53 protein-coding genes and 5 pseudogenes (2 of these 58 cut by a window edge) are annotated in these 57671 nt (G+C 56.7%); 29 read left to right on the top strand and 29 right to left on the bottom strand.

What is annotated here, in order from left to right:
• From H9L05_RS14745 to H9L05_RS14755, 3 genes are all read right to left on the bottom strand, one after another.
• On the bottom strand, positions 1 to 375 hold the 5' end (the start) of the coding sequence (locus H9L05_RS14745; RefSeq protein WP_187731601.1) for a DUF4856 domain-containing protein. Its footprint begins 774 nt before the window's first position; only the first 375 of its 1149 coding nucleotides appear in the window; it begins with the start codon at positions 373 to 375; its stop codon lies beyond the left edge, outside the window.
• Positions 376 to 665: 290 nt separating this feature from the next.
• Positions 666 to 1697 (bottom strand): LLM class flavin-dependent oxidoreductase, encoded by a 1032-nt coding sequence (locus tag H9L05_RS14750; protein ID WP_187731602.1) that lies wholly within the window; start codon positions 1695 to 1697, stop codon positions 666 to 668.
• A gap of 92 nt (positions 1698 to 1789) precedes the next feature.
• Positions 1790 to 3379 carry an MDR family MFS transporter gene (locus tag H9L05_RS14755; RefSeq protein WP_223284465.1) on the bottom strand — a complete coding sequence of 530 codons (1590 nt, stop codon included), beginning with the start codon at positions 3377 to 3379 and terminating at the stop codon, positions 1790 to 1792.
• A gap of 108 nt (positions 3380 to 3487) precedes the next feature.
• Here H9L05_RS14755 and H9L05_RS14760 point away from each other — a divergent pair, with 108 nt between their 5' ends.
• Together H9L05_RS14760 and H9L05_RS14765 are read left to right on the top strand one after the other, a co-directional pair.
• Positions 3488 to 4357, top strand: coding sequence for a sulfite exporter TauE/SafE family protein (locus tag H9L05_RS14760; protein WP_223284466.1), 870 nt, complete (start codon positions 3488 to 3490; stop codon positions 4355 to 4357).
• 77 nt (positions 4358 to 4434) lie between these two features.
• Positions 4435 to 5109, top strand: coding sequence for a DUF6624 domain-containing protein (locus H9L05_RS14765; protein WP_187731603.1), 675 nt, complete (start codon positions 4435 to 4437; stop codon positions 5107 to 5109).
• Positions 5110 to 5198: 89 nt separating this feature from the next.
• Here the strand turns inward: H9L05_RS14765 and H9L05_RS14770 are convergent, their stop codons facing one another.
• Positions 5199 to 5690, bottom strand: coding sequence for a hypothetical protein (locus tag H9L05_RS14770; RefSeq protein WP_187731604.1), 492 nt, complete (start codon positions 5688 to 5690; stop codon positions 5199 to 5201).
• Positions 5691 to 5946: 256 nt separating this feature from the next.
• Between H9L05_RS14770 and H9L05_RS23855 the strand changes: the two are divergent.
• Positions 5947 to 6512 (top strand): annotated as a pseudogene (locus H9L05_RS23855) (SDR family NAD(P)-dependent oxidoreductase); the annotation flags it as partial.
• Here H9L05_RS23855 and H9L05_RS26960 read toward each other — a convergent pair.
• Positions 6447 to 6578: a hypothetical protein gene (locus H9L05_RS26960; RefSeq protein WP_394368506.1), complete on the bottom strand. Its 132-nt coding sequence runs from the start codon at positions 6576 to 6578 to the stop codon at positions 6447 to 6449. The pseudogene H9L05_RS23855 and the gene H9L05_RS26960 overlap by 66 nt on opposite strands.
• Positions 6579 to 6584: 6 nt before the next feature.
• Here H9L05_RS26960 and H9L05_RS23860 point away from each other — a divergent pair, with 6 nt between their 5' ends.
• Positions 6585 to 6941, top strand: a complete 357-nt coding sequence (locus tag H9L05_RS23860) for a hypothetical protein (protein WP_223285004.1) — start codon at positions 6585 to 6587, stop codon at positions 6939 to 6941.
• Between the two features lie 82 nt (positions 6942 to 7023).
• Here the strand turns inward: H9L05_RS23860 and H9L05_RS14780 are convergent, their stop codons facing one another.
• The 14 genes and pseudogenes from H9L05_RS14780 to H9L05_RS25130 all read right to left on the bottom strand — a co-directional run bounded on the left by H9L05_RS14780 (position 7024) and on the right by H9L05_RS25130 (position 20609).
• Positions 7024 to 8613, bottom strand: coding sequence for a carboxylesterase/lipase family protein (locus H9L05_RS14780; protein ID WP_187731605.1), 1590 nt, complete (start codon positions 8611 to 8613; stop codon positions 7024 to 7026).
• A gap of 379 nt (positions 8614 to 8992) precedes the next feature.
• Positions 8993 to 9808, bottom strand: coding sequence for a DNA-formamidopyrimidine glycosylase (gene mutM, locus H9L05_RS14785; protein ID WP_187731606.1), 816 nt, complete (start codon positions 9806 to 9808; stop codon positions 8993 to 8995).
• A 247-nt stretch (positions 9809 to 10055) separates the two neighbouring features.
• Positions 10056 to 10955 (bottom strand): PhzF family phenazine biosynthesis protein, encoded by a 900-nt coding sequence (locus H9L05_RS14790; RefSeq protein WP_187731607.1) that lies wholly within the window; start codon positions 10953 to 10955, stop codon positions 10056 to 10058.
• Between the two features lie 112 nt (positions 10956 to 11067).
• Complete coding sequence (locus tag H9L05_RS14795) at positions 11068 to 11844, bottom strand: M48 family metalloprotease (RefSeq protein ID WP_187731608.1); 777 nt, start codon at positions 11842 to 11844, stop codon at positions 11068 to 11070.
• A gap of 471 nt (positions 11845 to 12315) precedes the next feature.
• Positions 12316 to 13302, bottom strand: a complete 987-nt coding sequence (locus H9L05_RS26965) for an ABC transporter ATP-binding protein (RefSeq protein ID WP_394368495.1) — start codon at positions 13300 to 13302, stop codon at positions 12316 to 12318.
• Positions 13276 to 14105 (bottom strand): annotated as a pseudogene (locus H9L05_RS26970) (ABC transporter transmembrane domain-containing protein); the annotation flags it as partial. The gene H9L05_RS26965 and the pseudogene H9L05_RS26970, both read right to left, overlap by 27 nt.
• 75 nt (positions 14106 to 14180) lie before the next feature.
• Complete coding sequence (locus H9L05_RS14805) at positions 14181 to 15185, bottom strand: efflux transporter outer membrane subunit (protein ID WP_262892539.1); 1005 nt, start codon at positions 15183 to 15185, stop codon at positions 14181 to 14183.
• Complete coding sequence (locus tag H9L05_RS14810) at positions 15170 to 15478, bottom strand: hypothetical protein (protein WP_187731609.1); 309 nt, start codon at positions 15476 to 15478, stop codon at positions 15170 to 15172. The genes H9L05_RS14805 and H9L05_RS14810 overlap by 16 nt, the downstream gene beginning before the upstream one ends.
• A gap of 216 nt (positions 15479 to 15694) precedes the next feature.
• Positions 15695 to 16960 carry an efflux RND transporter periplasmic adaptor subunit gene (locus H9L05_RS14815; RefSeq protein ID WP_187731610.1) on the bottom strand — a complete coding sequence of 422 codons (1266 nt, stop codon included), beginning with the start codon at positions 16958 to 16960 and terminating at the stop codon, positions 15695 to 15697.
• Positions 16957 to 17190: a hypothetical protein gene (locus tag H9L05_RS14820; RefSeq protein WP_187731611.1), complete on the bottom strand. Its 234-nt coding sequence runs from the start codon at positions 17188 to 17190 to the stop codon at positions 16957 to 16959. Before H9L05_RS14820 ends, H9L05_RS14815 begins: the two co-directional genes overlap by 4 nt.
• 68 nt (positions 17191 to 17258) lie before the next feature.
• The gene (locus H9L05_RS23865) at positions 17259 to 18065 is read right to left on the bottom strand and encodes an efflux RND transporter permease subunit (protein WP_262892540.1); all 807 of its coding nucleotides are present in this window, start codon (positions 18063 to 18065) and stop codon (positions 17259 to 17261) included.
• The gene (locus H9L05_RS23870; protein WP_223284467.1) at positions 18014 to 18376 is read right to left on the bottom strand and encodes a hypothetical protein; all 363 of its coding nucleotides are present in this window, start codon (positions 18374 to 18376) and stop codon (positions 18014 to 18016) included. Before H9L05_RS23870 ends, H9L05_RS23865 begins: the two co-directional genes overlap by 52 nt.
• Positions 18367 to 20202 (bottom strand): efflux RND transporter permease subunit, encoded by a 1836-nt coding sequence (locus tag H9L05_RS25125; protein ID WP_394368439.1) that lies wholly within the window; start codon positions 20200 to 20202, stop codon positions 18367 to 18369. The genes H9L05_RS23870 and H9L05_RS25125 overlap by 10 nt, the downstream gene beginning before the upstream one ends.
• A 23-nt stretch (positions 20203 to 20225) precedes the next feature.
• Entirely contained in the window at positions 20226 to 20609 is a 384-nt protein-coding gene (locus H9L05_RS25130; protein ID WP_317174977.1) for an efflux RND transporter permease subunit, read from the bottom strand.
• Positions 20610 to 21059: 450 nt separating this feature from the next.
• On the opposite strand from H9L05_RS25130, the gene H9L05_RS14830 reads away from it, so the two are divergent.
• Complete coding sequence (locus H9L05_RS14830) at positions 21060 to 22241, top strand: OpgC family protein (protein WP_187731612.1); 1182 nt, start codon at positions 21060 to 21062, stop codon at positions 22239 to 22241.
• Positions 22242 to 22314: 73 nt separating this feature from the next.
• On the opposite strand, the gene H9L05_RS14835 is transcribed toward H9L05_RS14830, so the two are convergent.
• Positions 22315 to 24009 (bottom strand): MFS transporter, encoded by a 1695-nt coding sequence (locus tag H9L05_RS14835; protein ID WP_187731613.1) that lies wholly within the window; start codon positions 24007 to 24009, stop codon positions 22315 to 22317.
• 296 nt (positions 24010 to 24305) lie between these two features.
• Here H9L05_RS14835 and H9L05_RS23885 point away from each other — a divergent pair, with 296 nt between their 5' ends.
• The 8 genes from H9L05_RS23885 to H9L05_RS14855 all read left to right on the top strand — a co-directional run bounded on the left by H9L05_RS23885 (position 24306) and on the right by H9L05_RS14855 (position 31898).
• Positions 24306 to 24626, top strand: a complete 321-nt coding sequence (locus tag H9L05_RS23885) for a carboxypeptidase-like regulatory domain-containing protein (protein ID WP_223284468.1) — start codon at positions 24306 to 24308, stop codon at positions 24624 to 24626.
• A complete protein-coding gene (locus H9L05_RS23890; protein ID WP_223284469.1) occupies positions 24512 to 25369 on the top strand; it encodes a TonB-dependent receptor plug domain-containing protein in 858 nt (285 codons plus the stop codon). The genes H9L05_RS23885 and H9L05_RS23890 overlap by 115 nt, the downstream gene beginning before the upstream one ends.
• On the top strand, positions 25323 to 25577 hold the full coding sequence (locus H9L05_RS23895) for a hypothetical protein (RefSeq protein ID WP_223284470.1): 255 nt from the start codon (positions 25323 to 25325) through the stop codon (positions 25575 to 25577). The genes H9L05_RS23890 and H9L05_RS23895 overlap by 47 nt, the downstream gene beginning before the upstream one ends.
• Positions 25574 to 27316: a TonB-dependent receptor domain-containing protein gene (locus H9L05_RS23900; protein WP_223284471.1), complete on the top strand. Its 1743-nt coding sequence runs from the start codon at positions 25574 to 25576 to the stop codon at positions 27314 to 27316. The genes H9L05_RS23895 and H9L05_RS23900 overlap by 4 nt, the downstream gene beginning before the upstream one ends.
• 38 nt (positions 27317 to 27354) lie before the next feature.
• Positions 27355 to 27486, top strand: a complete 132-nt coding sequence (locus H9L05_RS25135; protein ID WP_262892541.1) for a hypothetical protein — start codon at positions 27355 to 27357, stop codon at positions 27484 to 27486.
• Between the two features lie 227 nt (positions 27487 to 27713).
• On the top strand, positions 27714 to 29159 hold the full coding sequence (locus H9L05_RS14845; protein ID WP_187731614.1) for a SusD/RagB family nutrient-binding outer membrane lipoprotein: 1446 nt from the start codon (positions 27714 to 27716) through the stop codon (positions 29157 to 29159).
• Positions 29160 to 29386: 227 nt separating this feature from the next.
• Positions 29387 to 30889, top strand: a complete 1503-nt coding sequence (locus H9L05_RS14850; protein ID WP_187731615.1) for a calcineurin-like phosphoesterase C-terminal domain-containing protein — start codon at positions 29387 to 29389, stop codon at positions 30887 to 30889.
• Between the two features lie 127 nt (positions 30890 to 31016).
• The gene (locus H9L05_RS14855) at positions 31017 to 31898 is read left to right on the top strand and encodes a glycerophosphodiester phosphodiesterase (RefSeq protein ID WP_187731616.1); all 882 of its coding nucleotides are present in this window, start codon (positions 31017 to 31019) and stop codon (positions 31896 to 31898) included.
• Positions 31899 to 31948: 50 nt separating this feature from the next.
• Here H9L05_RS14855 and H9L05_RS14860 read toward each other — a convergent pair whose 3' ends face one another.
• The 3 genes from H9L05_RS14860 to H9L05_RS14870 form a co-directional block, all read right to left on the bottom strand.
• Positions 31949 to 32278 carry an STAS domain-containing protein gene (locus tag H9L05_RS14860; protein WP_187731617.1) on the bottom strand — a complete coding sequence of 110 codons (330 nt, stop codon included), beginning with the start codon at positions 32276 to 32278 and terminating at the stop codon, positions 31949 to 31951.
• Between the two features lie 223 nt (positions 32279 to 32501).
• A complete protein-coding gene (locus tag H9L05_RS14865) occupies positions 32502 to 32906 on the bottom strand; it encodes a hypothetical protein (RefSeq protein WP_187731618.1) in 405 nt (134 codons plus the stop codon).
• 438 nt (positions 32907 to 33344) lie between these two features.
• On the bottom strand, positions 33345 to 34361 hold the full coding sequence (locus tag H9L05_RS14870; protein WP_187731619.1) for a chemotaxis protein CheB: 1017 nt from the start codon (positions 34359 to 34361) through the stop codon (positions 33345 to 33347).
• A gap of 322 nt (positions 34362 to 34683) precedes the next feature.
• Between H9L05_RS14870 and H9L05_RS14875 the strand changes: the two genes are divergently transcribed.
• From H9L05_RS14875 to H9L05_RS14905, 6 genes and pseudogenes are all read left to right on the top strand, one after another.
• Positions 34684 to 34917, top strand: a complete 234-nt coding sequence (locus H9L05_RS14875; RefSeq protein WP_187731620.1) for a hypothetical protein — start codon at positions 34684 to 34686, stop codon at positions 34915 to 34917.
• Positions 34902 to 36388: pseudogene (locus H9L05_RS14880) on the top strand (CheR family methyltransferase). Before H9L05_RS14875 ends, H9L05_RS14880 begins: the two are co-directional and overlap by 16 nt.
• Complete coding sequence (locus H9L05_RS14890) at positions 36382 to 37719, top strand: PAS domain-containing protein (RefSeq protein WP_187731622.1); 1338 nt, start codon at positions 36382 to 36384, stop codon at positions 37717 to 37719. The pseudogene H9L05_RS14880 and the gene H9L05_RS14890 overlap by 7 nt, the downstream one beginning before the upstream one ends.
• Positions 37720 to 37930: 211 nt before the next feature.
• Positions 37931 to 38734, top strand: a complete 804-nt coding sequence (locus H9L05_RS14895; protein WP_187731623.1) for a PAS domain-containing protein — start codon at positions 37931 to 37933, stop codon at positions 38732 to 38734.
• 53 nt (positions 38735 to 38787) lie between these two features.
• Positions 38788 to 39900, top strand: a complete 1113-nt coding sequence (locus H9L05_RS14900; protein WP_187731624.1) for a sensor histidine kinase — start codon at positions 38788 to 38790, stop codon at positions 39898 to 39900.
• A gap of 313 nt (positions 39901 to 40213) precedes the next feature.
• Positions 40214 to 41500: an LruC domain-containing protein gene (locus tag H9L05_RS14905; RefSeq protein WP_187731625.1), complete on the top strand. Its 1287-nt coding sequence runs from the start codon at positions 40214 to 40216 to the stop codon at positions 41498 to 41500.
• Between the two features lie 87 nt (positions 41501 to 41587).
• Here the strand turns inward: H9L05_RS14905 and H9L05_RS14910 are convergent, their stop codons facing one another.
• The 5 genes from H9L05_RS14910 to H9L05_RS23910 form a co-directional block, all read right to left on the bottom strand.
• Positions 41588 to 42331, bottom strand: a complete 744-nt coding sequence (locus H9L05_RS14910) for a hypothetical protein (RefSeq protein ID WP_187731626.1) — start codon at positions 42329 to 42331, stop codon at positions 41588 to 41590.
• Between the two features lie 50 nt (positions 42332 to 42381).
• Positions 42382 to 43338, bottom strand: coding sequence for a hypothetical protein (locus H9L05_RS14915; protein WP_187731627.1), 957 nt, complete (start codon positions 43336 to 43338; stop codon positions 42382 to 42384).
• A complete protein-coding gene (locus H9L05_RS14920; RefSeq protein WP_187731628.1) occupies positions 43320 to 43751 on the bottom strand; it encodes a hypothetical protein in 432 nt (143 codons plus the stop codon). Before H9L05_RS14920 ends, H9L05_RS14915 begins: the two co-directional genes overlap by 19 nt.
• 210 nt (positions 43752 to 43961) lie before the next feature.
• A complete protein-coding gene (locus H9L05_RS23905) occupies positions 43962 to 44216 on the bottom strand; it encodes a TVP38/TMEM64 family protein (RefSeq protein WP_223284472.1) in 255 nt (84 codons plus the stop codon).
• Positions 44217 to 44238: 22 nt separating this feature from the next.
• Positions 44239 to 44661, bottom strand: a complete 423-nt coding sequence (locus tag H9L05_RS23910) for a TVP38/TMEM64 family protein (protein ID WP_223284473.1) — start codon at positions 44659 to 44661, stop codon at positions 44239 to 44241.
• A gap of 231 nt (positions 44662 to 44892) precedes the next feature.
• Here H9L05_RS23910 and H9L05_RS14930 point away from each other — a divergent pair, with 231 nt between their 5' ends.
• Positions 44893 to 46677 carry a glycoside hydrolase family 15 protein gene (locus H9L05_RS14930; protein ID WP_187731629.1) on the top strand — a complete coding sequence of 595 codons (1785 nt, stop codon included), beginning with the start codon at positions 44893 to 44895 and terminating at the stop codon, positions 46675 to 46677.
• A gap of 177 nt (positions 46678 to 46854) precedes the next feature.
• Here the strand turns inward: H9L05_RS14930 and H9L05_RS14935 are convergent, their stop codons facing one another.
• Positions 46855 to 48837: a bifunctional alpha,alpha-trehalose-phosphate synthase (UDP-forming)/trehalose-phosphatase gene (locus H9L05_RS14935; RefSeq protein ID WP_317174978.1), complete on the bottom strand. Its 1983-nt coding sequence runs from the start codon at positions 48835 to 48837 to the stop codon at positions 46855 to 46857.
• 178 nt (positions 48838 to 49015) lie between these two features.
• Here H9L05_RS14935 and H9L05_RS14940 point away from each other — a divergent pair, with 178 nt between their 5' ends.
• The 9 genes and pseudogenes from H9L05_RS14940 to H9L05_RS14965 form a co-directional block, all read left to right on the top strand.
• Positions 49016 to 49159 (top strand): hypothetical protein, encoded by a 144-nt coding sequence (locus H9L05_RS14940; RefSeq protein WP_187731630.1) that lies wholly within the window; start codon positions 49016 to 49018, stop codon positions 49157 to 49159.
• Between the two features lie 106 nt (positions 49160 to 49265).
• Positions 49266 to 51302 (top strand): substrate-binding domain-containing protein, encoded by a 2037-nt coding sequence (locus H9L05_RS14945; protein ID WP_187731631.1) that lies wholly within the window; start codon positions 49266 to 49268, stop codon positions 51300 to 51302.
• A 5-nt stretch (positions 51303 to 51307) separates the two neighbouring features.
• On the top strand, positions 51308 to 52060 hold the full coding sequence (locus H9L05_RS14950) for a response regulator transcription factor (RefSeq protein ID WP_223284957.1): 753 nt from the start codon (positions 51308 to 51310) through the stop codon (positions 52058 to 52060).
• Positions 52061 to 52482: 422 nt separating this feature from the next.
• Positions 52483 to 53573 (top strand): annotated as a pseudogene (locus H9L05_RS14955) (sugar porter family MFS transporter).
• 261 nt (positions 53574 to 53834) lie between these two features.
• Positions 53835 to 54395, top strand: a complete 561-nt coding sequence (locus H9L05_RS23915) for a carboxypeptidase-like regulatory domain-containing protein (RefSeq protein ID WP_262892542.1) — start codon at positions 53835 to 53837, stop codon at positions 54393 to 54395.
• 41 nt (positions 54396 to 54436) lie between these two features.
• A pseudogene (locus tag H9L05_RS26975) lies at positions 54437 to 54490 on the top strand (hypothetical protein); the annotation flags it as partial.
• A gap of 3 nt (positions 54491 to 54493) precedes the next feature.
• Positions 54494 to 55462, top strand: coding sequence for a SusC/RagA family TonB-linked outer membrane protein (locus H9L05_RS25140; protein WP_262892543.1), 969 nt, complete (start codon positions 54494 to 54496; stop codon positions 55460 to 55462).
• The gene (locus H9L05_RS23920) at positions 55411 to 56991 is read left to right on the top strand and encodes a SusC/RagA family TonB-linked outer membrane protein (protein ID WP_223284474.1); all 1581 of its coding nucleotides are present in this window, start codon (positions 55411 to 55413) and stop codon (positions 56989 to 56991) included. The genes H9L05_RS25140 and H9L05_RS23920 overlap by 52 nt, the downstream gene beginning before the upstream one ends.
• A 21-nt stretch (positions 56992 to 57012) precedes the next feature.
• Positions 57013 to 57671, top strand: the beginning of a protein-coding gene (locus H9L05_RS14965) for a RagB/SusD family nutrient uptake outer membrane protein (RefSeq protein ID WP_187731633.1). 1063 nt of this gene lie beyond the right edge of the window; the window shows 659 of its 1722 coding nt (coding positions 1–659); the start codon lies at positions 57013 to 57015; the stop codon falls past the right edge of the window.

Raw genomic sequence — 57671 nt, forward strand, 5'->3', positions numbered from 1 at the left:
GGCGGCCGTAGCAGTGCGCAGCTGCACCCCTGAGGAGTTTAGGGCCGCTGCCGAAAATGGGGCGCCCGTATTGCTGTAATAGTTGCGCAGGGTAGCGGCATCCAGAGTGGAGGGAGTAGCTGGCGCAGCTACGGCCACCTTGGCCATATAGGTATTCAGCTCCGAGAACATATCCAGGCGCACTGCTGCGGTGCCTAGGTCAACGGTCGATTGCCCGCTGGCATCCTTGAATGACTCGGTGTATTTAGAACTAGAGGTTAGCGTAGCAGCATCAATGCTTGTCCGCAAGGCTGGCGCCGTTTCGTTTTCATTTTTGTCACAAGCAGTAAAGCCAAAAGCTAGGGCGACTACTGCGGCAGCGTATTTAAACGACATGTTAGGTAAGGTACAGGTTAGGATTTGATGCTGCAAATATAGAGGTGTTATCTGGAATGCTTATAAATAGCCATCCCTTTTTTAGAAATTTTCTAAAGAGTGAGATGCTAATCCCGAAAAGCAATTGATTAACAAGCAGCGAACCGAGTTCTCCAGTTGAGCTACTCAAGGAGAAAATGCTGAGTATTGGCTTAACGGGGCATATATGAAGGGGCAGCCAGTTGGCTGAACAGCTGCCCTTTAAACAATCACCAAAAAATGCCCCCCAAGGATCGGTTGGGCTCTACCTGCTAAACAACAGCCTGCGCTACGGGCGCCAACTCAAATACTTCGGCCAGCAATTCATAGGAACGCAGCCTGTCAGCAAAGTCGTAGGTGATGGTTACGGCGGTAATTTCCTCTACTCCATAAGATGCGGCCAGTGCGGTAAGTTGGGCGTGTACTTGCTCGGGTGTGCCGCTTACCATGCGCTGCCGATGATACGTGAGACGAGCACGCAGCTCGGGCGTAAGCGGGTAATCGCGCACGGTATCGTAAGAACCGATAGAGGTTCGGTCGCCGGTTTCGAGCTTCAGCATTTGTAGGGCCAGCGATTCTGCCAGTTCGGTGGCTTTTGCTTCCGTATCGGCGCACAGCACGAAAAGGGCCACCGTAGCACGCGGCGCGGCCAACTCATCCGACGGCCGGAAACGCTCCTTGTACAGCCGCACCATGTCAGGGCCTCCGACGGGATTGATGAAATGGGCAAACGAGAACGAAGCTCCCAAATGCGCCGCAAACAGCCCGCTTTGCCCGCTGGAGCTGAGCAGCCACAGCTCCGGCATGGTGGTAGCAAAAGGCGCGGCCTTCACTTTTTCATGAACGGTGTTAGGTGTTACCTCATCGCGCAGGAAACCCCGCAGATCCATGAGCTGGTCTACAAAATCTTCATCGCGGAAGGTGTTTTGGGAATTAAGCACATGGGCCGTGAGGCGGTCGGTGCCGGGCGCGCGGCCAATACCTAAGTCAATGCGGCCGGGGTAAAGCGTTTCGAGCAGGCGAAAGTTTTCGGCCACCTTCAAGGCGCTATAGTGGGGCAGCATTACACCACCGGAGCCCAAGCGAATATGCTGAGTTTCAGCCCCCAAGCGTCCTAAAAGAACCTCGGGAGTTGAGCCGGCCAGCGTACCGGTATTATGATGCTCCGACACCCAGAAGCGGGTGTAGCCCAGTTGATCGGTGAGGCGAGCGAGCTGTATCGTTTCTTCAAGCGCCTGGCGGGCCGTGCCGCCCTGCCGAACGGGAGACTGGTCGAGGACGCTGAGGCGAAGTGTATTGGTCATGATGCGAGTTTGTATAGCCTTGTAACGGATGCTATAACCCCAAGGCGACTCATCATGTTCAGTCTATACCGTTTGGTTGGCCTGCTGCGCAGCTACTCGGCGGCTACGGCCACGGGTTGGCTGATGGCGTTGCTCTTGCGCAGCGGCAACTCTGGAATAAACAATGTTGCTACCCACCCAGCCATTACCAATAATAAGGTACAGAGATAGATACGGGAAATAGAGTGCGTAAAGGCTGCCCGAACAGCCGGTGTAGAATTGCCGGCAACCTCAGCCAGGCCGGGGGGTAAACTGGGTCCTTCCGTGACGCTTACCTCTGTAGATGTGGCCGGCCCGGCAAGCGTGGCAGGCAACGACTGAGCTAAATTGAAGGTAAGTATCGCGCCGAGCCCAGCCGCGGCAATAGCGCCGCCAATCTGCCGGAAAAACTGGCTGGCCGATGTTGCCTGACCCAGCAAACGGGGCTCGATGGCATTCTGTACCGCCAGCGTATAAAGCGGCATGCTAGGCCCAAGCCCTAAGCCGCAGAGTACGACGTAAAACACTACCTGATAGTAAGTTACGTCGGCGGACATGTTGGCCAGCAGACCTAGCCCGATCATCAGCACTACGCCGCCGCCCAGCATCCAGCGCTTGTAGTGGCCGAAGCGCGACACCATTTGGCCCGCCAGCATGGAGCCTGTTACTACTCCCAACGAGAGCGGAATAAGGCTAACTCCCGCCTGCGTAGCGGTCGTGCCCAGCACGTTCACCATGAATAAGGGTTCGAAAATAATAATGCTCAAAAAAGCCCCCCCGAGGAGAAACAGCGCCAGATTGGCCGTCCGAAACACCTTATTGTCGAACAGCGAGAAGTCGAGAATGGGGTTGGCGGCGCGGCGTGACCGAACCACGAACAGCGTAAGCGCCGCCAGGGCCAAGGCAAAAAGGCCCAGCGTAGTCGGCGAGGTCCAGCCGTACACGGCTTTATTCAGCTGCAACGCTATTACCAACGGCCCTAGTCCCAGCATCAGCAGTATGGCGGCCAGATAGTCGAGGGGCTGCTGCTCCCCACGGGGGCGTAAGGCTGGCATCCGGGACAGGATAAACCACAAGGCCAGGGCCCCCAGCGGGATGTTGACATAAAAAACCAGGCGCCAGCCTTCTACGCCCGGCAGCAGTCCGTCGCCGTGGTCGGTTAAAAGGCCCCCCAGAAAGGGTCCCAGCACCGACGATAAGCCAAACGTGGCTCCCACAAAGCCCTGGTACTTACCGCGTTCGGCGGGCGGAAATAAGTCAGCAATGATGATGAAGGCCATGGCAAACAGTCCGGCTCCGCCAAGACCCTGAATGGCCCGGAAGATGATCAGCTGACTCATACCATCGCCGAGTAGGGGCAAGGTGCCGAATTCGCCCGCCAGTCCGCACAATGCCGAGCCAAACAAGAACACCAGAACAGCCGTGACCTCAATGGTGCGCCGCGAGTACATATCGGCCAGCTTGCCATAAATGGGCACCAGGGCTGTGCTGGCCACTAAGTAAGCGGTAGCAACCCACGTAAAACGATCGAGGCCGTGCAGGTCGCCCACGATGCGCGGCAGGGCTGTGGCCACAATGGTTTGGTCGAGGGAGCCCAGGAAAAGGGCCAGCAGCACACCGGCCAAAGTCATCAGCTTGGTGCGTTGGGTAAGCGAGTCAGTCATATTCAAACGGGTCGGACTGAGGTACGCGGTATCCGGCGCTTAGTTGGAATCAGGCAGCAACTGCCGCCGGATATGATCGGAAATTCAACTCTAAAGTTGCCACAATACATGAAGCAGAGCGTGCTCACGCCACAAATGTTTTGGATAAATAAGAAACAGCCAACCCAGCAAACTACCTTCGCCGGCATTATTCAAAAAAGCCCCCAGATGACGCTCACCCTGGCCTTACTGTGTTTTTTTGCCTTTCTGGCTGGTTTCGTGGATTCGATGGTGGGCGGCGGCGGCCTGATTCAGCTGCCGGCTATGTTGCTGCTGCTCAAAGGCGTGCCCGTGCCTGTTGTATTCGGAACGGGGAAAGTGTCATCGTTGGCGGGCACGGCCACGGCTCTGTGGCGCTACTCGGGGCGGGTGCCTATGCAGTGGCGCAGCGTGGGCGCGGCAGCAATTACGGCCGGCTTGTTTTCTTTCGCCGGCGCACGGGTGGTAAGTCTGCTGCCCAGCGAGCTGCTGCGGCCGTTGGTGCTGGGCTTGTTGGTTGTGATTGCCGCGTATACGTTCTGGCGCAAAGATTTTGGTGCAATTCACGCCCCGCGTCTTACGCCCAGCCGCGAAACGCTCTACGGCGTGCTGGTAGGCGCGATTCTGGGTTTCTACGACGGTTTTTTTGGCCCCGGTACGGGCAGTTTGCTGCTGTTTGCCTTCGTGGGGCTGTTTGGCTACGACTTTCTCACCGCTTCGGCTTCGGCCAAACTGGTGAACGTGGCCACCAACCTCACCAGTCTGCTTTACTTTGCCTTCACCGACCAGATTCTCTATCACATTGCCCTGCCCATGGCCGCCTGCAATATGCTGGGCTCTACGCTCGGGGCCCGCATGGCTTTAAAGCAAGGTACTGGCTTCGTGCGCGTGCTGTTTCTGGTGGTCGTCTGCGGCATCATTTTGAAGCTGGCGTACGATACGTTTGGCCACGCAGCTTAATCTCAGATTTGCTTAAGAACCTCAGCATCAATTCGCTGTCATCAACATTAGTGCGCCTTATCTTGGCAAAAACATCTATGATTCTTCGATTCTATCCTCTGATTCTGGGAACATTATTATTGGTTGGCTGTGATAACACTTCCACCGCCTCTGATGCCGTACAATCACAAATGGGTAGCGCTGGTGCTATTGATTCAGCCTCGGCTCGCACGTATCGGTTACGGCTCACGCAATTAGGCGCCGCCGATCAGCAAGACAGGCAGGAGTTTATGACTACGCTGCGTCAATACGGTCCGGGCTCAACTCAGTTCGCTACTGTCCGCCGCCAGATGGAACACCAGGATTCAGTGCGCTTGCGGGAGTTTTTGGCACTTGAAAAACGCTATGGCTGGCCACAGAAAAGCCAGGTAGGGGCCGAAGGCGTAGGATACGCCTATCTGTTAATCCAGCATTCGCCGGAACAGATTCAGGTTAGCTACCAGTCTAAAATTCAGGCTTCTTACGAGCGCGGGGAGCTCTCCGGAGCTGATTATGCGACGTATCTGGATCGGATGCTTGGGTATCAGGGGAAGCCGCAACGCTATGGTACTCAATACGCTATCCGGGTATTATCGAATGGTCGGGAAGAAAGCTATCTGCTGCCCATTGAGGACCTTTCGCAGGTCGATGAGCGCCGCGAAACCGTGCAGCTAGAGCCTCTGCTGCCCCAGCTCGTGCCCGGAACGCTGGTTTTCAAGCCGGGAATGAAGTGATGTGCTTCTGAAATATATAGTTCTAGATTCAAAGCATAAAAAAGCCCCCAGAAACTCTCTGGGGGGCTTTTTTGCTTGCAAGAAAGTGTTTAGTCCTGATTGCTGGGCAGGCCGGGCACCGGATTGCCTTGGGCGGCACTTGTGTTCGGAACGCCCATCTTCTCTTCGCGCTTGCGCTGATAGCGATTAAACTGCTCCGGCGACAACACGTCTTTCAACGCGGCCAGCCGCGACTGGCCAATGTCTTCCACGATGCCGTTTAGCTTTCGCAAGTCGGTGCGGTAGCGCAGGCGGGCGGTTTCCACGTTGCGCACGCTGGTCAGGTTTATCTGATTCACTTTTACGACTTGCGGCGGCGTGAGGCCCAGCGCCTGGCGCATATTATCGGTGAGCGCTTTGGCGCGGGCCTCCACTTTATCGGCAGGGGGAGTGGGGGCCGCGGCGCTTGGCTTGGCGGGAACTGCCGCTTTCGGTTTGGCAGCTGCTGAGGCGGCAGCTTTGGGCTTGGCGGCGGTTTGGGCCTGCGTAAGGCCTGGAGCCAGAGTCAGGAGAAGGAAGGCAGAAAAAAAGGAAATCTTCATGTCGGAAAGTATAGATCGGTAGCCGAAAAATGGCCCCCGGTGCAAAGATGGGTCAGAAAATTAGAGCTGGAAACAAGCTTATCAGCACGTAAATATGGTGCCAGAAAGGAGCAACAGGCTTATAACGCAAACCAGCAGGTATTTATGCCAGAGTGAAGCAAAAAAAGCCCCCCAGCCAGCGTAACCTTTCCTGCGGCATTCCATACTAGAAAGCATGAAGCAAAAAAATCAACCTAAATGGCTGGCTTTGGCTGGCATGGGCGCCGTGGTAGCCGCTGCGGCGCTGTGGTCTAACCGCCGCGGCTCATACGAGTTGGCGGGCCGCGTGGTCCTGATCACGGGTGGCTCGCGCGGACTGGGCTTGGTGCTGGCCCGCCAGGCCGTAGCCGAAGGCGCCAAAGTAGCCATCTGTGCCCGCGACGCCGAAGAGTTGGAGCGCGCCCGCCAGGAGTTGGCCGCCGGCGGCACCGAAGTAGTAGCCTTGCAGCGCGACCTCACCGATCCGGAGGCCGTTCGTTCCCTCATTGCCGAGGTGCAGGAGCAGCTGGGCTTTATCGATGTGCTTATCAACAATGCCGGCATCATCACCGCCGGCCCCCTCGACCACATGGAGCTGCGCGAGTACCAGGATTCGATGGACACGCACTTCTGGGCGCCGCTACACGCCATGCAGGCCGTATTGCCGGCTATGCGCCGCCGGGGTGAGGGCCGCATTATCAACATAGCCTCCGTGGGGGCAAAGTTCCGATTCCGCACCTAGCCCCGTACTGCGCCAGCAAGTTTGCGCTGGTTGGCCTCTCCGAAAGCTTCCGCATTGAGCTGAAGCAGCACGGCATTCTGGTCACTACCATTTGCCCCAACCTGCTGCGTACGGGCAGCGCCCGCCATGCCATTGTGAAGGGCAAGCACAAGGAAGAGTACGCCACCTTCGTCGTGGCCGACTCTCTGCCGGTGCTGACGCTGGATGCCGAAGCCGCCGCCCGCCGCATCTGGAGCGCCTGCCGCCGCGGCGATGCTGAAGTGATAGTTGGCACGCCGGCCAAGCTGCTCGCGGGTTTGCACGGCCTGATTCCCGGCACCACCACCGATCTGCTGAGCCTGGTAAATCGTGCCTTGCCGGGCGAAAACGGCGAATTGGGCGACGAGCGCCGCCACGGCTACGAAAGCGAATCAGCCGTTAGCCGCTCCTGGGTAACAACGCTCACGCGCAAAGCTGAAAAGGAGAATAATGAGCTTACGAGTGATGAGTAGCCATTATTAAATAGCGCTAAGATGTAGAGACGCAACATCTTGCGTCTCTACATCATAACTCTGCTCTTTTTTTGCAACTGAGTCATTTGCCAAAAATCTGATCAAGAAGCAGATAACGGGCGCGATTCTGCTCGGGTTCGGCTTTCGTCGTAACGTCGATGCGCAGAACCTGCGCGTTGCCGCCGGCTTTTGCGGCCGGCCAGGTGGGCAATCCGTTACCATTCGGATTGCCGTTTTTGATGAAGTTGGCAAAATAGCTCTGCATCGTTTCCGATACTTTGTAGTCGTCCGGCGTCCAGGCGTACACTTTGTTGGTGGCCAGGTTGCCGAGGGCGTACTCAATCTCGGCGGAGTGCGAGGCTCCCTTTGCGGCGGGCTCGTTGCCTGCGGTTGGGTTCATGGCCGGGCGGGGGCGAGCGTAGAGGTAGCGATACACGGGCTGCCCACCGGTTTGGCCGTGCATATCGGCCCATTTCCAGGTGCTGTAGGCAATAAATCGGTCGCCGGCCAAGTCGGTGGCCGCCTGTTCCGCTTCCTGCGCGGTAGTGGCCGGGTAAAGCTTCAGCACCTCCTCGGCGCGCTCACCGTAGAATTTCTGCACCGCACTCCGAAAGTTTTCGGGCGTGGCGGGCTCCTTTCCGAGCAGAAAAGGAGCGCTCATTTCCTGCGAGTTCCACCCCACGAGCAACGGCACGCGCGCTTGCTGGCCAGCGGCAAACGTAGCCGTGGGCAATTGGGTGAAAAAGTAGCCATCGATGGCAGGAGCGAAGCGCGGCACGCCGGGCTTGCTGGCCGCTTCCAATAGCTGCTGGGCCGGCAACGCCCGCAAAGCGGCCAGCGAAGCCGCCCCAATGCTGGCAGCAAAAGCAGCCCCGTTTTTCTCGGCTTCGGCTAAAGGCAGTGGCCCAAAGCTGGTATTGAGCATAGAGCCGCTTTCGCCGATTGCTCTGGCAAACAATGCTTTAGATAGGGGCGATGCCATCTGCGCGCTCACCGACATTGAGCCCGCCGACTCTCCGGCAATGGTTACCTTATTAGGGTCGCCGCCAAAGGCCGCAATATTCTGCTGTACCCAGCGCAACGCCGCATTCTGGTCCAGAAAACCATAGTTGCCGGATGCCTTGTGCGGTGATTCTTTGGATAGCTCCGGATGAGCCATAAAGCCGAAAATGCCCAGCCTGTAGTTTACCGTTACGGCCACGATACCGCGCCGGGCCATGCTTTCGCCATCGTAGCGCGGCTCCGAGCCGTCGCCTGCAATAAAGCCGCCACCGTAGAAGTACACCAGCACCGGTAGCTTCGCCGCCGCCGATTTGGCCGGCGTCCACACATTCAGGTACAGACAATCCTCGCTTACCCCATCGGAGCGAAAGTTCATGTCGCTGTAAATGGGCAATTGCATTGCCTGGGGGGCAAATTTTTTGGCTTGGCGCACGCCTGTCCAGCTTTTTACCGGTTGAGGCTCCCGCCACCGCAACTCTCCAACGGGCGGCGCAGCAAACGGCACGCCCTTAAATTCACGGATTCCGCTGGCCGTGGTGGCTCCTTCCAGCAACCCATTCGCTGTCTGCACGCGGTTGGATATGATGGCTGTGGTGGGCTTTTTCGCCTGACCAAAAGCGGTAGGCAAGCCTGCCAGAGCAAGGAGCGTGAGCAGCAGTATCGTTTTCATAGGTAGTTGAGAGTGTGGTTCTTTATGCACTAGTTCATAATGGAATACGTCTGGCTTACGGTCGTAGTAGCCTGGCGCTTTACTTAAAGCAGGAAATCCTGTTTTTGCCGCTGCCATATTAGTACGACTACCGCCACTTTTCTATCGGAATTCTGGAATGCCGTGGCGTACCTCGGCACCTCATGGCCGACCGCTATGTGCAATGTTAGTTTATGGCCCTTTCTGGAGCCTGACCGAAGCACAGGCCGTAGCCGTTGGGAAGGTACGGGTTGAGCGGCCGGATCATGCACGGGAACCTCATTTTATCGTTGCCAGCAGCAACGCCTTCCCAATCATCCACAAAAAAGCCCCCAAAACCAGTTCCGGGGGCTTTTTTTAGCTAAACAACCTGGCAGCGCGGACACACATACGTTGCTCGTCCGCCCACGTAGCTTTTGTCAATCAGCGTTTTGGGGTGGCGGGGGCAAAACTTGTGCAGCTCCGAGCCCGGCGTGGCGGAGTCGTCCCACTCGCGGGCGTGAATGAGGAAAGAAGCCGGAAAGTGGCGGTAGGTGGCCTCATGCTGAATGGCTGTTTGCAGCACCAGCTGAATGGCAACACTTAAGGCGTTGAATTCTTTGTCCGTCAGCGAGTTGGCAATTCGCTCGGGATGAAGCTTCGCCTGGAACAACACTTCATCTACAATCCAATTGCCCAAGCCCGCCGTGATACGCTGATCGAGAAGGAGGGGCTTGAGAATGGTTTTTTTGCCCCCCAGGGCTTGCTTGAGATAATCGGCGCTGACGTCGAGGGCATCCGGGCCGAGCTTTTTGGCTTTTTGGTACGCTTCTACGCTAGCAGCCAGACGGATGCGCCCGAACTTGCGAGGGTCGATGAAAGCCACGCGCAGGCCGTCGGCCAAATGCAGGGCTACGCGAGTGAAGCGGGGCGCGTCGTGGTCGTCGCGGTAGGCGCCTACGTCGCCGGTCATGCCGAAGTGCAGGGCCAGTACGGCACCGTCGTTCAGCTCCAGAAAGCAGTTTTTGCCGATGCGGCGAGTGGCAGCTACCTGCCGGCCGACCACGCCTTGGCGTAGCGTGTCTTCGTCGGTGCCCAGCACGTGCGCGTCACGCACTTCGAACGCAGTAATCGGTTGATGGAGAATAATATCGTCGAGAAAGCGACGGTAGGTTTCTACTTCGGGTAGTTCGGGCACTGAGGTAGCGGCTTAGGAAGAATAAGAATCGAAAAATGCCCTTGGGGGCATTTTTCAGAAGGAAGTTTAATCCCGTATTCCTAACCAAATTCCCTCTCCGAAGTTCAGTCAATAGCAAGCGCTTTAACGCAGCAGAGACGCAATAATATGCGCCTCTGCGTTGAACGGCCGGCATTACTAAACAACATCAGCAGCGACGAGACGCAAGTATGCATCTCCACACCGTTCGAAGGGCTAAAGGTCTGCCTTAAATTCGCATGGTGCCTACGGCCACCACTACGGCTGTGCCACCAATCTGCACCATCTCAATGGATTCATGCGAGCCCCGGACACTGACTTGCACGGTGCCGGGCCGATCGAGCCAATGACCCTGCTCGGCCACAAAATTGAGCGTATCGAGGTAGCGATAGTGCCACAGATAAGCTGCCATGCCACCCGTGGCGGAGCCCGTAACGGGATCTTCGATGGTATCCGGGGGCACGCCGAAGTGGCGGGCGAAAGTGTGGCCGGCTTTTGTAGCGCCCCCCAGACAGAACAAATGGGGACTAAAGAAGTCGCTGGAGGCGCGGTACTTACGGAATGCAGCCGGCTCGGGGGGAGTGGCGCGGCGCAGGGCGTCGTGGTTGCGCAGCAGCACCATAAGCTGCGGTGTGCCGGTACTCACCGTCTGGATAAGAGCGCCGGGGTAAAGGTCGTCGGGGGTGAGGCCAAAGAAGGGCATTACCACTTCTGGATCGTGCACGGCACCAAATACCGGGCGGCGCTGGGTCATCACGACGTGCGTCGGTTTTTGCCCCCCAGGGGCCAGTACATCAATCTGAATCGGGCCTTCCTGCAACTCCATTTGCAGAGTGGTATGGATGCCCGCCAATGGCAGTCGGCCCGCATAAATAAGGGCCGTGACGGCGGCAATGGTAGGGTGGCCCGCCAGCGGCAATTCTTCAGCCGGAGTAAAGTAGCGCAGCCCAAAATCGGCCGTAGCTGAGTGGCGCACAAATACTGTTTCCGATTGGTTGAACTCGCGGGCTACCTTCTGCATGGTTTCCGGGGAAAGTTCATCAGCATCAAACACCACCGCACACGGATTGCCGCTTAGCGCTGTTTGGGTAAAAGCATCAACAAGCAAAAAGGGGTAAGAAACGGGCATAGGCGCGGCAAGAACGGAACCTCTAAGGTAGGAAGAGTACGGGGAGTTAGATATAAAAAAAAGCTAATTCCCCGGGGGAGGAATTAGCTTTAGACAAAAACTCAACCAATACTTACGAAGGGTCGGAGAGGCGGCCCACCTGCTCGCCGTCGGTGTCATATACGCCGCCATTAGCGCTTACATATAAGCGGCGCTGCTGCCCATCAGTGAGTACATAGGGAAATGTGCGGCTGCTGGAGCGGGTGAGGCGACCGACTACCTCAGCCGAGCGGCTGTTGCGCCCCAGGCGCACTACACTCAGCCGATCCGTGAGATAGTACTGCTCGTCGGGGTTATCGCGGAAGGTAATTTTGCCAATCACGCTGACCGTATTGCTGGCCGTATGCACCGGAGTAGAAGGCGGGGTGCGCTGGGTTAAAACGGCCGGAGCAGCAGAAGGAGCAGAAGCGTTTCTGCTGGCTGCAATCTGCCCGTTGGCGCGCTGCCAGCCCTCGCCAATGGCTTTGAGGCGGGTAGGGCGGCCAGGGTGCGTGGCCGAAGCCTGATCGTCGGCAATGACGGCCATGGCAGCCTGAGCCTGGGCTAAGCTAGCGCCCATTTTGCGCAGCACGAACCCCGAAAACTCATCGGCCTCCAACTCATCGGTGGGGTTGCTGCCGCCGGCACGCAGGGTGTGGCCATTGAGGTGGTGCCCCATCTCGTGGGCAAGGATGCTAATGCCAGCCCAGTCGGTGCGGCCCGCTTGGTTCACGGCACCCACAAACTGCGGGTTGTATAGCAAGTAGCGCTGCCCGTTGTAGACGACAGCCGCCGCATTCTGCACATCCGATGTGGAGCGCAGCTCGAAGCGGGGCTTCAATCCGACCACATCCGTGATTTCGCGCAGCACGTCGCGCTGGCCGCCATTACTCGATTGGGCGGAAGCTGCGTTACCAGATAAAAAAAGCCCCCAGCAAGCAACAGGCCTGCAAAACGGCGGAAGATGCGGTTGGTTTTCATAGACAAAGTTTGATAAAGTTGACGCTTTACAAAGGCAACTTTCCGGCCAGAGGCACAAAGCAGTCAGCTTGTCAGCGGTTCGAAATCATAACGTCGTCTGGGGGCTTTTCGTTTGAAAAACGTAGAAAAAGTAAAATTTAGTTGTCGAGCTATAAGGCGGTTACGTGAGAGAAGCCTATAGTACGCATATCATCATTAGCAAGGCCGTTGTCATAAATGAGGCGATCATGCAGAGGCAGAGCCGAAGCATCTCGCGTGAGTGGGATTAGTAATCCCGCATCAGCACGCGAGATGCTTCGCTGCGCTCTGCATGACGGTATTTATTAGTTACATACTTGAATGATTAATCTGTGTTCTAAGATTACGCTAATGCCGGGATGCCTTCGGTGGGTGTAGAGGTTGTGCGTTCGCCAATCTGCTGACGCCACATGGCGTAATACAATCCTTTGGTAGCCAGCAGTTCGGCGTGGCGGCCTTGCTCTGCGATGCGGCCGCGCTCCAGCACATAAATGCGGTCGGCGTGAAGCACGGTGCTCAGGCGGTGGGCAATGAGAATAGTAATGTGCTGGCGCGAGCCCGATAGCTCCCGCACGGTCTGGCTGATTTCTTCTTCGGTGAGTGAATCGAGGGAAGAGGTAGCTTCGTCGAAAACCAGCAGAGTTGGGCGGCGCAACAGGGCCCTGGCGATGCTCAGGCGCTGCTTTTCGCCCCCCGACACCTTCACGCCGCCTTCCCCAATAACGGTGTCCAGACCTTGCGGAGCGCGGGCCAGCAGCGAGTCGGCGGCGGCTTGGTGCAGGGCGCGCACGCACTCTTCGTCGGTGGCCTGGGGCGCCACAAACAGGAGGTTTTCGCGGATGGTGCCAGCGAAAAGCTGAGTATCCTGCGTTACAAATCCGATCTGTTCGCGCAATTGGTCGAGGTCCAGTTCGGTACCGGGCAAGTCGTTATATAAGATCTGACCGCTGGCGGGCGGATAAAGGCCCACGAGCAGCTTCACCAGCGTGGTTTTGCCTGAGCCAGAAGGCCCCACGAACGCAATGGTTTCACCGAGCTTGGTATCGAAGGAAATACCATCCAGCGCCGCGTTATTGGCCGATAAATGCTGAAACCGGACATCAGCAAATCGGAGCGTCTGGATTTGCTCAATGCGTTTTGGGTTGGTGGGCTTCACTTCCTTGGGCGTGTCCAGAATCTGCTGGTAGTTAGCCAGCGAAGCCTCCGTTTCGCGATAGATATTGATGATGTTGCCCAACTCCTGCAACGGGCCAAAAATGAAGAACGAATAAATAAAGAGCGAGAAAAACTCGCCCACCGTAATGCGCCCGTTCACCACCAGAAACAGCATAAGCAGCAGAATGCCATTGCGCAGCAGATTCACGAACGTGCCCTGAATAAACGATAAAGAGCGGATGTAGCGCACCTTCTTCAGCTCCAGCTTCAGAATCTTATCGGTGGTGGCATTGAGGCGCAGCGTTTCCTGCTGACCTAGCCCGAGGCTTTTGACCAGCTCAATGTTGCGCAGGCTCTCGGTGGTAGCCCCAGCCAAGGCGGTGGTTTCGGCCACGATGGTCTTCTGTATTACCTTGATTTTCTTGCTCAATACAGAGCTCAGAATACCCAGCAGCGGAATGGTGAGAAAGTACACCGGGGCAATAACCCAGTACACCGTAATGGCATATACGACCACGAAAATAATGCCCACCAGCGAGGTAAACAGCACGTTTACAAAGCTTTGAATCAGCTTCTCCACGTCGGAGCGCACCTTCTGAAGCTTGCCCAGAGTCTCCCCGAGCGTTGATCTTCGAATACCTGATAAGGCAGCTCCAACGAGTGGCGAAGACCATCGGAATACAGCTGAGCGCCCAGGCGCTGGGTGATGACGTTGACGTAGTAATCCTGGAAGTTTTTGGCGATGCGCGACACCATAGCCACGCCCATTGCGGCCAGAATCAGCAGGCCTGCCCCCCGGATAAAAGTGCTTGGATTGATGTCGTGCAGCTCGCCGCCGGGCTGCACCACGTACTGGTCAATGATTTTGCGAAAAATCCAGGGGTCGAGGAGGGAGAAGATCTGGTTGACGGCCGCCAGCGCTAAGGCCAAGGCCAATAAGCCTCGATATTGGCGCAGATATGAGTAGAGTAGGCGCATGGGAGGGGGAGAGTTATGACAGAAAAGCCTCGAGCCTGCGTAGAAGTTTAAGAAAAGCCTCAGGCAATACCCAATTTACTCCCAATTTCCGCCTAAAGCCCGCACCAGCTGTACGGTATAGCGCAGCTGATTAGCCTGCGTCTGAACCCGCTGGCGGGCCGCATTCAGCGTAATGCGGTCGGCATCGACCACTTGAAAATAATCGGCCAGACCGCGGCGGTAGCGCTCCAGGGTGAGGCGCCCCGCCTGACGGGCGGCCGTGAGGGCGCGCTGCTGAGCGGCCAGCTGAGCAGCGGTTTGCTGCACATCGGCCAGCGCCGTTTCCACTTCCTTAAAAGCCACCAGGGCCCTCTGACGATATTCGGCCGCCTGCGCATCGTAGCGAGCCTGCGCAATCTGTTGGTTGGCCCGCAAGCGGCCGCCGTTGAAAACCGGAATCGAAATGCCGCCGCCCAGGTAGTAGGTGTAGTTGTCCGAAATCCGGGGCAAATCACGCAGGTCGGCGGCCTGGGGCCCAATGAAGCCGTTGAGGAGCAGTGTAGGCAGGCGGGCGAGGCGGGCCGCATCCAGGCGCGAGTCGGTGGCGGCAAGCAGGCGCTCAGCCTGTAGCAGGTCGGGGCGGGTAGTGAGCAGCGCGGCCGGAACGGAAGCCGGAACCTGGGGGGCATTTAGAGGCCCGCGCCGGGGCGCCAACGTAAACGCGCTGGCGGTTTGGCCGGTGACGGTGGCCAAGGCGGCTTCAAGCCCTTTGCGCTGGCGCTGCGCCTCAAACAAGCTGGCCTCCACGGTGGCCAATTCGGTTTCGGCACGGCGCACGGCTATCTCATTGTCGACGCCGGCGGTAAAGCGGGCGTTGGTAAGGGCCAGACTTTGCCGCCGAGCCAGCAGCGTGCTGTCGAGCACGGCCAGCTCCGCATCGAGGCCGCGAATGCCGAAGTAGTAGGTAGCCCCATCGGCCGTGAGGCTGAGCTGCACGGTGCGTAGCTCGGCTTCGCTGGCCTCCGATTCGGCCCTGGCGGCTTGCACACCACGGCGCAAACGGCCCCATACATCTACCTCATAACTCACATTGAGCGGCACATAATACTGCGTTTGGGTAATGCCGTTGGTTGGGGTGGCACCACCATTTTCGCCCCCAGGGCAAAGGGCACGGGCCGCAAACCGGAGAGGCGGGTGATATAGGCCTGCGGATCGAGCGTGACTTCGGGCTGGCGCGTGGACGTGGCTACCCGGATGGCAGCGCGGGCTTCATCAACGCGGGCCACCGCAGATTTGAGGCTAAAATTGCCCCCCAGCGTCTGTTCAGCCAGCTTGGTCAGTTCGGGGTCATTAAACACCGTCCACCAGGCTGGTATGGCTGGCTGCTGGGCCACGGTGGCGGGTGCTGGAGCTGGCAGCGGCGCGGCGGCGGCCTGGGGGCATTTTTCCAGGCGGGGGGAGAAGCTACGTCGGGGGCCTGGTAGCGCGGGGCGCGGGTGCAGCCGGCCAAGCTACTGAGTAACAGTAACGTCAGAAGGTAACAGCTATATGAGTAGAGCAGGGGCCTCATGCAGAATGGACAGGAAAAAGGTATGAACCCAGGCAGGCGGTTACTTATCTGATTTCTTATCGGCGGGCGTTTCCACGCGGGGCCGGTCGGGGTCGTAGGGGCGCTCGGGCGCTTTGGGCTTTGACTGGCTACCGGGTTTCTCGTCTTCTTTCTTGGGCTTACGGGCCTCTACCTGTTGGCCGTCGCGCAGACTTTCGATAGGATTCACAACCAGCATTTCTCCACCTTTCAACCCCTTTGTTACTTCTATCTGGTCGCCAAAATCCCGGCCGGGTACGATTGTCTGGTACCGAATCTTATTGTTGGCGACCACCACCACGCGTGGCTCGATGCCGCTAGGCACCAAGGCATTAGCTGATATGACAACGCTGGGCCGGGTGCGCGGCAGCTGAAACCGAACCTGCGCAAACATGCCGGGCCGCAGCAGCTTATCAGTGTTGGGTACCTGTACCTGGGTGAGCAGGGTGCGCGTTTCCTCGTTCAGCGCCCCCGCATCGCGGGCTACGCGGCCGGCGAAGGTGCGGTTGGGATATTCGGGCACCAAAATCTCGGTTGTCATGCCGGGCTCGATGCCGGGAACAAAGTTCTGGGGAATGTTGACGAAGGCGCGCAGGGTGTCCGTCTGCTCAATCTTGAAGAGCTGGGTGCCCTCCGCGTTGCTGGCTGATACCAAGGACCCGACCTCCACGTTTCGCTGGGTAACAATACCCCCAAATGGGGCCGTAACCCGCCGGAACCCTTGCTGCGCGAGCAACCCGTTGAGCACCGCTTGCTGGGCTTCGTATTGGGCGCGACCTTCATCCAGCTCCTGCTGCGAAATGGCCCCCGGCAGCTCAATACTGCGTAGCCGCTCGAAGCTAGTGCGCGCCAGGTTAAGACTGGCCCGCGCCTGCGCTACCTGTTGGTCGAGCTCGGGAGTGGAGAGCAGCGCCAAAATCTGGCCGCGCTTTACGCGGGCGCCGATATCTGTGTACCAGGTTTTTACAAAGCCATTGGCACGGGCAAATACAAAGGTCTCGCGGTTGGAGCGGGTGTCGGCGGGCAGCTCTACGCGGGTGGTGTCGGGGGCGGCAGCAGCAGGCTCCACGGTTACGATGGTCAGCGCGTTGGCGTCTTTTTCGGCTTGTTCTTTCCGCTTTTTGTCTTTGCTCAGGCGTGGTAATAAACCAGTCAGCAGCAAGGCCCCAAACACGGCCCCGATGCCGAGCATGATCAGCCAGATGCGGCGCTTTTTCTTGCCGGGAGGCTTTTTTTCGTGGTCTTCCTCATCCGAATCGTGTGGTTCTGCCTGCTTATCATCCTTCAACTCACTCGCTTCTTTTTTGCCATCTTCCGCTTTGGGGCTGGGCGGCGAAGACCTCTTCCAATCTCCCTCCGACGGTGCCTGGGGGCTTTTTTACCCTCAAACGTGTCGACTGGCTCCGCCTGCTGTTGAACGTTTTTAGGCCGATTATCCTGGTCAGAGTCCGCAGTTGGCTCGTCGGGGCGCGGGTCGTCCTTGGGCGGGTCTTTATAGTCGTCGGAGATAATAGCCATAGGGGCGGAGAGCGTTATTTGAAGCGGCGAGCTTCAGGTATCATGATAAGTGCTTGACTATTGCGCGCTTAAGCGGCTACGCGGTCTTGTTCGGCTTCTTTTTCTTCGGCTACCAGCTGCTTCTTTTTGAAGTAGCTAAATACGACCGGCACGAAAAACAAGGTGGTAAACGTGGCCAGGATCAGGCCGCCAATAACTGCGCGGCCCAGGGGGGCGTTTTGTTCACCACCCTCGCCCAGCGCCAACGACAACGGCAGCAGACCGATGATGGCGGCCAGCGCCGTCATCAGCACCGGGCGCAGACGGGTAACACCCGCATCGATGGCCGCGTCGCGGGGGCTGAGGTCGGGTTGGGCCTCGCGCCGCTCGTTGGCAAATGACACGACGAGAATACTGTTGGCCGTGGCAATGCCGATACACATAATGGCGCCCATGAGCGAAGGCACACTGAAGGTGGTTTGGGTAACAAACAGCATCCATAGCATACCCGAAATGGCCCCCGGCAGCGCCGTGATGATGATAAACGGATCGAGCCAGCTCTGAAAGTTGACTACCATCAGCAGGTAGAGCAGCAGGATAGCGCCCGCCAAACCAATGCCCAGACCCGTGAAGGAAGTTTTCATGCTTTCCACCTGTCCGCGCAGCTCGATGGTGGTGCCTTTCGGCAGATTTTCGCTCGCTTCCTTAATGATTTTGCGGATTTCCGTGGCCACGCCGCCCAAGTCGCGGCCCTCCACGCTGGCGTAGATATCTACCACGCGCTGAATGTCATAGTCGCTTACCACGGCATCGGTCTGGTCGCGGCGGGTTTGGGCAAAGCTGCTTAAAAGCTGAGCCTGGGTTTGCGTAGGGCTGGTGATGCCGATGGTGCGCACATCATCCAGCGTGGTAAGCTCTCTGGGGGCGTTTGCACGGCCACCGTGTAGTTCACGCCGCTCTCTGGGTTAAGCCATTGGTTGGGGTCGGTTTGAGTGCTGGAGCTGAGGTTAACCAGCACATTGTCAGCAATGTCGGCCTGGCTGAGGCCGGCCCGCTGGGCCCGCACCCGATCCACGTCCAGGCGAATCTGGGGGGCTTTTATTTGAAAGATAAACGCATCAACCACACCCGGAATAGCCGCGATTTTCTGCTGAAGCTGCTTGGCTACCTTCTCGTTTACCTCCATGTCGCGGCCTGTCACTTGCACGTCGATGGGGCGGGCAGACCGAAGTTCAAGGTCTGGTTCACGATGTCGGCGGGCTGAAAGAAGATGGTCAGGTCGGGGTGCTCGCGCTGCACGCGCCGCCTGATTTCGGTGATATAATCCTGGGTTGGACCGTGGCCTTTTTTCAGCGAAGCCAGAATCTCCCCATCAGCCGAGCTGATAACGGGGTTGTCGCTCAGCAGCAGATTTACCGGAATGCTCGGCAAGCCAATATTGGATAGTACCAGCTCCAGCTCTTCGGCTGGAACTACCTCCCGAATAATACCTTCCACCTCCCGAAACCGCCGTTCGGTTTCTTCCAGGCGGGTGCCGGTAGGAGCGCGCACATGCAGGCGCATTTGGCCGGCATCTACTTTAGGAAAGAAATCCTGCCCAATAAAAGGATATAAGCAACCAGAGCCAATAAACAGCACCGTAAATCCAATAACCACGGTTTTGCGGTGGTCGAGCGCCCAGTTTAGCGTACTTTGGTAAGCCTCGCGCACCCTATCAAACCGTTTTTCAAAGGCCTGATGCGCCCGCCAGACCCAGCTTTTCTGGATGGTTTTGGCACCCTCCTTTTCCTCGGCCGTGAGGGGCTGTTCTTCGTCTTCACCATCGAGATTGGCGGCCTGCTCCTCATCTACTTGCTGACGGCGCAGCTGGGCCAGCTCTTTTTCTCGCTCACTTACTTTTTTGCCGTTGCGTAGGTGGTCGCTGGGCACTTCCTCAGGGCCTTGCTCGTGGTAAATGGGCAGTTCCTTGCGCAGCAGCACGCGGGCCAGCGTGGGCAACAGCGTCCGGGAAAGGAAATACGACACGAACAGCACGAAAATAACCGTGAGCGCCAGCGGCGTAAAAATGTCGGCCGATACGCCCGAGAGAAAGAAAATCGGGACAAACACAATGGCCAGACCCAGCGTGGAAACCAGCGCTGGCAGTGCCACCTGGGAGGCACTGTCCAGAATAGATTTCTTCACTCCTTTGCCCATGCCCATGTTGCGGTGAATGTTCTCGATTTCCACCGTCGCGTCGTCCACCAGATTGCCGATGGAAAGGGCAATGCCGCTCAGGGTCATGATGTTAAGCGTCTGCCCAAAGGCGCGGAGCAGCATAATGGTCACCAGCACCGAAAGCGGAATTGAGATGGTAATAATGAGCGTGGAGCGCCACGAGCCTAGAAACAGCAGAATCATGATGCCGGTGAGAGCCGCCGCCACGCAGCCTTCTACCGCCACCCCCGAAATGGACGAGCGCACGAAGAAAGATTGATCAAACAGCAGCTTCACATTCAAGCCTTCCGGCGAAGTGGCCACTACATCAGGCAGCTCTTTTTTGATACCATCAATTACATCAAGCGTGCTGGCAAGTCCGCTTTTCAGGATGGGAATAACGGCAGTGCGCAGCCCATCCTGGCGCACAATATTGGTTTGAACGGCCGCGCCCTCGTGCACAAACGCCACGTCGCGGATATACACCGTGATGCCGTTTACCACCTTCACGGGCAGATCGTTGAGGGTAGCAATCAGCTCGGGGCTGCTGTTGAGGCGCACGTCGTATTCCCGGTCCCCGATTTTGGCCGTGCCAGCGGGCAGAATCACGTTCTGCGCGGTCAGCGCATTCACCACATCATTGCCGGAAAGGCCTTTGCCTGCCAGCGCATCAGGCTTCAGATCAACCATGATCTGCTTGGATCGGCCCCCATTGGGCACCAGCAGCGAGGCACCTTTCACTACCGCCAGGCCCGGCCGCACGAAGGAGCGGCTGGCATCGTAGAGGTCGGCTTCACCGAGGGTTTGGGACGAAAGGCTGGCCTGGGCGATGGGCACGTTGGCCGCCGAGTAGCGAATAATCAGCGGGGGCCAATTCCCTGGGGCAAGCCCCGAATGAGGGTTGCCGTAATGGCCGTGAGCTGGGCTACGCCCGCGTCAGGGTCGGTGCCGGGCTGGAAGAATACTTTGATGATGCCAACGCCTTTAATAGCGCGCGATTCGAGGTGCTCAATGTTGTTGACCGTAGTCGTGTACACGCGCTGATTCACGTTGAGCACGCGCTGGTTCATTTCTTCGGCGCTCATGCCCGAATAGCTCCACACCACGCCCACCACTGGAATGTTGACTTCGGGAAAAATATCCACCGCCATGGTGAAGATGGTCAAAATGCCCCCCGCCAGAATCACTAGGGCCATAACGATAAAGGTATACGGACGCGAAAGCGCCAAACGAACCATCCACATAGGCTAGACTATAGAATAAGGAATAAGCAAGGCCCCGATAAATAGCAGTGGCGGTGGGCCGTGCTGTCGAGGTATGTATTCGTAGCTGTTCAGACCAATAGAAATAGCTTATGGGGGGCAAATTCAGATTACCAACCCCTTACAGGCCGGAAGGTTGGAGATGAAGCTAAAACGTGAGTATCTCTCCTCCCTACTTTAACTTTGAAAAATGCAAAAATGATTACGTGGCTGTAGTCTTACCTGCGCCGTGTTTGCTCGTGCTTGTTTAAGGCGCGTAGGCCCCTGCTAACTGTCTGTAAATTTTTTTATTGATAAAAACCTTCCTATGATCTAACTTTAAAAAGTTAAACGTCAACTGATTATCGTCTTATAAAAAATAATATTTCCAAAGAACCATATTTAACCCTTATTTAGAGGAAAAATTATAACTGTTAGGTTAATAATATAACTATGAGAAGGAGTCTTCAACTCGATTTCTTTAGAGGTATTCTATTGATATTGATAACGGTAGATCATTTTCTATCCGGAAATGACGTAATCAAATACTTTACATACGAGTTTGTTGGGTGGGTAACTGCGGCTGAGGGCTTCGTGTTTTTATCAGGATTAACGGCAGGTATAGTCTATACCCGTAAAATGAATGATAAGGGCGAAGCTTTTGTCAATGAAGCAGTAAAGAAAAGAGCCTGGTTAATCTACAAGAATCATACAGGTATATTGCTTTGTGCTCTAGTTGCTCTACTGTTTGGCTATGGTTTGAATGAATACTGGATAAATGATTACGGCTTGTTATCTCAAAAGCCCTTTATTGCTATTGCCCTAAGTGCGCTATTATTATATCAGCCTGCTCAGATGGATATATTGCCTATGTATATGATTTTTATACTGTTTGTGCCAATGGTGATTAAATATCTTAAAAGAGGATATAAGTGGCAATTAGTGACATGTTCAATTGCGATTTACCTGCTTCCTGTCATTAAAGGGTTAACTTCTTTAGATACTATAACACAAATCGGAGATGTAAATACCGGCTTCTTTAATCTTTTGTCATGGCAACTCCTTTTCTTTTTAGGCGTGTTTGCTGGATTTGCTTATTGTTCTGGTAAGGCAAAGCAGCTCATGCAAAGCAAAGTCACACTTGTGCTGTCATTAGCCATTTGTTTGACGCTTTTTGCAATAAAACGTAGTCATATTGATTTAAGTGGATTTGAAAATTTGTTTTTGAGAGATGTATTGGGACCAGTAAGGCTTCTTAATTGTTTAGCACTTATTTCAATTATAATATTAGTTTGCTCCAAAAAAAGCGAATGGTTTACGTTTAAACCTATTTGTTATTTAGGGCAATATTCACTGGAAGTGTTTTCATTTCATGTAGTTTTCATAGTTGTCTTTAAGCCTTTAAATGAAGTGTTAAGCAATATTTACTTTTATCAAATATCTAATCATTTATTTATCTACCCATTATCTTCGATAATGCTTCTTTTTATCGCGTTGCCTGCCTTGTACTTAGCTCCTATTCTTTTAAGTAAAAAGGCTTATAGATTTAATAGAAGTGATATAAAGCCTGCACCCAGCGAAGATTGGTTGACAAGTGCTAGTGTTTTAACACAGGACTATAAACAGATGGTCTAGAGAGGTCATATTTCAAAGTCATTTGCTTTGTGTAGAAAATTGAAAAAACAGGCGGCGTAGATGCTTTGAATGACTAAGCCGACGTCTCGCCGGCGGTGCTGGCGATGTGGCGGGTGCTGCCCGGCACCATTACGCGGAGTGGCTGGGCCGGCTCGGGGTGCTGAGCCAGCAAACGGGCTACATAGGGCATGTCGGGGCCGATATGCAGCTCCCGGGCACGATTCTTTATTTCGGCCTCTTCCCGGCTTACACCCCGGTCGTGAAGCTGCTCATACTCTTCCCACGACTCCACCATAAAGTATTCTACCATGCGGGTGGGGTCGGCCAGATCGGCGTAGAGACCAACGCGGATAGCCCCTTCACGGCGGCGGATACGGCTTAGCTCCTCCATGAGAGCCGCGAAAGCGGCGCGGTCGGAGGGGGCAACGCGGTAGGTGGTCGTGATGATGATGGGGCCGGCATCCGGGGCCGGCTCATCTTCGGCCAGCACGGGCGTTGGGCGCTGGCGCGCGGGAGTGAAGTCGAGGCTTTCCGGAGCATTGATAAGTGAATACCGGAACACCAGCAGCGTGCTCAGTCCCAGCCAGATAGCCGCCCCGGATAATGCAACAGGCAGACCCCACTGCGAAGCCACCGTTCCCCATACCACGCTGCCCAGAGCCATACCGCCCTGAATAGTAAGCAAGTACAGGCTGATGGTGCGGGCCTGAACCCAGCGCGGCACCACGGTTTGTACGCCCACGCTGAAGGAATTAAGCACCAGCATCCAAGCCAGTCCTACCAGCACCAGCAAGCCATAAAGCAGCCAGTAGTTATCAGCAAAAGCCAGCCCCAGCAAGCCCATCGCAAAGGCAATAGTAGCAAGCGTCACGCGGTGGTCGATGGTGAGGCCACGGTTGAGACGAGGCAGCACAACCGCCCCAATAACGGCTCCCAGGCCCATGCACGAAAGCAGCGTGGAGTAGAAAGAAGTAGGCAGCTGAAGCCGTTGGGAAACTACGGCCGGCATGAGCGCCAGCAGGGCGCTGGCCCCGAAAGTAAAGCTGACGCCCCGCACCAGAATACGCTGCACCGGCGGCGCAAACCGGGCGTAGCGGATACCACCCCGAATAGCAGCTACTACCCGCTCCGTGGCCAGCGTGGAGGTGGCTTGGGGCTCGCGCTTCCAGCGCCACACCATATAGATAGTAGCCAGAAAGGATAGTCCGTTAATCAAAAAAGCCCCCCCGGCTGAGTAATAGCCAATTACAATGCCCCCTAAAGCCGGCCCAAACGCCCGCGCCAGATTGAAGCTCACGCTATTCAGGGCAATGGCCTGGGGCAGCTCGGAGCGGGGCACCAGCTCGGGCGTTACGGTCTGCCACACCGGATTATTCAGCGCGCCGCCCAGGCCCAGCATAAACGTAAGCAGCAACAGCAGCCAGGGCGTGGTCAGGCCCATGAGCGTGAGCAGGGCCAGAAGCAGTCCTACCGATGCCATCCAGGTTTGAGTGAAAAGCAGCATCCGCCGCCGATCCACGAGATCGGCCAGAGCGCCGGCCGGCAGGCTGAGCAGGAATACGGGCAGGGCCGAAGCCGTTTGGAGTAAGGCAACCAGCACGGGCGAAGGCGTCAGGTCCGTCATCAGGCCCACGGCGCCCACGTTCTGCATCCAGGTACCGATGTTGGACACAAACGACGCTATCCAGAGCATCCGAAAAAACGGAATCCGCAGGGGCGCGAAGGGAGACGTAGGCGTAGGCTGGGTGAGCGTAGTGGAAGCAGGCATGGGGGCAAATCTGAAGCTAAGCCGGGCGCAGGCGAACCTGTCAGCTTACGTACGGCTGCCGAAAACTGCCGGTCTCATTTGCCCGCCAAAAAAGCCCCCCACGGCCAAAGCGCCGCAACTGCAAGAGCCCCAGACTTTTCCTGCACACGGCGGCGCTCCTCCCCGCCGCGCGCTGTTAACGCAAGGTTTCTGAGTTAACCGTAAGGCAACTTATTCTACATGTTTTCATAGTCCTGGCTTAATCTCCCGGTAACCTCACGCTTCTAGTTTTGCGGCCACATCGATCAGGCAAAACTATGAAACACAATTACTTGGCTTCGCTGCTCAGGCTGTGCGCGGTCTTCGCGCTTCTCCTCTGGCACAGCGCCGCCCTAGCTCAGGGCCAACCCGTTACCGGCACCGTAACCGACGACAAGGGCGAAGGCCTGCCAGGCGCTACCGTCGTCGTGAAAGGCACCACCACCGGCACCTCCACCGACGTGGGGGCAAATTTGCTATTACGGTGGCCTCAGATGCTACGCTACAAGTTACTTACATCGGCTTTCTGGCCCAGGAAGTGCGCGTGGATGGCAAGTCGGAACTCAACGTGCGTCTGGCCCCCGACAGCCGGCAGCTGAACGAGGTAGTGGTAACGGCCCTCAATATCAAGCGCGAGCAGAAATCTCTGGGCTATGCAACCCAGACCATCAACGGCGATGCGCTGCTGGAAGCGCGGCCCAACAACTTCGCCCAGGCCTTATCGGGTAAAGTGGCGGGCCTGAATCTGATTTCGCCCGGTTCGGGGCCGGTCAACTCCACGCGTATTTCGCTGCGCGGTGATAACTCGCTGAACCCCAATGGCAACAATGCGCTCATCGTGCTTGATGGCGTGCCCCTGAACAGCGGCCTGACCAGCTCCGGCGTGGGCAGCGCCTACGGAGCCGGCTCCGGCAACGACGTGCCCGTGGACTTCGGCAACGGCATTGCCGACATCAACCCTGATGATATTGCCAGCATCACAGTGCTGAAAGGGGCCAGCGCCACGGCCCTCTACGGCAGCCGTGCCGCCAACGGTGCCCTCATTATCACCACCAAAACCGGCGCCCGCAAACCTAAAGGTCTCGGCGTGACGGTGAATACCAACTACAGCGTGAACACCGTGCTCCGGTGGCCCGACTTCCAGTACGAGTACGGTCAGGGCACGGGCGCTCCTTCAATGCGGCCGGCGAGCCATATTATTCCTACGGCGCTTCCCCCGACGGGGCCAGCACGGGCGGCACCAGCAGCGCCTTCGGCCCCGCTTCGAGGGGCAGGAGTATTTTCAGTACGACCCGGTGACGCAGGCCCAGTCGGCGGAGCGGCTGCTGTGGCGGCCTTATGAGGACAACGTGACGGGCTTTTTTCGCACGGGTTCCACGCTCACCAACAGCGTGGCCCTGGAAGGCGGCACCGAAACGACCTCGGCGCGGGCCTCCGTTACCCACTCCAAAAACGAGTGGATTATGCCCAACACCGGCTTCGAGCGCCTGACCGCCGCCCTGAGTTTGAACCACGCCGTGTCAGCTAAACTGAAGCTGGGGGCAAAGTGAACTTCACCAATCGCACCAGCGACAACCTGCCCGCCACTGGCTACAACAACCAGTCGATATCGTACTTCATGATTTTCCAGAACCCGAATGTGCCGCTCGACGCCTACCGCACCATCTGGAAAAACGGGCAGGAGCAGCTCGATCAGGTTCACCCGTTCAGCTCCTTCATCGACAATCCATATTTGATTGCCCAGGAGATGACCAACTCGGTGAACAACCGCACCACGGTCGGCAACCTGTCGGCCACCTACGAGTTTTCGCCCAAGTTCGACCTGCTGGTGCGCTCCGGCATTGCCATGACCCAGGAGGAGCGCGAGCAGCGCCGCCCTTACAGCACCGCCAACTTCCAGCGCGGCTACTATAAGCAGCAGGATATCAGCCAATACGAGGTAAACACCGACGCTCTGTTTACTTACTACGAGCCCCTGGGCGAGCACTTTGACGTGCGCGCCTCGGTGGGCGCCAACCGCATGGACCGCCGCTTCCGGGGCATCGACGGCGTGGTGCGCGACCTCGTGATTCCGGGCGTGTACAAGCTCACCAACGGCGTGAGCAGCCCGATTTTGTCGGCTACCACCACTGCCCGGCGCATCAATAGCGTGTACGCCCTGACCTCGTTTTCCTTCGACGACAAGATTTTTCTGGACCTGACCGGCCGCAACGACTGGTCGAGCACGCTGCCCAGCCAGAACAACTCTTTTTTCTACCCGTCAGTCAGCACCAGCTTTATTCTGAATGAGCTGCTGCCCATGCCCACGTCGATTTCGCTGGCTAAGCTGCGCCTGTCCGCCGCCCAGGTCGGCAACGATACGGAGCCCTACCGCACCCGCAAGTACTACGGCCGCAGCGACTTTCCCGGCGCGGGTTCTCTGCCCGCCACGCTCTACAACACGAACTTCAAGCCCGAAATCACGACCAGCTTCGAGGCGGGCGTGGAATACTTGATGTTTCAGGGCCGCATCGGTGCCGACGTGACAGTATACCAGAACACGACCCGCAACCAGATTCTGGAAGTGCCTCTCGACCCGACCACTGGCTACAGCCGGGCCGTGCTCAACGCCGGGGAGGTGCGCAACCGCGGCGTGGAAGTGGTGCTCAACGCGCGCCCCATCGACAACAGCGCCTTTAAGTGGCGCAACACCGTTACCTGGGCCCGCAACCGCAATAAGGTGCTGAGCTTAGCCGATGGCCTGGAAGATCAGCAGGTAATCGGGGCGGGTGGCACGGCCACGCTGCTGGCCACCGTGGGCGGCACCACCGGCGACATCTACGGCTTCGGCTTTGCGCGCAGCCCCGATGGGCAGATCATCTACAACAAGGACGGCCTGCCCGTGCAGCCGGCCGCTATCCAGTACATCGGGAGGGCCTTCGCCGACTGGAAGGGGGGCTTTCTGAACGAGTTCAGCTACAAGAATTTCCGGTTCAGCGTGCTGGTCGATGGGCAGTATGGAGGCCGCATCTACTCCCAGACCCACCACAAAATGATGGAGCAGGGCAAGCTCAAATCTACGCTGCCGGGCCGGGAAGAAGGCTTTATCATCGGCGACGGCGTAGTGCTGAACGCCGATGGCACCTACTCGCCCAATGAAACCAAGGTGATTCCGGCGGCCTACTACGCCGAGTACTACCGCCGCGCCAACATCGAGAGCAACTCCTTCGACGCGTCGTTTCTGAAGCTGCGCGAGATGCGGCTGGAGTTCAATTTGCCCCCGCGCTGCTGGCTCGCACCAAGGCTCTGACCGGGGCCACCATCGGCCTCTACGGCCGCGATCTGGCCATGTGGACCAAGTTCCCCATGTTTGACCCCGAGACGGCAGCCCTCAACGGCGGCACCATTCTGCCCGGCGTGGAAATTGGCCAGCTGCCCAGCACCCGCACCATGGGCGTGAACCTCACCTTACAGTTCTAGCGCTGGAAAATGCCCCCCAGACGGTCATGCCGCCGCTTTATTAGAACGTCATGCAGAGCATGTGGCGCATCAAACCAGGGACGAAGCATCTCGCTCGCGCCGGTAGAGTAGTAATCCGGCGTCAGCACGCGAGATGCTTCGTCCCTGGCTTGATGCGCCACATGCTCTGCATGACCGCCTGGAATACTTTCCATCATCATCCTTTCGGATCAGACATTCCTTCTCCTATGAAAAAATATATAGCTCTAGTAATCTTCGCTTTAGGTGGCAGCCTCGTTTCGTGTACCAAGGATTTTGATGAACTGAACCTCGACCCCAACCGCATCGAGCGCATCAGCCCTGGCACCCTGCTGAACCCCATTATTTACGAGCTAGCTGCCTTCAATACTGAGCGGGCCGACGCGTTTACCTTCGATATTATGCAGGTGGCGCTGCCGTTTCCGAGTGTGTCGGGGGGCGTGCACCGCTACGTGGTAAGCGAAAGCGCCGGCAACTCCACCTGGACGACGTACTACCGCCTGCTGGCTAATATCCGGGAGATGCGCCTTGCCGCCCAAGCCGCCCAGGACCCCAACTACGAGGCCATTGCCCTGACCCTGAACGCCTGGACCTACGCCAACCTCACCGACTGCTTCGGCGACGTGCCCATGACCCAGGCCAGCCAGGCCGAGGAAGGCGTGCTTTACCCCAAGTTCGACACTCAGCCCGAGATCTACGCCCAACTGCTCGCCGATCTGGAAACGGCCAATGGGATGTTCGACAAAAGCCGCACCATGCCCTACGGCAGCGACATTCTCTTCAACAACAACGTGGACGCCTGGCGGCGCTTCTGCAACTCATTGCGGATGCGCCTGCTGCTGCGCATCTCCAAGCGCACCGAAACCAACGCAACCACTCAGCTGGCGGCCATGATCAACGACCCCGCTACGTACCCCGTGTTTACTCAAAACAGTGAAGCGGCCATTCTGCGCATTACCGGCGTCACGCCCACGGTGTCGCCCTGGGGCCGGGCCGTCGATTTTACCACGTTCCGGGCTGCGGGGGGCTTTTTTATTGATAACCTGAATACTCTGGCCGACCCGCGTTTGGCTAAATTTAACAGTCAGGCCCGGTCGAGCGACGGGCGCACTACCATTGGTTACCGTGGCATTCCGAGCGCCTACGCCGGCAGCGACGCCCAGTTTCAGTACCAGCCTTCCAACTTCAATGTATCGTTGGTAACGGCCACAGTGGCGGCGCCCATGCCGCTGGTAATCTTGACCTACGCGGAGGTGGAGTTCATCAAGGCCGAAGCTGCGCAGCGCGGCTACACCACCGCCGATGCCCGCCTGCACTACGAGCGCGGCGTGAAGGCGGCGGTGGAGCAGTGGGGGGCAATTTTGCCGGCTACCTATTTCCAGAACCCCGCCGCAGCCTACAACGGCACGCTGGCGCGCATCATGCTGCAAAAGTATTACGCGCTGTTTTTCAACGATTACCAGCAGTGGTTCGAATACCGCCGCACGGGCCTGCCGGTGTTGCCTCGCGGCCAGGATTTGCAGAATGGCGGCGTGATGCCCGTGCGCTTTCGCTACCCGCTCATCGTGCAAACCAATAACGGCGACAACTACCGCGCCGCCGTGCAGGCCCAGGGCCCCGACGACGTGAACACTAAAGTGTGGTGGGAGAAGTAGGTCGATGTGACGCCTGCTACCACTAGTCCGTCATGCAGAGCGGTAGCGAAGCATCTCGCGTGTTTAGTAGAATTAGTAATCAGACGACCGAGAGCGAGATGCTTCGCTCTGCTCTGCATGACGTTCTTTTTAGGTTATGCAGACTGCCATAAATGCCCTAAAAAGCCCCCTAAAGGCCATTCTGAGGACGCCGATTTACCCTTCTCTAAGAATCAAACCATTACCGCATGTCACAACAACGCCGCACGTTTCTCAAAGCAATCGGCCTGGCCGGGCTGGGCACTACCCTGGACTGGACCCAGGCTGTAGCCCGCCCGAAGGCGCCTGTCCGCGCCGGCAAGGAAGTAAGCGCAGCTACACTCAGCGGCCGGGTGCACGCGGGCGGGCAGGGCCTGGCGGGCGTGGCCGTCACGGACGGCACCACCGTCACGCTCACCGATGCCAGGGGGCAGTACGAGCTGGAAAGCAGCGGCGCCACCGAGTTCGTGTACATCTCGGTGCCGCGCGGCTACGAGTTTCCGCAGGAGCAGGGCGTGGCCCGCTTCTACCGCCGCAAAGAGCCCGTGCGCGGCCGCTTCAAGGCCGATTTCGAGCTGCGCAAGCTCAGCCGAGACGATACCCAGCACAACTTCGTGGTATGGGCCGATCCGCAGATGATTTCCAAGGCCGATGCCGCCGAGTTCAAGGCTACCGCCGTCCCTGATACTCAAAAGCTCATTGCCAGCTACCCGGCCGGCACCCTCTTCCACGGCATCGGCTGCGGCGACCTGGTCTGGGACCATTTCGAGTTGTTTGAGGACTACCAGCAGGGCGTGGCTGCCACGGGCATCCCTTTTTTCCAGGTTATCGGCAACCACGACATGGACCTCACGGCCCGCACCGACGAAGGCTCGGCAGATACTTTTCGCAAGCTGTTCGGGCCCACGTACTACTCGTTTAATCGAGGCGAAATTCACTACGTAGTGCTCGACGACGTGTTTTTCATCGGCGCGGCCAAAAAGTACATCGGCTACCTCACTGAGCAGCAGCTGGCCTGGCTGGAGCAGGATTTGAGCTACGTGAAGCCCGGCTCAACCGTGGTGGTGAGCCTGCACATTCCGCCCACTACCCGCCAGCATTTGCGCAACAAGGAAAAGGAGGAGTCGATGGGCGGCTCGGTGGCCAACCGCCGCGAGCTATACCGGTTGCTCAAGCCTTTCAAAACCCATATTATGTCGGGCCACACCCACTTCAACGAAACCCTCGTGACCGAGCAGAACGTGGTGGAGCACGTGCACGGCACCATCTGCGGGGCCTGGTGGACGGGCCCCATCTGCACCGACGGCACGCCCGCCGGCTACGGCGTGTACGAGGCGCGCGGCGGCGAGCTGAAGTGGTACTACAAAGCCATCGGGCAGGAGCGTACCCACCAGTTTCGCATGTACCCAAAAGGCAGCCTACCCGAGCGCCCCGAGGCCGTAGTGGTGAACGTCTGGAACTGGGACCCGGCCTGGAAAGTGGTGTGGTTTGAAGACGGGGTGCGCCGCGGCGACATGGAGCAATACACCGGCCTCGATCCGTTGTCGGTGCAGCTGCACGCGGGCCCGGCGCTGCCTGCCAAGCACAAATGGGTTGACCCCACGCTGACCGAGCATTTGTTTGTGGCCAACGTAACGGGCGCGGCGCGGGAAATGCGGGTGGAAGTCACCGACCGGTTTGGGCAAGTATACTCGGATACGCTGTCGGCCTAAAGCTACTGAGCCCTCCGCCTGCTGGTGCCCAAGCGCTGCCGGGGGGCTTTTTTGCGCCCTTCATCACACCGGAAAACGCAGCCGGTAGGGTGGGGGGCTTTTTTTGAATTCGCGTATGTTTACCCCGATGCTACGAACTATCCTTTCCTTGCTGATTGCCGCTTTCACGACGCTCGGCGCTTCGGCCCAGCGCCCGCCAATCGATTGGCAGGGCCACCGCGGCTGCCGCGGGCTGATGCCCGAAAATACCATTCCGGCCATGCGCAAGGCCCTTGATCTGGGCGTGACGACCCTGGAAATGGACGTGGTCATCAGCCAAGACCGGCAGGTGCTGCTTTCCCACGACCCTTACCTGAACGCCGATTTTGTGCGCACGCCGCAGGGTCAGCCCCTCAGTAAAGCCCAAGAGAAAAGCCTGCGCCTGTACGCCATGCCCTACGCCGACATCCGACGCTATGACGTGGGCAGCCAGGGCAACGCCAAGTTTCCGCGCCAGCAGAAGCTGCGCACCTACAAGCCCCTGCTGGCCGAAGTCATCGACTCGGCTGAGGCGTATGCGAAACGCAAAGGGCGGCCCGCGCCGCGCTACAACATCGAAACGAAAATGGCCCCCACCGGCGACGGCACCCTTCATCCGGCTCCCGCCGAGTTTGTGCAGCTCCTGCTGGCCGTCATCAACGCCAAAGGCATTCAGGACCGGGTTACGATTCAGTCCTTCGACCCGCGGGCTCTGGAGGAATTGCACCGGCTGCGCCCCGCGCTGCCGACGGCTTTGCTGGTAGATAACACCTCGGGCCTTGCGGCCAACTTGCAGCGCCTGAGCTTCCGGCCCACGCTGTATAGCCCCCATTACCGGCTGGTAACCAGCAACCTGGTGAAGGCCTGCCAGCAGCAAGGAATAAAGATTGTTCCCTGGACCGTGAATACGGCCGCCGAGATTGAGCGGCTGCTCCAGCTCGGCGTAGACGGCATCATCACGGATTACCCCGATTTACGAACTGGCCAGTAAGGAGGGTATGCTTAAGGACAGCACATTTGGCCAATCATCTTTTGCCGGACTCAGGCAGTGGCCGTCCAGCGGTTTGCTTCGTCGCTACGCTTGTTTGAAGGCTTGAGCACTTCAAAAACGGTATCCAGCCGGAGAAGATGCAGGACGCGGAATAGGGTAGGGCTCACGTTATAGAGCTGCACTTTGCCTCCACCTTGGTGCAATAGAAGCAATTGGGAAGCAAGGTGCGCCACGCCGTGTGTACGCAGGCAAGCAAGGTGCTCACAGTTGACGTGCAAGCGGGGCTCGCGCATGGTGGCAACGCGTACGAGGGTGCGGCCAAAATGCGCCGGATTGCTCGGATCAATGGTCAGCTTGACTGCGCGAGGAATCCAAGTCATGTGCCGAGAAGAGTGCGCTTGCATGAGTGGCTGGAATAAGGGGAGAGAATGAATAATTACTAGGTGCAGAGTTAGATACGGTAATAGGGCATGAAACAAATCTAAGCAGAACCGCTCCTGTTTATTACCGTAAAATCACGCATTTTCAACCCCCGTATTTCTAACTGCTCACTACGTAAGTGTGTACAGAGCGCCGCTCAATCTATTAACCAAATGCCGTTCCTCACTGCTTCAGCGTGATAGTGTGCGGCATGGAATGCCCCAGGCTAAACCGCCAGATGTGACTGTTAGAACTCAGACGGGCCAGGGTAAAATCGCCCTCCAGGCGGTGGCCATGCAGGTGCAGGAGCAAGTGCCCCGCTTCGATGTGGTGGCGCAAGGCTTCAGTTGGGTTTTCTTCCGACGCCTGGGTTATCGTACACTCGCCTGTATCTACCTCAACTTCGGGTAGGGATGCCGAATCGGATGCTTCACATAAATAGTAATAAGGAACCTCGATAAGTAAGCGCTGAGCGGGGCCCGGCAGCACCCAATGCATCAGCTGGCGCGTAGGCGAACACAGCGCCATGTGCTGAAAAACAGCACCTTCTGCTGCTTGTCGCAAAACAAACCGGAGTGGGAAGGACATAACCTGGGTAGTATTCTGTGCAAATGGGGCCGTATAGAAGTAAGAATTAAGCTAAATCCAGACGAGCTGTAAGTGGCCACTAAACCGAATTTAGCGTGCTCATGCAGTGGAGCAGTGAGGACTGCCCCACCGATGAGGAGCGACGGAGAGCAGAGGTAGCCCAAACGGCTACTTCAGTGGCGTTGCCCGGCAAAGTCAGAGGATTATACTCCCCGGCCGCAGTTCTTCACATTCCGAGCAGCCCACTCGCTTTCTTTAACGCCATTCAGGCCCACAAATACACTTGCATCATACGGAAAAACCATGGCGCGAACACGTAATTAGGCAAACGTATTTTTCGGACCTGCTCGTAGTTTATACGGATTGCTTAACACCCAAAAAGCCCCCTAGATAATCCTCTGGGGGCTTTTTTGGCTGAATTATGCAGTAGCCGTCCGGCTAGCTTTGCTCTTCCTCCGGAGCCGTCACGGCAGTGCTGCTTTTCACGCCGTTGAGCAAAAACTCACGCAGGCGGTTGATATGACCCTTTATTTCCTCAATACGCTCTTCCTGCTGCACCGAATACAAGCCTTCGCCCCGGCTGGCCATGCTTGTAAGCAGGTTTTTGCGCTCCTCCATCATGCGCAGCGCTACCCACAGGGTTTCCTCAAGGCTGTGCTGGCTGCTTTTGAGCAGTGCATCGGCGGTGAAAGCGTGGCCCGTGTGGCAGCGGTAGCGCAGGAGCTTACCATGCTTTAGCTCAAATAAGGCCCCACCACAGTCGGGGCAGGTCATTGTGCTGGGAGTACCCAAGCGCAGTACTTCATCCATAGTTCCCACAACTCTTTCCGCAATAGCGGCCTCCAGTTTAATATCATCTGGCACATTGCTATTGCCCGAGGACGGTATTTGTACCAATCTTGTCAGCAAGTCGCCCATGCGTGATATGGGCAGTACATAGTCGATGGGAACGTTGCTGAGCGCACTTTCAGGCATGCTCGGAAACTCCGCCTCGTTGGGGTCCTGCACCACGGCCAAGCCGCCAGCGCGCTTAATCAGCTCTAAGCCAGCGGTGCCGTCGTGGAGCATGCCCGTGAGCACCACTCCAATTACGGCCGTACCGTAGTACGCCGCGGCCGAGCGAAACAGGGCGTCGGCGGCGGGGCGGTAGTGGTTTTCGCGGGGGCCTTTGGTCACGAGCAGATGGCCGTCTTTCACCAGCAGATGGCGGTCGGGTGGAGCTAGGTACACAGTGCCGGGCTCAATGGGGTCGCCATCATTGGGTAGGCGACAACTAAGGCCTGTGTGACGCGACAGGCGCTCTACCAGATGCCAGCCCAGCGAATCGGGGGCAAAATGCTGCACAATCAGCACGGCAGCCGGCAAAGAGTCAGGCAGTTGCTCAACCAGGCGGCACAGAGCTGGCATTCCGCCGGCTGAGGCGCCAATCACGATAAGATGAGAGGGACTTTTCACAGAGGAAGAACGAAAAAGCAGCGTTACTGCGCCGAAGATTTACTTTAAGGTACGAGGTATGAAGTATTTAGTCGGTTGCTGAGTTTAAAAATGAAATCACTAGGCTACATACACAGTGATTCAAGCTGGTAGTTGGTCTTATCAAAAGAGGCAAGCAGCAAACACGGTTTTACTCGTCAAACATTCCTAAAAACAGGAGAGAAATGACCAAGCTGCTTGAGTCGATTAGTATAAACTTGACACTATTCATCGGCTTAGGAAAACCGTAACTTTACCTTAGTATACCTTTGGCCTTGCCCAAGCAACGCCCACTATCCTTAGTATGGATTCTCTTCAAGACGACCACGCCAGCGAGCCCGGCATTATTGTTAACTCCCACGACCTGGCTCAAATACCGGCTAACGTAACGCCGGATCAGTTGCGGCGCGCGGGTAGCCAGGAAAACCCGGCCGAGAAGTTCACTATTGTGGCGTTGGGCGGCTCGGCGGGCTCGCTGAATGCGTTTGAGCGGTTCTTCAAAAATATGCCCCCGACAGCGGCATGGCCTTCGTGGTAGTAACGCACCTCTCGCCGGAGCAGGAAGGAACGCTGGCGCAGGTGTTGCAGCAGTACACGCCCATGCCCGTGCACGAAGTCACCGATGGGATGAGAGTGCGGCCCAATCAGGTGTATGTGATTCCGCCCAACAAGGATATGAGCTTGTTGCACGGCACGCTGCTGCTGTTTGCGCCTACTCAGGCGCGGGGTAAGCGCATGCCCATCGACTTCTTTTTTCAGAGCCTGGCTAAAGATTCGCGCGAGCGGGCCGTGTGCATTATCTGCTCGGGCATGGGCTCTGATGGCACCATTGGGCTGAAGATGATCATGGAAAACTTCGGGATGGTGATGGTGCAGTCGCCCGAAACGGCTGAGTACGACTCCATGCCGCGCTCGGCCATCGCCACCGAGTTTGTCGACTACGTGCTGCCCGCCGAGCAACTGCCGGCCAAGCTGCTCGAATACGTAAACAAGCCCCTGACCAGCCGGCCCCAGCGCGAGTCGGCCGAGTCGGCGGCCAAGCCGGCCCACGCCCTCCAGAAAATCTTCCTGCTCATCCGGGCCCATACCGGCCACGACTTTTCCTACTATAAGCGCAACACGGTAATGCGGCGCATTGAGCGGCGCATGAACTCTCACCAAATCAAGGACTTCACCCATTACGTGCGCTATTTGCAGGAAAACGTATCGGAAGTGGAAGCGCTGTTTAAAGAGCTGCTCATCGGCGTAACCAAGTTTTTCCGCGATGCGGAAGCCTTTGAGTCGTTCAAACAACACTTACTGCCGCTGCTGCGCACGAAGCCCGAGGGCAGCACGGTGCGGGCCTGGGCACCGGGCTGCTCTACTGGCGAGGAAGCGTATTCGTTGGCGATTACGCTGCTCGAATGCCTCGAAAATATTGCGCCCGGCCGCTACCTGAAAGTTCAGATTTTTGCCACCGACATCAACACAGACGGCATCGAGTATGCTCGCGCGGGCCTTTACCCCGACAACATCGTGGCCGACGTGAGCCCCGAGCGGCTGCGGCGCTACTTTACTAAGGTGGAAGGCGGCTATCAGATACGGAAGGACGTACGCGACCTGGTCGTATTTGCCCCCACAACATCAACAAGGATGCGCCCTTCACCAAGCTCGACGTGCTGGTGTGCCGCAACCTGCTGATTTACTTGTCGTCGGAGCTACAGCGCACCCTGCTGCCGGTATTCCACTATTCTCTCAACCCCGGCGGAATCCTGTTTTTGGGGCCCAGCGAAAACCTGACCGGCTTCCAGGATTTATTTGCCCCCCTGGATATAAAGTGGAAGATTTCGCGGCGCCTGGAAGGAACGGCCACGATGCCGCGCCTCCTCAATTTTCCGTCGGGTTTGCTGGTGCCCACGCCGCACAGTGCACCCATCAGCTCGCGGCTGGAACAGATCCGCAAAGACGGCCCCTTCGCTACGCTGGTTCAGAAAGCACTGCTGCACTATTTTGCCCCCCGGCCGTGGTGATTAACCCAAAGGGCGAAATCCTGTATGTGAATGGGCGCACAGGCCGCTTCCTGGAGCCGGCACCCGGCCTGAGCAACCTGAATATCTTCGAGATGGTGCGCGGGGAACTGCGCTATGAGCTGAGCGCCTCCATTCATCAGGCTAACACCAACCACAAGGATGTAGTGGTGGAGGATGTGAAGCTGGCCACCGAAGGCGGCTTTCAGCTGCTGCGTCTCAGTGTCAGGCATTTAGCCGAGCCCGAGCACTTGCAGGGGCTGCTGCTGGTGTCGTTTGAGGAGCAGCCCACCCCCCGCAGAGTGCGCAAGGGCAAGTCCGGCATTCAGGGCGAAGAATTGGGCCGCGACGCGGTGGTGGCGGCCCTGGAAAAGGAGCTGCAATACACCAAGCTACGCCTGCAAACCACCATTGAGGAAATGGATAGCAGTGTGGAAGAGCTGAAAAGCACCAACGAGGAGCTGCAAAGCGCCAACGAGGAGCTGCAAAGCACCAACGAGGAGGCCATGACCAATAAGGAGGAAATGCAGAGCATGAACGAGGAGCTGCTGACCCTAAATATGCAGTACGTGAGCCGGACGGAGGAGCTAACTCAGTCGGCCAACGACATGAAAAACCTGCTCGATGCCACTCAAATCGCTACTGTATTTCTTGATAATGATCTTGTAATCAAGCGTTTTACGCCGCCGGTAGGCCGCATTTTTAAGCTGGTGCCTTCGGACGTGGGACGCCCCATCACCGACTTTGCCAATACGCTACGCTACGACCACCTGGCCCGCGATGTGCAGCAGGTAATCGACCGCTTGGTGAGTACTGAGACCAACATCCAGACCACTACCGGCGAGTGGTACGCCATGCGCATTCTGCCCTATCGCACCCTCGATAACTATATCAATGGGGCCGTCATCACCTTCAATGACGTAACCCAACTCAAACATTTGGAAGAAAAGCTGCAGGCCAGCACCAGCTTTGCCGAGAGCATTATCGAGACGGTGCGGGAGCCCATGCTCGTGCTCAACAACGACTTGCGCATCCTTACCATTAGCCAGGCCTTCGCCAAGCGATATAATCTGAATATTGCCGACGTCAAAAACCAACTCCTCATCGAGCTGAACGGCGGCGCCTGGAACGTACCCGCGCTGCATACGCTGTTGCTGAATTTGGTAAGCGATAAGAAGGAAGAGTTTGACGAAGTGCCCCTGGAAATAAAGCTGCCCCAACTGGGCGTCCGCCAGGTGCTCGTGTATGGCCGGCGCCTGCTCAACCACGGCTCGGAAATGGATTGTTTGCTGCTAGGAGTAAGCGACGATAGCAGCAACGCGCCAGCGCAGTAACTGTTACCACTTAAAAGACCAATACGATTACTTTACTTTGGCTTGTCTGTTACAAAAAAGCCCCCCACCATGCTACCATATTTGCTACTTTGCGTACCACAATAACAGTTCAGCGAAAAGGCCGGCAATAATAGACTGGGGGCTTTTTTGAGCGCTAAAGCGCTCTGCTTTTTGCTTTTGAGAATTAGGTCTATTTAATTCCTTTTGCGCTATGAACGACGAGCACCTGCATTCCGTGCACCAAGCTTTGCAGCAGCTACGCGACCGCGCCGAAATGCGCCAGCATCTGGTAACGCAAAGTGTAAGTGATGCCGTGCCGCCCGATATGCGGCGCCTCGTGCAGGAGCTGCAAGTGCACCAGATAGAACTAGAAATGCAGTACGAGGAGCTGCTGTTGACGCAAGCCTCGGCCGAAGCTGCTACCAGGCAATACATTGATCTCTATGACTTTGCGCCCGTTGGCTACTTTACGCTCACCGCGGATGGCCTGATTCAACAGCTCAATCTGCGGGCGGCACAGCTACTAGGCACGGTGCGTCAGCGCCTGCAAGACCGGCGCTTTGCCCTGTTCGTGACGATGGAATGCCGGTCTAAGTTTCTGGAGTTTCTGGTCAAAACCATGAGCTCTGACTCGCGCCATACCTGTGAGCTGGATATGTTGCGGGAGGATGGCTCGCACTTCTTCGCCCGGCTGGAGGGCCTGGCTATGCTGTCGGCGGCGGGGATAAAGTGCTGCCGTCTGGCAGTCATCGATATGACCGAGTCGAAGGAGGCCAGCCGGGCGCTGGAGGCCAGCGAGGCCCGTTTTCGGCTGCTGTTTGAGCAAAGCCGCGATGCCACCCTGCTCATCCAGGACAATTATATTATTGATTGCAACGACTCAGCCCTGAAGCTCTTTAACATTCATTACAAAGGCGAGCTACAGGGCCAGCACATCACGATTTTTGCCCCCCTACGCAGCCCAATGGCAAACCCTCTGCGGAGGCCGCCGCTGCTCACACCGCCGAGGCCTTAAGCAAAGGTTGGAGCCGGTTTGAGTGGCTGATGGTTGGGCCGAATGAGGAGGAAATGTGGGCAGAAATCTCCCTAACTTCCTTCTCGCTGGATGGGCAATCGATACTGCACTCCGTAGTGCGCGACATTACCGTTCAGCGGGGCGCGCGCGAGCAGCTGCGCCGGGAGAAAGAGTTCTCTGAAAGCCTGCTCGATAATAGCGTCGATGGCATTATAGCCTTCGACGCCCAGCATCGGGTCACGGCCTGGAACCAGGTGATGGAGCAGAACACTCACAAAACCGAAGCCGAGGTGCTGGGTAAGGATATATTTGACCTGTTTCCGCGCCACCGCGAAGGACTCGAAGGAGAAGCCGTATGCAGGGTGCTGGCGGGTGAGCGCGTCACGCACTACAATCTGAAGCTGTATGGGCGCCCCGGCCACTTTGAGTCCTATTTTGTGCCCCTGCTGAATACTGAGGCCGAAGTAGAAGGAGGCCTGGTGCTGATTCGCGACGTGACCGAGCGCGTCCGGCTGGCCGAAGAGGCTACCCAGCTGAAGCTGCGCCAGCAGCAGGAGGTGCATTCTGCCATCCTCACCACCCAGGAAGAAGAGCGCAAGCGCATCGCGGAAGCCTTACACAACGGCGTTGGACAGCTGCTTTATGCTACCAAGCTAAATCTGGAAAACCGCGCGGGGGGCAATTCTTCCCGCGTGTCGGCGCTGGCCTTGCTGGAAGAAGCCATCAAAGCCACGCGCACCATCTCGTTTGAGCTGACGCCCGGCATACTCCAGGATTTTGGCTTGAAATCGGCGCTGGAGGAGCTGGTAAAACGCATTCCGCACGCGGGTTTGCACGTGCATCTGTATATGAAAGGCGACTTCGATAAATTGCCTCAGCAGCTCGAAGTATCGGTGTATCGTATTGTGCAGGAGCTGCTTAACAACATTATCAAGCACGCAAAAGCCCGCGAAACCTTTGTGCACGTAGTACATGAAGACGGCCACATATTCATATCCGTGGAAGATGATGGCCAAGGCTTCGAACCTGCTCAGGCAAAGGCCAAACACTCCGGTATCGGCCTCACCAGCATCCGCAACCGAGTCGATCTGCTGGCGGGCACCCTCTCTATAGACTCCCGCCCCGGCCGTGGTACTATAGTGAGTATTGAGCTGCGGGTAAAGTAAATGTAATAGTAGATAAGCAAGCAGCGCCGGCACTATGCTTTCAGCATGGTGCCGGCGCTGCTTGCTATTAGTGACTTCGGTAAAGCAGCCGAGCAATTAAGCTCGTGCGGAATGAGATTTCTACCCTTTGGGTAAAACAGACGAAGAACCCCAATTCTTCCGTCGTCTAAACTGCATAGTAGCTAATTGAATAAATTGTCTTTAATATAAATAATACAAGTATGATTATGTCTTTAATTATTATTAGTTAAAAAATTTATAAATTAGATTATAGGAAATTACATGATCTACCACCCTCTAAACCCTTGCAGCCATGAGAACTCAACCTCTACAGCAGAAGCTAACCTGGCTATTTTCGGTTGTAGCGCTGATGCTGACCTTCCAAAGTTGTTCGGATAAAGAAAACATTGCATCTCCTCGCACAACCAGCCAAGCGAGCACCCAGGACGTTGTTCTTCCTCCAGCCTGTCAGTCAGTATGTCTGGTAGCAGGTCAGCACAATCAAGTTGGAACAGTGGACGTGGCGATGGATGGTGGTGACGTATTGGTGACGTATAATCTGACGGCACCCGGTGTTACTCTCAAAGAGATACATCTGGATGTATTTACCAGTCTGCAAGAATTAAGAGATGAAAAGAAACTGAGCAATGGGGGAGCAATACCTGGCAAATTTACTTACAAACAGTCATTTAAGACTGGCGTAACATCTTATACCGTAAGAATTCCTGCCGCGCAGGTTCCAGACATTAACTGCTTTTTCATAGCATCACATGCTGCTCTTTCCAATGGCGAAACAGCTTGGGGTGGTGTATGCGACAACACAAGCAAAGGCGTGTCCTTAGCCAATGCCAACCAGTTCCCAGGTAATAATTGGTCAGTCTATTTCGAGTTCTGCAAGAGCAGATGCAGCCAAGAGATCGACTTCACGTATGCTTGGGAGGACATTAACAACACCAGCCCCGACCAAAACGACCGTGATTACAATGATTTGGTAGTACAATCAGATGTAATAAAAACTCCTACTCAGCTGATCATTAATTTCTTGGCAACAGCTAGAGGCGCTGCTTATGATCATAAGTTCAGCTTTAGGATTCCAATGGCAGGAATAACTAGTATTTCAGGGTCGCCTAGCGTTACGAATGACGGTACTTATTACTATGTCACCGTTTTCGAGAGCACGAAGGCAGCATTACCTGGCACGGGAACCGATGGATTTGCTAATACGGTGCAAGGTGAGCCATGCGTTCCTTTCGCTACAGAACAAATAACGCTCAATATCAACAGCGAATTCTCCTACAACCCCAGCGAGCCTTACGAACCTTATATTACGGTTTATCCATCTGGCTCCGTGAATGTTGGCTCTTCCTATGACTTATACATTTGGGAGGTTTCGAACAGGGATACCTATACTGTTGGAGGGAAGGTGTATCCAAATGGCATCCTGATTTCTGATGACTGGAGATGGCCTCTGGAAAGAGTTTCGGTTAATAATCCCTACTCTAGTTTCACCAGCATAACAGATGGATTCACCTACGGCTGGTTCAACTCCCCAGACCCTGGTTATGAGGCTGAAACGTTCAACAAAGCTACTTGCCTATAATGCGTGCTAAGTATCAGGCGTAAGCACGCCTGAGCATCAAAAAAGCCCCCAGACGGATGTCTGGGGGGCTTTTTTGATGCTCAAGACTTACAACCGGATGCCGATACCCGGCCCGAGCAGGAAGAACAACTTGCCGCCGTTGAGCAGATAGCCGCCGCCCAGATACAGCGGAAAAGTAAGCTTGGCGTCGCTGCGCGTGGGGTAAACGGAGCCCAGAATCACGATGCCCAGGTTGCGGGCGCTGTTGGCGTCGGGGTTGAGGTTGAAGGCATTCAGTGCCACGAAGCCCGCACCGACCTTGTAGGGGCGCAGCTTGTTGATTTTGTTGGGGTTGTAGAAGCTGAACTGCGCCAGTGTAGCCAGACTGATACCGTTGAAGGTACCTACGCCCTGCACGTCGCTGTTCACCTGCTTAGTCAGCAAGCCCGCCGGGAAGCTCACGTCGATATCGAACTTTACGCGGCGCTGAAGCACGATGTCGAGCTTCTGCTGGAAGCCGGGCTCCGAGTACTTATCCGTGGCGTGCTTCACCGTAATCTGAATGCGGGCCCAGTCGTCGAGGTCGTAGGTTTTGCGGGTGCTGAGGTGGGTGTTGAGGCTAAGGTTGCCCACCTGGCACTGCTTATCCTGATAAAAAGCCCCCCGGATGGAGTTTTCGCCGGGACAGATCACGACGTTGTCGAGGGTGCGCATCTCAATCAACTCGCCCTTGCTGTTCAGAGTCCGGATCTCGAAGCTCAGGTATTGCTTGCCGTAGAGCTGAGCGTCGGTGTCGATGGCATCGGCGTTGAAGCTAAACACCACGTCGCGGATGGACTTGTCGTAGAGCACGGGGCCGTTGAGGCGGGTGATGGGGCGGGGTGCTTCGCCAAAGGTTACGCTTACAAAGTCGAGCGGGTGGGGCGCTGAAACTCCCGCACATTCAGAACGTGGCTCGTTGGTTGGCCAGCATTGAAAATGGTCAGCCGTTTCTTGTCGATGTTCAAAGGCACCTGCACCCGATACACCACTGCCGTCTCGGAGCGAACGGAAGAATCGGAAGGCACTACCAGCACATCCTCAAAGTGGAAGCGCGCTTTCTGCAACGATTCGCCCTCCAGGCGCACGTCCACAGTTTCGCCGGGATTCACGGTTTGATTGCCTGTCCAGTCGCCACCGCGGTGCCGCACCTGCACGCCTGTAATGCTGGTTTTGGGCGACACGTTGAAGTTGGTGAGGTACTTGGGCTGGTCATTTTCCTTGATGTAGAGGTAGCTATCGGTTTGGCGGTGGGTGTTGTACACGCGCAGCCAGCACAGCACCCGGTCGTTGGAAAGGTAGCTGCGGGTCACCAGCTCAGCAATCAATGGTCCGCCCTGTTCTTCCTGGTCTTCAATGCGATAGGTGCGCTTAAGGTCGAAGCTGCGGCCATTGTCCAGTATAATTTCCACGCCTTGCCGGCGCGACGCTTCATTGAGCGTAATCTCCTTTTTATCGACGCTCAGAAACCGCAAACGGCTGGACTTCACCGTGAAATCCTGACGGAGCGGAGCCAGACTGTAGCTAAGGCGGCGGTTATTTTCGATGAGAAACGGCCGCTCCGTCTGGGGCCGCACCATCAGCGTGCGGTTGCCCGGCACATTGGGCAGCACATGCAGGCGCAAGGTGCCATTCTGCTGACTGAGCCGGTAGTCAATGTCCTGGCCCCGGGTCCAGTCGGTGCTCACACGCACGTTTTTGGGGTTGTTGCTGGTCAGGTCAAACACCTTTTCTTCCCCCACATACAGCTCCGTATCGTTAGGCCGGAAGGCCAGCGTGGTGCGCGTAACGGGCAATGCATTCACCGACTGCGTCTGCAAAATGCCCCCGTGTTTTCAGGATCCTGGGTGAAAGTGAGCCGGAGGAAGCGCGTAGCAGTCAGGTCGCGGAAACGGATTTTGGCCCGATAAAAGGCATTGTCTACGGCCGTGAGCGAGTCGAGGAGCTGAAAGTCGGCGGAGCGCTGGAGGCGGAGCGGGCGCTGGGAGGCAAATTGGGTGGGGTAAACCAGCAGCTCGGCCGTCTCGTCGTCTTGGCGGTAATAGAAATACAGGTGCGGCTCATTCTCGACCGTTACTACCTGACGGCTAAGGTGGTAGCGGGCCGTATCGACGTGCAGCACCACCTCACGCAACAGGGGCGCCTGCGCGAAAGCGGCAGAGCCGGTTCCCAGGAAAGGCAACAGTAAAAACGCGGTGCCGACAATGCGGCCGAAGTCTGGAAGAATGCGCACGGAGCGGTTCAGGTCAGAGAGTGAGCAGCCGGAAGCCAGAAGCGCGAACCACCCAAGCAGTCCACAACAGGACAAAGGTAGAAGGGTAGAAGCGTCTGGCGAAAGCAAAAAACGGTTTTTTCCGCCTTCTCCCGCCTGCATCCGGTAGGATGAATCAGTTCTGGAAAAGCCCCTACAATGACTGTGCTATTTTACCCTCGAAGCGTTGTTTTAAGCTTTTTGCCGGCGCTTGTCCCACCACACATACCAGCCAAACAGCACCAGGCTCACGCCCGATACCCACAGCAACCCGCTTTTGAGGCGGTCATTCTCTTCGCCCAAGTACGCCAGCAGCGCGATGAGTGGTAAAATGCCCCCCGTGGTAGCTATCAGGAACTTTAGGTAGCCCATGCGTGCCAGGCCCGCCACGAAGCTCACAGCATCGTTGGAGATGATGGGGAGATGCGGGCAATAACCACGGCCCATATACCATAGCGCTGTACCTGATCTACCACTTTCTTCTCGTTTTTCTCGCCCAATAAGCCCCCACGAAGTTTGAGCCCAGCACGTGCCCTAGCCCGTAGCCCACCGACGAGGCCACCACTACCCCCACAAAGGACCACATCGAACCCCACCACGGCCCATACGCCAGAATAGCCACTAGAATCAACAGGACCACGTTAATCACTACCAAAAACATCTGGATGATGAAGGCTAATATCAGCCAGATTGGCCCCCACGGACCAAATTGCTGCACCCACTTAGCGATGCGCGGCCGCTCGCCGCTGGTCAGAATATCGAAAGCTTCGCGTATGGCGTTTTGAAATGCCGGCCACAAAAAATAACAGCCCACTAATAAGACGATTGCCCCCGCCGATACATACAAGGGTACATGGTTGGATGCAGGTTGAGCGGAAGCGTTGTCTTTCAAGGCTTTAAAGCTGTTTGTGAGGTGATGGAAATGGCACGCTGAAGATTTATCGCAGATCGCTTAGCACAGTGAAAAATAGATTTTCGGGTGGGTTCAGCATAGCGTAGCTGCCATTACGCAGAACTGCCTGCACGCGGTCGGCGGCAACCTGAGCGGCGCCAATAAGGTACACTACTGCTGAGTGGCGTCTAACATGCCTTTGAGCCGCTTTCATCACCTATTCCCCTCTCCATGACGACAAAGCACACCTACGATATGGGCGTGATTGGCAACTGCGCCTTTCTAGCCTTGGTAAAACAAGACACTTCTATTTCCTGGCTTTGCTGGCCCCGCTTTGATAGCAGCTTCGTGTTTGGCAGCCTGCTCGATACGCGCAAAGGCGGCGAGTTCAGCATCAAGCCGTCCACCGAAGAGTTTAGCTCGCACCAGTTCTACCAGGAAAATACCAACGTACTCTGCACTGAAATCGAGAACGAGGACGGGCGCTACCGGGTCACGGATTTTGCCCCCCGCTTCCCGCAGTACGACCGCTATTACAAGCCCCTGATGCTGATTCGGAAGATAGAGCCGCTATCGGGCACGCCCCGGGTGAAGGTGGTTTGCTCGCCGGTGGGTAACTACGGTGAGCTGCCTCTGAGCCGTCGGCGTAGCTCCAACCATATCGCCTTTCTGGGCTTGGAGGAGGAAATTCGTCTTACCACTAATATTCCCCTGACCTATATCTTGGATGAGGAGTTTTTTGTGCTCAACGAGCCAAAATACTTGGTGCTCACCTATGGAGCACCATTGGAAGCCCCGTTGGAAAGCACCGCCGAGCGGTTTTTGCGCAGCACGGTGCAGTACTGGCAGAAATGGGTGAAAAGTACCAGCATCAGCAGCTTCTATCAGGAGGCCGTTATCCGGTCGGCGCTGGCGCTCAAAATTCACCAGTACGAGGATACGGGGGCTATTATTGCGGCTAGCACCACTAGCTTGCCCGAGGCGCCCGGCAGCACCCGCAACTGGGATTACCGCTTCTGCTGGATGCGTGATACGTACTACATCCTCACGGCCTTCAACAACATTGGTCACTTTGAGGAGATGGAGCAGTATTTCCACTACATCGCCAACATTTCCACGAAGGTTAAAGAAAAGTATCAGCCGCTCTACAGCATTAGCGGCGGCACAGAACTGATTGAGCGTGAGCTGGATCTGGAAGGATACCTCGGCAATAAGCCCGTACGCATTGGCAACGACGCTTACACGCACATTCAGAACGACGTGTATGGGCAGGTGCTAGTGGCCTTGCTGCCGCTCTATGTCGACCGCCGCTTTATCGATGGTGAGCGGACTGACTCGCAAAAGCTGATCTACGACGCGCTGCGCATGATCGACAAAACCATGAATATGCCCGACGCTGGTTTGTGGGAATTCAGAACGCTGGCGCAGTATCACAGCTATACTTACCTCTTCCATTGGGCCGGTGCGCACGCCGCGCGTCACGTAGCCCGCCGCCTAAGAAACCCTGAGATGGAAGCTCTGGCGACGCGCCTCATAGAGGAAGCAAGTCAAAAAATCGAAGAATGCTTTGATACCAAGCGCGGGGTGTACACCAACGCCATCGGCTCGCCCCACCTCGATGCCAGCACTATGCAGCTCATCATGATGGGCTACCTCGACCCAGCCTCAGAAGTTGCCAAAACCCACCTCATAGAGCTGGAAAAGGAGCTGAAAACGCCCGAAGGCCTCTTCTACCGCTACCGCCACGCCGACGACTTCGGCACACCCGAAACCACCTTCCTCATCTGCTCTTTCTGGTACGTGGAAGCTCTGGCCTGCGTAGGCCGCGTAGATGACGCCATTCGCGAGTTCGAGTCACTACTGACGTACACCAACCATCTGGGCTTGCTCTCGGAAGATGTGGATGCGCGCACCGGTTCGCAGTGGGGCAATTTCCCACAGGCTTATAGCCACGTAGGTTTAGTGAATGCAGCTTATCGTATTGCCAAAAAGCTGGACCAGCCGAACTTTGTGTAACACTTACACAAGCCTCTGACTTGTTTAAACTAAAAAAGCCCCCGGAATACATTCGGGGGCTTTTTTGTAATCATATAAAGCTAGGCTACGCCTCTACCAAAGCCCGTAACACGCGCCGTACATCGTGGTGGGTATCAAGGTGGAAGCGGGCCAGGGAGCGGTGGGTGCTGCCTACTTTTACGGTGTAGGCGTGGGAGGGCATAGCACCAAAGGTATCCTCATCGGTACGGTCGTCGCCGATGGCGATGATAAAGTCGGCGGGGTAGCTGGCAAGCCAGCGTGCGGCCCCGCGCCTTTGTTTACGCCGGCGCTTTTTACTTCCACCACCTTATTGCCTTCCATCACTTGCAGGTCGCTGTTGGAGGCCAAAAAGTGCAGATGGCTGGTCAGCTCACGCGCCCGTACTTCGCCAAGCTCTATGTCGGCGCGTCGGTAGTGCCACACCAGCGAGTATTCTTTTTCCTCTACAAAGGAGCCCGCCGTGCGGCTTACATGCAGGTCGAGAATAGGCCGAATTTCGTGCATCCAGTCGTTGGTAAGCGGCCGCAGCATGGTCCACTCTTCGCCCAGCGCCCGCAGCCACACCCCGTGTTCCACAATGAAGTCGAGGGGCAAATGGCCGAGCCATTTCTCCAAGGTAGCCCGGTCGCGGCCACTCACGATAACTACCCGGTTGCGCTTATCGGCGCTCAGCTCGGCTAGCAGCATAAGCAGCTCCTGATCGGGACCAGCCAGTTGGGGGTTGGAGTTGAAACCCGACAGCGTGCCATCATAATCCAGAAATAAAAGCCGCTGGGAGGCATTTTGGTATTCGCTGGTCATGCGCTGCAGCTCATCTGCATTTAGTGTGGTAGTAGCCAAGGTTTCTTGTTTTAACTTGCTGTAGGTGAGGCGGTCCATGAATAGATTTACCCAGTGGTGAATGTTATACTTCTTTACCAGCGCCTGCATGGCGCCCATGCGTTGCCGCTGTTCGTCCTCAGGCATCATCAGCGCCTCGTGCATGGCCTCGGCCAGCTGGTTGGTGTCGGTGGGGTTGATGATGATTGCATCTGATAACTCGCGGGCGGCTCCGGCGCGCTCACTCAGAATAAGGACCCCGGGGTTATCAATCTTGCTGGCTATAAATTCTTTAGCTACCAAATTCATGCCGTCACGCATCGGCGTAACCAGCGCCACTTCGGCCATCCGATACAAAGCCGACAACTCCTCAATAGGAAAGGAGCGGTAGAAATACTGAATCGGATTCCAGGAAATAGTACGGTACATGCTGTTGATGCGGCCTACCAGCTCGTCAATTTCCTCTTTCAGCTCCTTATATTGATCCACCTGGTCGCGGGAGGGCACCACCACCATCAGCAGCGTCGCCCGCTCGCGCCACTCGGGGTAGGTTTGCAGCAACAGCTCGTAGGCCCGCAGCCGCTGGGCAATGCCTTTGGTATAGTCGAGGCGGTCGATGGACAGGATAATGCGCTCGTTGCGGAGCGCGTCGCGGTAGGTTTGCTCGTGCTTGCGGGCCTCCTCCGACTGCGCCACCTCCGCGTATTTGGCCTGATCGATGCCCATCGGGAAGGCGTCAACCAGCACACTGCGCGTGCCCACTTCCACCAGTCCGTTCTGGCTTTGGTAGCCCAGCAACTGCGACACCGAGCTCAGGAAGTGACGCATGTAGCCGTAGGTATGAAAGCCAATCAAATCGGCCCCCAGCATACCTTCCAGCAGTTGGCGCCGCCAGGGCAGCACCCGAATCAGCTCGTAGGAGGGAAATGGAATGTGCAAAAAGAAGCCAATGCTGCTTTTGGGCCGAGCTTTCCGTAGCATCTGCGGCAACAGCAGCAGCTGATAATCGTGCACCCAAATGGTATCATCGGGGCCAGCCAGCTCCAGCACGGCGCGGCAGAATTTCTCATTCACGGCCACGTACGCATCCCAGTGCGATTGGTCGTAGATGGCGTACTGGGCAAAATAATGGAAGGTCGGCCAGAGCGTTTCGTTGCTGAAGCCTTCGTAAAAATCCCGGATTTCACTTTCCGTCAGAAATACGGGTCGCATGCTGTCGGCGCGGAGCTTTTCGCGCACTTCCTGTTCTTCTTCTTCGTCGACAGAGATGCCGGGCCAGCCCACCCAAACGTTATTATCAGCCCGATAAATAGAGCCCAAGCCGGTGGCTAAGCCCCTTCGCTGGGGAAAAAGACAGGCCCTCTTCACTGCGTAATACTTTAGTTGGTAGGCGGTTAGAAACGATAATCGTTCGGGACATAGGGTATTCACTTCGTACACAAATAGGTTTTCTTACGGTAAAAAGAACCGTTTCGGCGAAAGTGTTTGTAATCAAACCGTGAAGCAACGCGCCCAAATCGGGGCGGTAACCAGCGAGAATGCCAAAAAAGCTCCCCAGTCGGCACCTGGCGGCGGACAGTCGGATAGAGAGTTGCAATCAATGGGCTTTCTGCCAATAAAGTGCGTCACGGTGTGCGGCTAGGGGAGAAGTCAGTCGGGAAAGGCGCCGCGCCAGCCGAACAATACCAAATCTTTCCTCAGGTATCTGCATCTTTGATTACTCCACGCCACCCAGCCCACCCGCTCGAATGATTATTAATTTCTCAAAACGATGGAATGAGCGCTTGGCCTCTTGCCTGGGAGGCACGGTGCTTTGGCTGCTCGTATTCGTTTTGCTGAGCGGCTGCGCTGAGCCGGCTCCCGCTGATCGGGTCAAGATTGGGTTCTCGCAGTGTACCAACGGCGACGCGTGGCGGCAGGCCATGCTGGCTGGCATGAAGAAGGAGCTGAGCTTTCACCCCGAAGTGGAGTTCAAAATGAAAGACGCCCACGACAACAGCACCCTCCAGCGCCAGCAGATTCAGGAATTCCTGCAAGAGGATATTGACCTGCTCATCGTGTCGGCCAATGAGGCGGAGCCCATTACGCCCATTGTGGAAGAAGTGTTCAACCGGGGTATTCCGGTCGTAATTCTCGACCGCCGCACCACTTCCAAGCTGTATACGGCGTATGTGGGGGGCAATAATGTGGAAGTAGGCCAGACGGCGGCCAACTACATCAGCACGCTGCTGCGGCAGCGAGGCAACGTGTTGGAAATCAAGGGCGCATCTGGCGCTTCGCCTGCCCTCGACCGCCACAAAGGCTTCGCCGAAACGCTGGCCGCGTACCCCGGCATGCGCTTGGTAGCGCAGATGCACGGCGACTGGAAGCGGCCCTCCGTGATGCAGAACCTTCCTGCCTTACTCAAAGCTCACCCCGAAGTCGATCTGATTTTTGCCCACAACGACCGTATGGCCCTGGGCGCCTACCAGGTGTGTAAGCAGCTGGGCCTCGACCGCCGCATTAAGGTGGTGGGCGTAGATGGTCTGCCCGGTCCGCACGGCGGCATTCAGTTCGTGCAGGATGGCATCCTGGCGGCCACTATTCTCTATTCGCCGGGTGGGGAGGAGGCCATTCGGACGGCCATGAAAATTATCAAAGGGCAGCCGTACGAAAAGGAAAACATGCTCGGCACCATGGTCATCGACTCGACCAACGCGCTGACTATGAAGATGCAGACCGAAAAGCTGACCAGCCAGCAGCAGGATATTCAGCGTCAGCAGCAGCTTCTGCAACAGCAGCGCGATACCTACGCCAGCCAGCGCACCGTACTATATATCCTGCTCGCGGCGCTGCTGGGGGCTGCCATATTAGGCTTGGTGGCGTGGCGGGCTTTTCAGGTAAACCGCCGCCTGATCAAGCGATTAGAAAGGCAAAATGAGGAAATCAGCTCCCAGCGCAACCAGATAGCCGAGTTGGCCGAGCAAGCCCGCATCGAGACGGAAGCCAAGCTCCGCTTCTTTACCAACTTCTCCCATGAGCTGCGCACGCCGCTCACCCTCATTCTGGGCCCGGTAGAAGAAATGCTGACCGCCAGCGCCGATTTATCGGCCGGGCAGCGCCACGACTTAACGCTGGTTCACCGCAACACTCAGCGGTTGCTGCAATTGGTGAATCAGCTCATGGATTTCCGAAAAATCGAGGTCGGAAAAATGCCCGTGCGGGCGTCGGAGGGCAATATTGTGGCCTTCGTGCGCGAGATTATGGACGTATTTGAGAAGTCGGCGAGGCAGCGCGGCATACTGCTTCGTTTTCTGCCCTCTGAGCCGGTTCTTCCCCTGTGGTTTGATGTTAATATTCTGGATAAGGTTTTCTTCAACCTGTTATCCAACGCCCTGAAATTCACCCCCGACCGGGGCCAGATTACGGTCAGCATCCAGCGCGTACCCACCGACAACACCGTGCGCGTGAGTGTAGAGGACACGGGCTGCGGAATCTCGGAGCAAGACCGGGAACACATCTTTGAGTGGTTTTACCAAGGGCACCAGCCGGCCGCCAAAGGCTCGGGTATGGGGCTGGCGTTGGCCATGGGCCTTGTGCGCCTGCACCAAGGGCAACTATCGTTTACCAGCCAGCCGGGGCAAGGCAGCACATTTGTCGTGACACTGCCCCTGGAGTTGCCGGTGGCCCTTCGGAGCGATACGCCCTATTCGGCCCTGCCCGCCAGCTTCGCTCAGGAGGACGAAATGCCCCCAGATCGAAAGAAGAACCAGCGCCCACGCCTATTTCCGCAAGCGAATCCTTGATATTGGTGATTGAGGATAATGAGGATGTGCGCGACTTTGTCGTTCAGAAACTAGCGCCGCACTTCCAGGTGTCATCGGCGGCTGATGGCGATACGGGCTTGCGCCTAGCCGCCGAAACCATCCCTGACCTTATTGTGTGCGATGTAATGTTGCCCGGCCTCACCGGCTTGGAAGTAGTGACGCAACTGCGCGCCGATTGGCGCACCTCTCATATTCCGGTGGTTATGCTCACGGCCCGCAACGCGCCTGAGCAGCAGCTGGAAGGGGTGCAGTCGGGCGCCGACCTATACCTGACCAAGCCTTTCAACCCAACCTTCCTGCTGGAAAGCATCCGGACTTTGCTGGCCAACCGAGCCCACCTGCGCGAGCACTTCCGCCGCGAGTTGTCAGTGGACACCGCCACCGTAGCGCCTCAGCGTGTCGACCAGAAATTCCTGGCTGAACTCACCGCCATCGTGGAGGCCAACCTTACTCGCACCGATCTGAGCGTGGAGGATGTGGCGCGCAGCTTGGGCATCTCGCGGGTGCAGCTCTACCGCAAGGTGAAGGCCCTGCTGGGCACCGGCGTCACCGACTTTATTCAGGGCATCCGCCTGACCAAAGCCCGGCAGATTTTGCTCGATGATAGCCTGACTATTGCCGAAGTAGCCTACCAAACTGGCTTCTCTTCACCCTCCTATTTCTCCACCGCCTTCAAAGCCAAGTACCAGATTTCGCCTTCCGAGTTCAAGGCCTTGCACGTGACGCCCCAAAGCTGAATCAAATTCGAAAGTCAGGTATCATGAGCGAAACTTTAGCTTTAAAAATGAAGCGGGTTCAATAGTTAAATGGTTGATTATAACACCTTTAAGTATTACGTAAACGTTGTATCAAAAATGGAAGACTTTGGAATAATAGAGCACGCTTAGGCAGCCTCCACGACCGAATTTTGAAGAAAAAAAAACGGTCGTGAAAAACAGCAAAGTATTCTTCTGGTCCATTGTCATTGCCCTGGGGGCTTTTTGTTTGGCTTTGATACGGCCGTTATATCCGGCGCGGAAAAAGCGATTCAGCAGCTCTGGCAACTCACCGCTTTCGAGCACGGGTTCACCATATCTATTGCGCTTATAGGTACGGTGCTCGGCGCCTTGCTGGGGGCATTCCTTCCGATAGGCTAGGTCGCCGCAAGACGCTGATTTGGATTGCGGTCCTCTATTTCATCTCGGCTTTGGGCGCGGCATTGGCGCCGAGTTGGGTGCCTTTTCTAATCTTCCGCTTCCTCGGTGGGCTGGGCGTGGGGGCCTCCTCCGTCACGGCGCCGCTCTACATTTCTGAGATTTCGCCGGCCGCCTCGCGGGGTCGCATGGTGGCGCTGTTTCAGTTCAACATCGTCTTCGGAATCCTGATTGCTTATCTCTCCAATTACCTGCTGGCCGGCAGCGGCGACGCGGCCTGGCGCTGGATGCTTGGCGTACAGGTGTTCCCGGCCGCCGCGTTTTTACTTCTGCTCTTCCGCGTGCCCGAAAGCCCCCGTTGGCTGATCACCAAGAAGGGGCGGGTAGAAGAAGGCCGCGAGATTCTGCGCATCATCAACCCCACCTCATTTGACAGCGACGTCACGGCGATCCTGACCTCACAGGCGCAGGAAGGCGCGGGCGGCGAGTCGCTCTTTACCCGCAAGCACATGAGCCCGGTGATGCTGGCAGTGCTGTTCGCCGTCTTCAACCAAGTGTCTGGCATCAACGCCATCCTGTATTATGCCCCCCGCATCTTTGAAATGACGGGTTTGGGCACCAACTCGGCGCTGCTTTCGTCGGCGGGCCTGGGGCTGATCAACTTCGCCTTTACGCTGCTGGCCATGAACTTCATCGACCGTTTTGGCCGGCGTAAACTCATGCTCATTGGCTCGTTCGGCCTGATTGTCACGCTCGGTTTGGTAGCCCGTTCCTTCTACACCGAGCAGTTTACGGGCTTCACGGTACCTATCCTCCTGTTCGTGTACATCGCCTTTTTCGCCTTCTCGCAGGGGCTGTTATCTGGGTGTTTATCTCCGAAATCTTCCCCAACAGTGTGCGCGCCAAAGGGCAAGCGCTCGGTAGCTCCACACACTGGATTATGGCGACCATCATCGCCTTCACCTTCCCTTATTTCGCCGAGCACCTAGGCGGGGGCCACACCTTCCTGTTTTTCTGCCTGATGATGGTGCTGCAATTAATCTTCGTGTGGCGCTTCATGCCCGAAACCAAAGGCACGAGCCTGGAGCAAGTCGAAAAGATCTTGGTGATCCACTAAGAGTCTATTCAAAGACATAAAAAGCCCCCCACAAGAACGTCATGCAGAGCGGCGCGAAGCATCTCGCGTGCTGACGAGAGGTTAGTAATCTTACTAAACACGCGAGATGTTTCGCGCCGCTCTGCATGACCATCTGATTGGATTGTGGCAATGACCGCCTGATTTAAAAGCGTCTTTCCGAAAACGATTACAGCTCCTTAGCAGACTTTTTTGCCCCCCAGAGCTGACCAACCTATACTCCCTCCACTTTACACAACACCCATGAAAAAGATTGTACTCATGCGCCGCCGGACACTCTTGCCCACGGCGCTGGCTGCTCTGCTACTTGCGGCTCCAAGCTTGGTAGTAGCGCACACCCGGATAGAACGAATCAGCGCGTACCAAGCTGATATACAAGTGACTGGTCAAGTTGTGGACGACAAGGGTGCCGGAATACCCGGCGTAACGGTGCTAGTGAAAGGCACTACCAACGGCACCTCTACCGACCCCGATGGCCGCTTCAGCCTCACCGTGCCCGACAATGCCGTGCTGACCTTTTCTTCTATCGGGTTTTTGTCGCAGGAAATTGTACTCGGTGGCCGCACCAGTATCAATGTGACGATGTCTGTCGATACTAAGACCCTGGACGAAGTAGTGGTGACAGGCTACCAAACCCAGCGCAAAGCCGACCTAACCGGTGCCGTGTCGGTAGTTAAAACGGAGGAAATCAAGGATATGGCCTCCAATGATGTAACCCGCAACCTGCAAGGCCGGGTGCCGGGCGTGAACATCACCACCGACGGCGCGCCGGGCAGCTCTGCTACCGTGCGTATTCGGGCATAGGCACGCTGGGCAACAACGACCCACTCTACGTCATCGACGGCATCCCGACGCGGGAAGGCATCAACCAGATCAACCAGAACGATATCGAGTCGATTCAGGTGCTGAAAGACGCTTCCGCCGCCAGCATCTATGGCTCTCGGGCCAGTAACGGCGTCATTATCATCACAACCAAAAAGGCCAAGCAGGGCGCCACGCGGGTAGACTTTTCGACCTTCTTTACGCTCCAGACGCCGGGCCCGCACATTCAGATGCTCAACACCCAGGACTATGGCCGGGTGTACTGGCAAGCGGCCACTAACGACGGCGCCGTACCCAGCCGCCCTTTCTACACCTTCCAAACGCGCACCGGCACCGATGGACGGCCCGTGCTCGACCAGGTGCTGGTGCCTGAGTTCATCGACAAGGAGCAAACCATGCGCGCTGCCGACACCGACTGGTTTAAAGAAACTGAGCAGAATGCCCTGATTCAGAGCTACAACCTGAGTGTGAGCAGCGGCGGCGAGCGGGGTGGGGCGTTGTTTTCGCTGAACTACTACGATAATAGCGGCACCCTAAAACACACCGATTTCAACCGCTACACGGCCCGCCTCAACTCCGACTATAACTTCCTGGGGGGCAAATTAAAGATTGGCGAAAACCTGACCGTCGTGAAGTCGCAGCGGGCGGAGTTCGATCTGAACCTAGTGCGCGACCGGACCACTCAGCTGCCGTCTATTGTGCCTGTGCGGACGGTGGATGGAATAGGCTGGGGCGGCCCCGTGGAAGGTATGAGCGACCGTGATAACCCGTTGCGCCTGCTCTCTGATAACCGCCAGAACCGCTCCAACACGGGTCGGGCCTTCGGTAACGTGTTTGCCGACGCCGAGCTGCTGCCGGGCCTGCACCTGCGTACCAGCTTCGGCATCGATTACAGCATGTACAAGTTCCGCCAGATTTATAAAACCTATAAGGCGGGTTTCCTCTCCGAAGCGAACAATCGGGTAACCGACAACCAGCGTTTTTATGGTAACTGGGTGTGGCAGAATACGTTGAACTACGACATGACGCTGGGGGCAAACATCAGCTGAACTTCGTGGCCGGTACCGAGCGCATCAGCTACTACGATGAGAGCAGCTACGCCTCCCGTACCAATTTCGCCAGCGAAGACCCCACCTACGCCTACCTCGATGCGGGCGCCGCCAACAAAGACAACGGTGGCTCCGGCACTGCCTACAAACTGGCTTCGTACTTCAGCAAATTCAACTACTCGCTGGCCGACAAGTACTTGGCCTCCGTTACAATTCGCCGCGATGGTTCCTCCCGCTTCGGCGAAGACAACCGGTTCGGGGTATTTCCGGCCGCGTCGGTGGGCTGGCGCTTGAGCGAAGAGAACTTCGTGAAAAACACCGCGCCGTTCTTTTCCGACCTGAAGCTGCGCGCCGGCTGGGGCCAAACTGGCAACCAGGACATCGCCAACTTTGCCTCCCGCGGCCTTTACCAATCGTTGCTGGGCACCCTTGATCCCAACTTTGAGTACGACCGCGGCACCGCTTACGACATCTTCGGCAACGACACTAATTTGCCCTCCGGCTACCGCCGCGTACAGCAGGCCAATCCTGACCTGAAGTGGGAAACCACGACCCAAACCAACCTCGGTGTTGACTTCGGCTTGCTGGATAACCGCCTCACGGGCTCGGTCGATTACTTCATCAAGAAAAGCGAAGACATCCTCGTGAATCTGCCTTACCTAGCCGTAGTGGGCGAGGGTGGCGACAAGTTTGTGAACGGTGCTTCTATCGAAAACAAGGGCTGGGAATTTCTGGTAGGTTATCAGAACGAATTGGCTAACGGCCTGACTTACAGCGTTACGGGCAACCTGTCTACGTACCGCAACAAGCTCACCTTCCTGCCCGACGAGGTAATCAACGCCTACGGCGGCAACGGCCAAGACGTAACTCGCTTGGGCCACTCCATCAACGCGGTGTACGGCTACGTGGCCGACGGCTTGTACCAGAATGCCACCGAAGTGAGCGAAGGCCCCACACAAGTAGGCGCCGCTCCCGGTCGTATCCGCTACAAAGACCTGAATGGCGACGGCAAAGTCGACAACTTCGACCAGACCTGGATTACCGAAGGCGTGCCGGATTTCAACTACGGTCTCAACCTAGGCGCTGGCTACAAAGGCTTCGACGTGCAAGTGTTCCTGCAAGGGGTACAGGGCCTGGAGGCTTACAACAACGCCAAATTCCGGACTGACTTCGCGTCTATTGCCTCGGGTGAGAACTGGGGTGAGCGGCTGCTCGACGCTTGGTCGCCGACCAACACGGGCTCTTCCATTCCGGCCCTTACCCTGCAAAACTCCAACAACGAAGGCCGCGCTTCGACCTACTTCATCGAAAACGCTTCTTACCTGAAGCTGCGCAACATTCAGCTGGGTTACTCGCTGCCCGCCACCTTGGTAAGCAAAATCAAGCTGCAAGGAGTGCGCGTGTATGTGCAGAGCCAGAACCTGTTCACCGTCAAGAGCAAGGAGTACACTGGCCCAGACCCCGAGGTGACCAACTACCAGTACCCGGTTCCCCGCATTTTCACCACCGGCCTCAACGTTTCCTTCTAATCATCCGCCAGCCTACCTACCATGAAAATCCTGAAAACCAGCGCACTGGCGATTTCGCTGCTCGCCCTTTCCTCTGGCTGCAACGACAAAGAATTCCTGAATGTGCAGCCCACTGGCGCCCTCAGCGACGACCAGCTGAATACCGCCGCCAATATTGAAAAGCAGGTTATTGCCACCTACTCCCAACTGGGCAACGACGTGTACCGGGCTCCTTACACCTCCCTGTGGCCCTACGGCAACGTGCGCGCCGGCGACGCCTACAAGGGTGGCAATGGCACGGCCGACGTGGATGCGTTTCACTTCTACGAAACCTTCACCTTCAACCGCGTCGACGTGGGCAACACCGACGAGCTGTGGTTCCTGATCTACATAGGCATCTCGCGCGCCAACGACGCCCTGCGCCGCCTGGAGACCATCAACGCTACGGCCATGCCCAACAAGGCCATTCGTCAGGGCGAGATGCGCTTTCTGCGCGGCCACTTCTACTTTATGCTGAAGGAGCTGTTCAAGCGAGTGCCTTATATAGATGAAACCATCCCCACTGAGCAGTATGCTTCGGTATCAAACGTAGCCCTGAGTAACGACGAGCTGTGGACCAAGATTGCTGATGACTTCCGCTTTGCCGTGGCGAATCTGCCCGATACCCAGCCGGAAATCGGGCGGGCCAACAAGTCGGCGGC

The organism is Hymenobacter qilianensis (assembly GCF_014489555.1).
Classification (GTDB): Bacteria; Bacteroidota; Bacteroidia; order Cytophagales; family Hymenobacteraceae; genus Hymenobacter; species Hymenobacter qilianensis.

Bases quoted from the DNA above. Each gene is read 5' to 3' on its own strand.
- H9L05_RS14750 (WP_187731602.1), bottom strand. From the start codon at position 1,697: ATGACCAATACACTTCGCCTCAGCGTCCTCGACCAGTCTCCCGTTCGG.
- H9L05_RS14755 (WP_223284465.1), bottom strand. From the start codon at position 3,379: ATGACTGACTCGCTTACCCAACGCACCAAGCTGATGACTTTGGCCGGT.
- H9L05_RS14760 (WP_223284466.1), top strand. From the start codon at position 3,488: ATGAAGCAGAGCGTGCTCACGCCACAAATGTTTTGGATAAATAAGAAA.
- H9L05_RS14765 (WP_187731603.1), top strand. From the start codon at position 4,435: ATGATTCTTCGATTCTATCCTCTGATTCTGGGAACATTATTATTGGTT.
- H9L05_RS14770 (WP_187731604.1), bottom strand. From the start codon at position 5,690: ATGAAGATTTCCTTTTTTTCTGCCTTCCTTCTCCTGACTCTGGCTCCA.
- H9L05_RS26960 (WP_394368506.1), bottom strand. From the start codon at position 6,578: ATGGCGGGCGCTGCCCGTACGCAGCAGGTTGGGGCAAATGGTAGTGAC.
- H9L05_RS14780 (WP_187731605.1), bottom strand. From the start codon at position 8,613: ATGAAAACGATACTGCTGCTCACGCTCCTTGCTCTGGCAGGCTTGCCT.
- H9L05_RS14790 (WP_187731607.1), bottom strand. From the start codon at position 10,955: ATGCCCGTTTCTTACCCCTTTTTGCTTGTTGATGCTTTTACCCAAACA.
- H9L05_RS26965 (WP_394368495.1), bottom strand. From the start codon at position 13,302: ATGCTGTTTCTGGTGGTGAACGGGCGCATTACGGTGGGCGAGTTTTTC.
- H9L05_RS14820 (WP_187731611.1), bottom strand. From the start codon at position 17,190: ATGGCTATTATCTCCGACGACTATAAAGACCCGCCCAAGGACGACCCG.
- H9L05_RS25130 (WP_317174977.1), bottom strand. From the start codon at position 20,609: ATGTGGATGGTTCGTTTGGCGCTTTCGCGTCCGTATACCTTTATCGTT.
- H9L05_RS14830 (WP_187731612.1), top strand. From the start codon at position 21,060: ATGAGAAGGAGTCTTCAACTCGATTTCTTTAGAGGTATTCTATTGATA.
- H9L05_RS14835 (WP_187731613.1), bottom strand. From the start codon at position 24,009: ATGCCTGCTTCCACTACGCTCACCCAGCCTACGCCTACGTCTCCCTTC.
- H9L05_RS23885 (WP_223284468.1), top strand. From the start codon at position 24,306: ATGAAACACAATTACTTGGCTTCGCTGCTCAGGCTGTGCGCGGTCTTC.
- H9L05_RS25135 (WP_262892541.1), top strand. From the start codon at position 27,355: ATGTGGACCAAGTTCCCCATGTTTGACCCCGAGACGGCAGCCCTCAAC.
- H9L05_RS14845 (WP_187731614.1), top strand. From the start codon at position 27,714: ATGAAAAAATATATAGCTCTAGTAATCTTCGCTTTAGGTGGCAGCCTC.
- H9L05_RS14850 (WP_187731615.1), top strand. From the start codon at position 29,387: ATGTCACAACAACGCCGCACGTTTCTCAAAGCAATCGGCCTGGCCGGG.
- H9L05_RS14855 (WP_187731616.1), top strand. From the start codon at position 31,017: ATGCTACGAACTATCCTTTCCTTGCTGATTGCCGCTTTCACGACGCTC.
- H9L05_RS14860 (WP_187731617.1), bottom strand. From the start codon at position 32,278: ATGACTTGGATTCCTCGCGCAGTCAAGCTGACCATTGATCCGAGCAAT.
- H9L05_RS14865 (WP_187731618.1), bottom strand. From the start codon at position 32,906: ATGTCCTTCCCACTCCGGTTTGTTTTGCGACAAGCAGCAGAAGGTGCT.
- H9L05_RS14875 (WP_187731620.1), top strand. From the start codon at position 34,684: ATGGATTCTCTTCAAGACGACCACGCCAGCGAGCCCGGCATTATTGTT.
- H9L05_RS14895 (WP_187731623.1), top strand. From the start codon at position 37,931: ATGAACGACGAGCACCTGCATTCCGTGCACCAAGCTTTGCAGCAGCTA.
- H9L05_RS14900 (WP_187731624.1), top strand. From the start codon at position 38,788: ATGTGGGCAGAAATCTCCCTAACTTCCTTCTCGCTGGATGGGCAATCG.
- H9L05_RS14905 (WP_187731625.1), top strand. From the start codon at position 40,214: ATGAGAACTCAACCTCTACAGCAGAAGCTAACCTGGCTATTTTCGGTT.
- H9L05_RS23905 (WP_223284472.1), bottom strand. From the start codon at position 44,216: ATGGGCCGTGGTTATTGCCCGCATCTCCCCATCATCTCCAACGATGCT.
- H9L05_RS14930 (WP_187731629.1), top strand. From the start codon at position 44,893: ATGACGACAAAGCACACCTACGATATGGGCGTGATTGGCAACTGCGCC.
- H9L05_RS14945 (WP_187731631.1), top strand. From the start codon at position 49,266: ATGATTATTAATTTCTCAAAACGATGGAATGAGCGCTTGGCCTCTTGC.
- H9L05_RS23915 (WP_262892542.1), top strand. From the start codon at position 53,835: ATGAAAAAGATTGTACTCATGCGCCGCCGGACACTCTTGCCCACGGCG.